Genomic DNA, 53,737 nt, shown 5'->3' on the forward strand with positions numbered 1-53,737 from the left:
AGGAACTGGGCACGGTCGTCGTGCGCGCGCAGCTGCTCGGCGACGGCGCGGGCGAACGGGTACTCGGCCGGATCCAGGTCTGCCCAGCGCGCCGCCACGGTGCCGATCACCTCGGCCCGGCTGGTGCCCGGGGGCTGCGAGCGGGCGTTGGCCGCGTTCTGCCCCGCGACCCCGAGGATGTAGTTCAGCAGCGCCGACGCCGCGTCGAACTGCGCCGCGTCCGGTACCCCGAGCGCCCGCACCTGCTGCCCGATGCGCTCGAACACCCGCAGGGTCGTCGCCTGGGACGCGAGCCGGGCCAGCTGGGTGCCGATCCACGGGTGCGCGTCGACCGCGTCGAACACGCCCAGCGCGAGCGTGCGGATCGCCTCCCGCGGCGGGTGGCCGGTGGTGTCGGCCGCGAGGGCGTCGGCGAGCACGGCGTCGGTGGCGGCGACGAGCAGGTCGCTCTTGTTCGCCACGTGCCAGTAGATCGCGCCGGGCCCGGTCCGCAGCCGCGCGCCCAGGGCCCGGAAGTTCAGGCCGGCCTCGCCGTCGGCGTCGAGCAGCGCGACGGCGGTGGCGACGATGCGCTCCCGTGACAGGGCCCCCATGCGCCCATCTTGACATGGCTGGAACGCCGTTCCAAGCGCCACGATGAGCAAGATCACGTCATGGGGTACGCGCTGGTGGGGCACCATGATCGAAAAACGGCGCTCCAGGAAGTACACGATGAAATTCCGGCAGATCGTCGACGGCATCGCGACCACGCTCACCGCCGCCGGCTTCGAGGAGGTCCGGCCGCATCCCTCGTATGCGGCGGCGACCCACGTGGTGTTCGTGCGCGCGGAGGCGGTCGAGCTTCTGTCGGTCGCGTTCGAGCCGATGCGCAACCCGCCCGGCCGCTACGACTTCACGGTCCGGCTGCGCGCCGCCACCGCGAACTGGATCCGCTTCGCGGCCCTCGAGCGCCCCGACGCCCCGGCCGAGGCGCACGCGAACCTGTGGGAGCACGCGCTCGGCGTCCTGCCCGGCTTCGAGGGCATCGGCCACGAGATCTGGGCCGTGGTGGAGGGCGACGATGTGGTACCGCTGCAGGCGGCGCTGTCCCGTGAGCTCGCCACGCGGGCGCTGCCCGGCATGCGGGCCGAACTGCGCCACCTGCACGCCATCGAGGACGCCGTCCGCCGCGGCGACGACGCGACCGCCCAGCGGCTCGTGAACGCCCCGCGCAGCCGCAACCTCTGGCACGGCGCCGGGCCGGAGGTCCGCGCCTTCATCGCCTGGCTCCGGCAGGGCCGGTAAACGCTCGCTCAGGCATTCTCGTCGATCTGCGACCTGGCGATCTGCTTTATTCATTTCGCAATCCGGCCAACAGCGTTCGTGCATTAGGTGACCAGGCCGCAGATGGCCCTGGGTGCTTTGGCGCGACCTGATGAAACGGACAATACGCAGGCCCGGGGCCGCTGGCCTAGGCTTTCACCTGGGAACATGAAAACTTTTGACATTCTTAACAGAAGTTCGCGTCCGCGATGCGAAACTTTTGTCGGCAGTCCTCTATCTTTCGATAATCGCTGCGGATAGGGTCGCGGCTATGCGTTGATCGAGTCAGCGGCCGCCGGTCCCACAGCATCCCGGCGGGCGCTGGGCGCAGCTCGGTACGACGCCGTCCGCATTTGTCACGCCAGGACTCTGGCGTACGCCTTCCCTCCAGGCGTACTGCACCCACACCCGAGCCGACCCCCTGGTCGGACGTGCTCGCCTAGCCGCCACCCCCGGCTCGGCGTGACCCGGCACGTCCGGCAACACGCACGGAGGAGGTTTCATGTTCAACCCACCAGGCCGGCGTCGCGCCGCGTTCGGCGGCGTGCTCGCCCTCAGCGCTGCACTGCTGACGTCCACGGCGTCCGCACCGGCGCTCGCCGCGCCCAACCCGGACAGCAACGGCAGCCAATTCAAGGTGCTCGCCTTCACCAAGGCCGCCGGTGCGCCCAGCCCGGCGACCGCGGCCGGTGTCGACGCGCTCAAGCAGCTGGGCAACCAGCTGCGGTTCACGGTCGTGAGCACCAACGATGCCGGCAAGTTCGACCGCGCGCACCTGCAGCAGTACCGCGTCGTGGTCTTCCTCAACACCGAGGGCGACGTGCTCAACGCGGACCAGCGGAGCGCGTTCGAGGAGTACTACCGCGCCGGCGGCGGCTTCGTCGGCGTGCACTCGGCGATCGAGACCCAGAAGGACTGGTCGTTCCTCACCGACGTCCTCGGCACCCGCGCGTCCGGCTCGTCCGCCGTCACGCAGGCCAGGATCAAGGTCGCCGACCGGGTCCACCCGGCCTCGAAGGACCTGCCGCTGTCGTGGAACCGCACCGACCAGTGGTACAACTTCACCTCCAACGTGCGCGGCTTCTCGCACGTGCTCGCGACCGTCGACGAGACCACCTACGCCGGCGGCTCGATGGGCAACGACCACCCGATCACCTGGTGCAAGGACTACCAGGGCGGGCGCTCCTTCTACACCGGCCTGGGCGCCACTGCCGCCAGCTTCGGCACGGCGGACCTGCGGGCGCACCTCGGCGGCGCGATCCAGTGGGCCGCCGGCCGGACCGACGGTGACTGCGGCGCGACCGTGCTGGCCAACTACCAGATGGACACCATCGCGGCCCCGCCGAACCTCGGCGAGCCGATCGGCTTCGACGTGATGCCCGACGGCCGGGTCCTGCAGACCGACCGCAGCGGCATCCTGCGGATGCACGACCCCGCGGCCAACACCAGCCACGTGCTGGCCCAGATCCCGGTCTACACGGCGAGCGAGGACGGGCTCTACGGCCCGGCCATCGACAACGACTTCGCCACCAACCACTGGGTGTACCTGTACTACTCGCCGCGGACCCAGGACGCGCCGTTCCCGGCGACGACCCCCACGGCGAACTCCCCGACGACCGGCGCCGACCCGAGCGTGTGGGATCCGTGGAAGGGCTACTTCCAGCTGTCGCGGTTCAAGTTCGTCGACGGGCCCAGCCCGAAGATCGACCTCGGCACCGAGCAGAAGATCCTGAAGGTGCCGGTCGACCGGGGCGCCTGCTGCCACGTCGCGGGCGACATCACCTTCGACTCGAACAACAACCTGTGGATGGTGACCGGCGACGACACCCCGGCGGGTGGCGGCAACTCCGGCGGCTTCGCCCCGTTCAACGACCAGATGACGACGACCGGGCAGTACAACGCGCCCTACGTCGACGCCCGGCGCTCGGCGCTGAACACCAACGACCTGCGCGGCAAGATCCTGCGCATCAAGGTCCAGGACGACGGCTCGTACACCATCCCGTCGGGCAACCTGTTCACCGGCAATGAAGAGGGCGGCGGCAAGACCCGGCCCGAGATCTACGCCATGGGCTTCCGCAACCCGTTCCGCATCACCGTCGACAACGCCGGCGTCGCCTACGTCACCGACTACTCGCCGGACTCCTCGACGCCGCAGGTGTACCGCGGGCCGGCCGGCACCGGCCGGATGGAGATCGTGCGCAAGCCGTCCAACTACGGCTGGCCGCTGTGCTACTCGCCGAACCTGCCGTACTACCGGTGGAACTTCAACACCTCGACGCCGCTGGACGAACCCGCGCAGGCGTTCGAGTGCAACAACCCGGACCACGGGCCGGCCAACACCTCCCGCTGGAACACGGGTCTGACCTACGCGCCGCCGGTCGCGCAGCCTGACATGTGGTACTCCTTCCAGGACAACAACGCGGCCAACCCGCTCGGCACGCCCTGCGCGGCCTACTACATGCAGAACCCGCCCGGCAAGTGCCCGCAGCTCTTCCCCGAGCTCGGCACCGGTGGCGTCGGGCCGCACGGCGCGGCCAAGTACGACTACGACGCGAACAACCCCAACCCGACGAAGTTCCCGGCGTACTACGACCAGTCCATCTTCTTCGGCGAGTTCACCCGCGACTACCTGCGGGAGATCCGGCTGGACGGGTCGGGCCAGGTCTTCAAGATCAACGACCTGCTCAGCTGTGGCCAGGGACCCCAGACGCCGGCCCGTCCGTTCCTGTGCGACAACCCCATGGACATGAAGTGGGGCAAGGACGGCAGCTTCTACCTGCTGACCTACGGCGACGGCTTCTTCACGGCCAACCCCGACGCGCTGCTGGTGAAGTTCAGCTACGTGAAGGGCACCCGGCCACCGGTCGCGAAGCTCGCCGCGACCCCGACCGACGGCGTCGCCCCGCTGACCGTCGCATTCTCCAGCGCCGGCTCGAACGACCCGGACCCGGGTGACTCCATCAAGTTCGCCTGGGACTTCGACGGCAACGGCACGGTCGACTCGATCGATCCGAACCCGACGTTCACGTACACCACGAACGGCGTCTACACCGCACGGCTCACGGTCACCGACTCCAGCGGCAAGACGGCGTCGGCGAACACGACCATCACCGTCGGCAACACCTCACCGACGGTGCGGGTCAACGTGCCGGTCGAGGGCGGGATGTTCGCCTTCGGCGACACGATCCCGTTCAACGTGACGGTCACCGACCCGCAGGACGGGGCGATCGACTGCTCCCGCGTCCAGGTGACGTTCGTGCTCGGCCACGACAGCCACGGCCACGCCGAATCCACCGCGACCGGCTGCTCCGGAACGCTGCCCACGCTCGAGGAGGACAACTCCCACGGCGGCAACGTCTTCGGCGTCATCAGCGCCTCCTACACCGACAAGGGCGGACCCGGCGGCGTGCCGGCGCTGACGACGGTCGCGCAGACGACCATCCGGCAGAAGAAGCAGGAGGTCGAGTGGGCCATCGACCAGTCCGGCACGGCCACCGCGGCGACCACGGATGTCGGCGGCGGGCTGCAGCGCAACGGCATCGGCAGTGGTGACTGGATCGCGCTCAACGGCACGATCAACCTGCAGAACATCAACTCGATGACGCTGCGCACGTCAGGTGGCAGCGGCGCGGCGGGCACAGGGTCCGTCGAGGTCCGCATGGACGCGGTCGACGGGCCGGTGCTGACCACGGTCACGGTCGCGCCCACCGCGAACGCGACCACCTACGCCAGCCAGACCTTCCCGATCACCGATCCGGGCGGCGCACACCGGCTCTACCTGGTGTTCCGGCCGGTCGCGGGTGGGCCGACGAACAACTACTTCAACCTCAACTGGGTCGAGTTCGGCGGCCAGGGCGTGAGCACGCCCTAGCACCACACCGGGGCGGGGTCCGTCACCCCGCCGGGCCCCGCCCCGGTCTGAACCACACGCACATCAACAGAGGAGCAACCGTGTCCAAACACCTCAGCCGCCGCCGGTTCATCGCCGGCGCGGGTCTCACGGCGGCCGCCGCGTTCACCCCGCTCGGTCCGGCCTCCGTCTTCTCCCCGACGTCGGCGAGCGCGGCCAACGGCCGGCTCATCCCCGACGGCAAGGTCGGTACGATCACCTACACCCAGCGCGACGTGCCGACCCGCATCGGCATCGCCGCGAGCCGCGCGCTCGGCGTGTCCCCGACGATGGGCTACCTGGGCGGCCCGAACTTCCCGAACGACCTGAGCGACCTCGGCCCGCTGGTGCCGCTGCCGGGCGGCTGGCTGGAGCTGTTCGAGTTCCTGGCCAAGTGCGGCTTCAAGCAGATCGAGTTCGCCGGCTACGGCCAGCACGCCTCCAACCCGGGCGGGGCCGCGCCCAACCCGGCGCCGAGCAACGTGACCACCGCGGAGTCGCGCGCGGCCTACCTGGCCTACGCCCGCACCCTGCGCGGCTTCCTCGACGCGTTCGGCCTGCAGGCCATCGGCAACCACGGGTACGTTCCGAACACGTGGAACGGCCCGGGCAGCGCCGGCGGCAAGATGACCACCGAGGACTACAACCGGCTGCAGACCGAGCTGGAGTTCGCCTCGATCCTCGGCATGCCGTTCATGGGCACGGGCAGCGACCCGACGAGCGCGAACAACCGCAACATCGAGCCGTGGACCCTCGCGGGCGAGAAGTGGCAGGCGCTGAACGAGATCGCCGTCGGGCAGTGGGGCATTCACATGTATACCCACAACCACTCGCCGGCGTACAACTTCCTGCAGGACGGCCCGATGGTCACCGTCACGCAGGACCGCATCACCGGTGCGCCGATCGCGCCGACCCAGGTCCGCGGCGAGTCCGGCAAGCGGCTCATGCAGCACTACCTCGACGTCACCAGCCCCGAGCTCGTCGTCATCGAGATGGACGTCTACTGGGCGCACGTGGCGCAGCACCAGCACCGCTGGCGGTACGACTGGAACGGCAACCGCGTCGAGGACATCTTCGACCCGACCGCTCAGGTCGCCAAGCAGACCCAGCGGTACGCGCTGTTCCACGCCAAGGACGGCGACGCCACCGGCCAGCCCGACGGCGTGGGCGACGGCTACAGCTGGATCCCGTTCGGTGACGCCCGCAGCGACATCAACTACAAGGGCTTCTACCGCGGCATCGGCGCCAAGGGCTACCACAACTCCAACTACGAGCAGGACAACGCCCCCGGCGGCAACGCCGACCCGGGCCAGTCCCTGCGCTTCTCCAAGATCAGCGCCGCGGGCATGAAGGGCCTGCGCGGCTGATCCCAGCCGCGAGAACAGGACCACTGACGCGACGGTCCGGGGGCGGCGCCCCGGACCGTCGCCGGCCTGTGCGCGGACCCGTTCGTTCAGGCGGTGCGCAGGGCGTCGGTCGGCGGCAGGCGCGCGGCTCGCAGCGCCGGATACAGGCCCGCCACGGCGCCGGTGGCGACGGACACCAGCAGGGCGCCGCCGAGCGACTCGGGCGGGAGCAGGGTCGTCCAGCCGCGCGCCGTCGCCAGGCCCGCGGTGACCGCCGCGCCGAGCGCGATGCCCGCCAGCCCGCCCAGCGTCGACAGGATCAGCGACTCGGTCAGGAACTGGGCCGCGACGTGGGCCCGGGTGGCGCCCAGGGCCCGCCGCAGACCGATCTCGGTGCGGCGTTCGAGGACGGCGATCACCATGACGTTCGCGATGCCGATCGCCCCGACGAGCAGGGCGACGGCCCCGAGTCCCAGGATCAGGCCCGCACCCGCCCGCTGGACCTGCAGCTGGGCGGTCAGGGCATCCGACGGGCGGCTCACCGACACGTCCGACGGGTGCTCGGGGTCGGCCGTGGGCGCGAGCAGCCGGGCCACGGCGGCGGTGTGCTCGGTCTCGGCGCGCACGTAGATCCGGCTCGGGTGGCCGTCGTAGCCCAGCAGGCGCCCGGCCGAGGCGAAGGACACGAGCGCGGCCTGGTCGATCTCCGGCGCCAGGACGAACGGCCGCAGGATGCCCACCACCGTGTACCAGTGCCCGCTCAGCCACACGCGGTCGTTGCCGGTGACGTCGGTGACGCCCAGCGTCGTCGCCGCGTTGAAGCCGAGGACCGTCACCGGGGACTCGTCGTCGGCCAGGAACCGGCCGGCCAGCAGGGCACCGTCCAGCGTGGCGAGCAGGGTCGCGTCGGCGGCCCGCACCGAGCGGCTGCCGGCGCGGCCGAACGGGGTGTGGTCGTTGCGGTACACGTTCGCGTCGGCGATCCGGGCCGTCGGGGCCACCGCCTCCACGTGCGGCAGCCGGCCGATCATCGCGGTCGCGGTCGCCGGCAGCACCTGCTCCGCGCCGGAGCCGTTCATGCCGTTGGCGACCGTGAGCAGGTTGGTGCCGAGCCGGTCGATCTGGGCCAGCAGGGCCGACTGGCTCGAGCGGGTGACGCCGAGGACCGCGACGATCGACGCGATGCCGATGGCGATGCCGAGGCCGGACAGCACCGCCCGCAACCCCAGCGGGCCCGCGGGCGGCAGGTCGCGGACGCGCAGCCGGCTGCGCAGGGGCCGCTCACGCGTCGTCACGGGGCACCCGCACCTTCTGCCCCTCGGCCAGGCCGTCGCCGCTGACCTCGACCGTCGCGGTCAGATCGTCGAAGAGGCCGGTGCGGACCGGGACGCGCCGGGTGCTGGCGCCGTCGACGACGATGACCTCGTACCGCCCGTCCGCGACGGCGTTCAGCGCGGCGATCGGCACCGTCAGCACGTTGTCGTGCCGCGCGCGGATGACCCATGCCGGCACCGTGGCCCGGTCGGCGAGGCCGGTGAGGTCGCCGTCGACGCGCACGGTCACCGTGACGGTGGGCGGGTTCTGGTCGCTCGCGGCGGCGACGGTGCGCACCGTGCCGTTGCGCGTCTTCGAGCCGGGCAGCGTGACCAGGACGGCGTCCCCGGTCTTGACCCAGCCCAGCTGCGAGGCCGCGGCGGTGAGGAGGACGACGGGCTCGTTCCTGGTGGCGTACTCGACCGGCGCCCCGGCCGCGACCGGCGCGCCGAGCCGTAGCTCGTGGCCGCTCACCCGGATCGGGCCGGGCAGGAACGCGACCGAGCCGAGCGGCAGCTCGCCGGTCACCGCCCCGTGCCCGGCCCGTTGCCACCGCCGGATCGCGTTGGAGGTGGCGCTCGTGAACCGCCGGTCGACGGTCAGCCCGTCGCCGAAGCCGAGGCCGCGCAGATTCGTCTCCAGCTGCTCGACGTCGGCGCCGTCGGTCATGCCGCCGGAGAAGCCGCGCCAGGCCGGACGATCCCCGTAGAGCAGCGCCACGGGGCGGCCGTCGACCTCGTACACGGCGTCGCCGGCGTTGACGACGGTGCCGGTCGGCGGCAGCCAGGTGAGCGTGCCCTCGCCCGACCCGGGCACGACGAAGGCGTCGGCGTACCCGAGCGTGCCGTTGACGAACTGCCGCTCGGCGACGCTCGCGCGGGTCACCCCGGCGGTCGAGGTGCTCACCGCGGCCGGCTCCGGCGGCCCGCCGGGCGGCGCGAGCTGGCGGGTCGTCACCAGGGCGGCGGCGCCCGCGACGCCGGCCAGCGCCACGCCGGTCACGACCTTCGTCGTTCGGCTCACGGTCATCGCCCGGTCGCTCGCGCTGGGGGAGCAGACGGTGAAGTCGCACGTGTCGAGCATCCTGACCAAGCTCGACCTGCAGGACCGCACCCAGGCCGCCAGCTTCGGCCTGCAGCACGGCCTGGTCGCGCTAGGCGAGGCCCTGCGCGGCGATCGCTGAGACCCGCGGCGCGGCGGCGCGGTGCACGAACGCGGGCGGCAGGTTGCGCCACACCACCCGGCTCGTTCCCGTGCGGCCGAACCGCTGCCGCAGATCGTTCGCGAACTTGCGGCCGGGCGGCGTCCAGGCCGCGTGGGCGTACGCGAACGTGGTGAACGCGCCGGCGGGCGTGAGCACCGCGGTGACCGCGTCCAGGATCCGCCGCCGGACCGGCTCGGCCATGACCGTCCACGGCAGCCCGGAGACGACCACGTCCACCGGCCCCGGCACCAGGCGCGCCACGTCGGCGGCGGAGCCGTGCACGACCTCGACCGGCCCGCCGCGGTAGCGGTCGGCGAGGCGCCCGGCGAGATGGCCGTTGAGCTCGATGGCGACGATGCGGGTGCCCGGCGCCACCCGGCCGAGGATCGCGTCGGTGAACACGCCGGTCCCGGGCCCCAGCTCGACGACGGTCCGGGCCCGCTCCAGGCCGATGCCCTCGGTCATCTGGCGGGCGAGCGCGGGCGAGCTGGCGGCGACCGCCCCGGTCAGCAGCGGGTGCCGGAGGAACTCGGTGAGGATGGACATGTCCGGGACGCTAGGGACCATGATCGTCGCCGGTCGTCCGGCCGGCGGGCGGTCGTCGTCCTGCCGTGGGAGGACCCGCGTCGCCGCGCGGGAGGACGCCCGGCCAGGCCCCGGTCGGTACGGTGGGGCGGTGTTCGCAGTGAGGTGGCGCCCGCGCGCGTGGGCCGGGATCGCCACCGCGGCGCCGGCCGTGCTCCTCGCGGTGCCCGTGATCGTGGACCCGCCGACCGACCGGCCGTTCTGGGCGGCCGTCGTCCTGGCCGGGCTGCTCCTGCCGCTGCTGTGGCGCCGCCGCCGGCCCGGGGCGATGACCGCGATCGCGCTCGCCGCCGCCTGGCTCGGGCTGCTCACCCACGCCTGGGCGGAGCATCTCCCGGCCGCGCACCTGTCGCTGCACATCATGCTCTACACGCTGGTCGTGCGCGGCCGTCGCCGGGCGGCCCTGCTCGCCGGGCCCGCCGTCGCCGCCTTCTTCGCCGCCTGGTCCCTCACCCGCGGGGCCGGCCCGGACGCCGCCTGGGGCGTGCTCACCTACGGCCTGTCGATCGCCACGGTCTGGCTGCTCGCCGAGTGGGTGCACGCCCGGCGCGCCTACATCGAGTCGATCGAGCGGCGGGCGCAGCTGGCCGACTCCGAGCGCCGGGCGCTGGCGCGGGCCGCGGCCGCCGAGGAGCGGACCCGGATCGCGCGGGAGCTGCACGACGTGCTCGCGCACAGCGTGAGCGTCATGGTCGTCAACGCCGAGGGCGCGCAGCTGATGCGGCACACCGACCCGGCCGTGGTGGACCGGACGCTGCAGTTCGTGAGCAGCACCGGGCGGGAGGCGCTGGCCGAGCTGCGGCGTCTGCTGGCGGTGCTGGAGGCCGGCGGGGCGGTGGTCGCGCCGCAGCCGGCCCTGACCGACCTGCACCGGCTGACCGAGGGGCTGCCCGGAGCCACCCTGCGCGTCACCGGCAGCGGTGCCGGCGTGCCGGCCGGGGCCGCGGTGCAGACGTACCGGATCGTCCAGGAGGCGCTGACCAACGTGGTCAAGCACGCCGGCGCCGGGGCCGCCACCGAGGTCGCCGTCGACCTGGGCGCGCCCGGGCCGCAGCGGGCGATCCGCATCGAGGTGTGCGATGACGGGGTCGCGGCGCCCGGAACCGCGCCCGGGCTGCCGTCGTCGGGGCGCGGTATCGCGGGGATGCGCGAGCGCGTGGCGATGTTCGGCGGCACGCTGGACGCGGCCCCGCGAGCGGAGGGCGGCTTCCGGGTCGTCGCCGTGCTGCCCCTCGGGCCGGCCGTCACAGCGATTCCACAGGCGCCCGGCGACATTATTGGCTGATGGGGGACCGGTCGCCGTCGCGGGTGCTGATCTGCGACGACCAGGAGATGATGCGGGTGGGGCTCCGCATGGTGGTGGAGAGCCAGCCGGACCTGACCGTCGTCGGCGAGGCCGGCGACGGGGTCGAGGCGGTCGCCGCCGCCGTCGAGCACCGGCCGGATGTGGTGCTGCTGGACGTACGGATGCCGGGTCTGGACGGTGTGGCGGCGGCCGGCCGGATCCGCGCCGCGCTGCCCGCCACCCGCATCCTGATCGTCACGACCTTCGACCTCGACGAGTACGCCTTCGCGGCGCTGCGGGCGGGCGCCGACGGCTTCCTCGTGAAGGACGCGCCCGCCGCGGAGATGCTCGTGGCGATCCGGGGCGTGCTGCGCGGCGACCCGATGGTCTCGCCGTCGGTCACCCGGCGGCTGCTGGAGCGCTACGTGACCGCGGGCGCCGGCCCGCTGCCCGATCCGCGCCTGGAGCGCTTGACCGACCGGGAACGGGAGGTGCTGGGCCTGGTCGCCCAGGGGCTGAGCAACGCCGAGATCGCCGAGCGGCTCCACCTCGGGGAGACCACGGTGAAGACCCACGTGAGCCGGATCCTCGGCAAGCTCGAGGTGCGCGACCGCATCGGCGCGGTCGTCCTCGCGTACGAGAGCGGAGTGAGCCGGCCCGGCTCCTGTCGTCCTTGACAGCCTCAATATAGTAGTTGCGGATTGCAATCACTATGGGAAGATGGGCTGATGGGCCGCTTCGTGTACTGGATGAACGTGTCCCTCGACCTGCGGATCGAGCAGGTGCCGGGGGACAACGGCGCGGGCGAGTGGCTTCGCATCACCGAGGCGCTGCACCGCGACTTCAACGCGCGGGCGCGGGGGCTTGCGGCGATGGTCCAGGGCCGGGTCATCTACGAGACGATGGAGGAGTACTGGCCGCGGGCGCGCGAGGACGCGTCGCTGCCGGACTTCATGCGCGAGTACGGCGAGATCTGGACCGACGCGCCCAAGGTGCTCGTCTCCCGCACCCGCCACAGCGCCGAGCACAACACCCGGATCATCGGCGACGACGCGATCGACCAGCTCGCCGCCCTGCGCGCCGAGACCGACGGCGACATCGGCGTGGGCGGCGCGACGCTCGCCACGCAGCTGCTGCGCGCCGGGCTGCTCGACGAGCTGGTGCTCTACACCCATCCCGCGATCCTCGGCTTCGGCCGCCCGCTCTTCGACGACTACGACATGCCGATCGACCTCGACCTGCTCGAGCAGCGCTCGTTCGAGCAGGGCGTGACGATGCACCGCTACGCGATCCGCAACGAGCCCTAGCCCTTGCCGCTGTTTCATACAGTCGGCTCATGAGCGAAGGGCTCCGGTGACCACGACCATGGTGCTGAACCTCGCGACGCTGGCGATCTCCCTCACGGCGCTCGTCATTTCCATGCTCCTGACCCTCCGGCAGCTGCGCGTGGCCAGCGGCGGCAACCATCTGCCGGTGGTCCTCAACGCCTTCCGGGAGACGCGAGGCGCGGCCTGGTTCGAGGCGCAGGAATACGTGCTGACCGAACTGGCCGAGGACCACGAGCGCCACCGCGGTTTCCGGGGACTGCCGGAACCGGCCCGCACCCACGCCAACACCATCGGCCTGTTCTACGACGACCTGGGCAAGCTCGTCGCCCACGGCATGATCGACCAGAACCTGGTCATCGGCGCCTACGGGACGAACATCGTGCGCCTGTGGGACGCCCTCGCCCCGTACGTCTACGCCGAGCGCCGCGATCACGGACTGCACTTCTGGATCTACTTCGAGGACCTCGCGGCCCGCACGGCCGCCCGGCATCCCGAGACCGTCTACGCCGCCCTCGGGCTGCGTTCGCGCCCGCCGCGCCCGGAGCCGGACGCGCTCGAGCCGGTCGGCTGACGCCGGGGGTGGGTGGTCGTCAGTGGCACGCACGCACGTTGAGTACCGGGCGCAGCAGGGGCTCGACCTGGCCCTGCGCATGTCCGCCGCGGGCGAGCACGCCTGGGCGATCGACGCCGCCAAGGACGCCGTCGAACTGCTCACCCCGGACGCCGACCGGCATCCCGCCGCGCTGGCCCGGCCGCTCGCCGTCCGTGCCGCCTGCCTGCATGTCCGCGGCCGCACCGAGGACGCGGCCCGCGACGCCGACGCCTGCGACCGCCGCTTCGCAGAAGCCCTTTCTCGCGGCAGCGCCGACCAGCCGGCGCAAGGCGATCACCCGGATGACGGCCCATCGGCGCGACGCACCGCGCGGCGTCGCGCGCGCGGCGGGCGAGCTTCGGCATCGCGGGGGTGCTGGTCCGGCCGCTCGTCCTGACGTTTTGTCGCCGCGTCAGACGCCGTCGCCGTCGAGGACGTAGTGGCGCAGCTTGACCGGCCTGCCTTCGGGGGTGGTCCAGTCGGCGTCGGCGGTGCGGGAATGTCGCCAGCCGGTGGCTTCGTAGAAGGCGACGGCGGCCGAGCGGTGCTCGTCCGCGACGTTCAGCGTCAGCTCGTAGCCGTGCTCGGCGGCCCACGACCGGGCGTGGTCGACCAGTGCGCGGGCGAGCGAGCGGCGGCGGGCCGCGGGGGTGACGAAGAGCCGCGACAGTTCGGCTTGGCCGGTCGGGTCGCCGGGCGGGCGCTGGACCGCGACGTGGCCGGCGACGGCGCCGCCCGGCTCCTCGATGATCCATGCCTGCAGGAGCCGTGGCGGGTCGAGCCACGCGCGTGGATCTGCCGGCCAGTTCAGCGGATAGGAGTCGGCCTCGTGTACCGCGCGTAGAGCGACGACGCACCGGTCGAGGTCGGTCGGGCGTCGAGTCAGGATCCTCGGGTGGGGCATCAGATCATGTTCGGCCACGCCGTGACGCGCGGCGTGGGCGCGCTTGTGGCCGCTTCATATGCTGCGCTCCAGAAGGTGCGCATGACGGATGCCGAACTGATCGGCCGGCTGATCGAGGAGGCGGCACAATCGCCTGACTGGCTTCCAGGGCACCTCCCGGTGTTCAACCTCTGGGGACCCGTCACGTACCTGACTCCGGCCGGCGATGTCGTCATCAACGACGAAGAGGGCGGCCCGTTGCGGCCGGCCGATCGGGCCGAGCGGGACTTCGCGCTGGCCCGAGCCGCCGAGCGGTATCCGGAACTTGCTCACCTGATGCCTACGAGGCCGCGTACCGCGACCACCTGCGACCAATGCGACGGGCGGGGCCGGGTGACGCTCACCCAGGGGAAGTTCTTGCCGTGGCAGGCCGGGCCGTTCATGTACTGCCAGGAGTGCAACAGCCTCGGATGGACTGGAAGCACGCCTTAGTCCCGCGCCACGGACGGTGTGAGCGCAAGGTTGTGCCGTGGACGCGAAGGTGCCTTTTGGGCTCGCGCCGGCGAGGTCTGGTGCGTCAGCGCCACGCCGCCGGGGAGGCCGTGCGCTCACTTCTCTACCGGCGGGGACTCGGCCCTCATCGCGGACGGGCATGGGCAGTTCGATGGGGCACCGTCGCGGTGAGGTTAGCGGATCAGATGGCGGTTCGGTCGTCGCTGCGCGGGTCGTCGACGCGGCGGGTCCGGTAGATGTCGCCCTGGTTCGCTTCGGCGCGCCAGGGGCAGCGCGACGTGGAACTGCGGATCGGTCAAGCGGGTTCGCGGATTTCCATCTCTGCCACCAGTCCGTCGTGGAGGCGGTAGACGTGCGTGACGGTGTGATCGGAGAGCAGCGCTCCGGTCTTGTCGCGGACGACCTGATGGACCGTGACGGCGATGCGTCCGTCGGCCTCGGCGGTGAACGCGGTGGGCACGACCGTCGGATCCAGTTGCTCCCATTGCCGGCGCCAGTAGCGGGCCACCTCGTCGCGGCCGTGTACGACGCCTCCCTCCCAGCCGTTGGGCCATGACACGTCCGGCGTCATGGCGGCCAGCAAGGCCGGGATCTCCCGTGCGTTGAACGCCGAGTAGAGCCCGGCGAGCAACGCCTGCGAGGGCGACGTCATACCGCAAGTGTGGTGAGTAGCCGGACGCCCGGGAACCCGGTTCGCGGTCGGCGGAAAAGGACACCATCCGCTTGACAAAAAAATTTGTCGGTGACAGATTGGGGGCATGCAGGACGTTGCCGTGATCGAGGACGCCGCCGCCGCGGAGGTTTCGCTCGATCCGATCCGGGCTCGGATGCTCGCGGAGCTCGCCGAGCCGCACACCGCGACCACGCTCGCGGCCCGGCTGGGCCTCGCGCGGCAGAAGGTCAACTACCACGTGCGGACGCTGGAGCAGCACGGCCTCGTGGAGTTGGTCGAGGAGCGGCGCAAGGGCAACATGACCGAGCGGGTCGTGCGGGCGTCGGCCGCGGCCTACGTGATCTCGCCGGCCGCGCTCGCGGCGGTGGCGCCCGATCCGGCGCGCTCGCCCGATCGGCTGTCGGCCCGGTGGCTGCTCGCGCTCTCGGCCCGGCTGGTCCGGGAGGTCGGCGCGCTCATCACCGGCGCGGGGCGGGCCGGCAAGCCGCTGGCCACGTTCGGGCTCGACGCCGAGGTGCGCTTCGCCAAGCCGGCCGATCGGGCCGCGTTCATCAACGAGCTCACCGACGCCCTCATCAAGCTCACCAGCAAGTACCACACCGAATCCGGCCGGCCGCATCGCGTCGTTGTCGCGGTGCACCCGAGCATCACCGAAGACGCCGACCCACCAGTAGAGGAGCAGCAGCGATGACCCATCCGTTCGAGGTCCGCGAGGAGTTCACCGTCGACGCCACACCCGAGCAGGTGTGGGCGGCGATCACGTCGGGGCCCGGGGTGGACTCCTGGTTCATGGGCCGCTCCGAGATCGACGGCGACGCGCGTACCGCCACGTTCGAGATGTTCGGGAACACCGCGAAGTCGGTGATCACCGAGTGGGAGCCGGGCAAGCGGTACGCCACGCGCGAGGAGCCCGCGCCGGACGGCACGTTCATGGCCTTCGAGTGGCTCATCGAGGCGCGCGACGGGGGCGGCTCGGTGATCCGGGCCGTGCACAGCGGGCTGCTCGGCGAGGACTGGGAGGCGGAGTACAACGGGCTGTCGATCGGCGACCACGCGTACATGACGAAGCTCGCCGTCTACCTCGAGCACTTCGCGCCGCGCACGGCGACCAGCTCGATGTTCCTGCCGGGGCCGGTGCGCGAGGACGTCTGGGCGCAGTTGACGGCCGCGGTCGGAGCCGGCCCCGACGCGGCCGACGGCCAGCCGGCCCGGCTGTCCGTGCCCGGGATCGAGCCGGTCGACGGCACCGTCGAGAATGTCGTCGCGCAGAAGTTCGTGGGCATGCGCACCGCCGACGCGACCTACGTGCTGATCCACGGGTACAACGACACGGTCGTCGCGACCGCGCACTTCTACGACGAGCGGGACCGCTCGGCGGAGATCGAGGCCTGGCAGGCCTGGCTGGAGACGGTCGGGTAACCGATACCCGACGCTTCAATCGACCGCTTCACTCGACCAGGCGGCCGTCGCGCATGACCACGCGGCGTTTGCAGGCCTCCGCGACGGCCGCCTCGTGGGTGATGATCACCATCGTGGTGCCCGCGGCGTTGAGCTCGGCCAGCAGGGCCATGATCTCGCCGCTGGTGCGCGAGTCCAGGTTGCCCGTCGGCTCGTCGGCGAAGACGATCGCCGGGCGGCCGACCACGGCCCGGGCGATCGCCACCCGCTGACGCTCGCCACCGGACAGCTTCGTGACCCGGTGGCGGGCGCGCCCGGCGAGCCCGACCCGCCGCAGCGCCGCCTCGGCCCGCCGACGCCTACCCGCCGGGCGCCGAGCTCCCGTCCGCCGCCCGCACCGCGGCCCGAGCACGCGGTGCTGCGGGTCGTGCAGGAGGCGGTCGGCAACGCGGTGCGCCACGGCGAGCCGGCGTCGATCGAGGTGCGGCTGCGCGACGCCGGCGAGCGGGTCGAGGTGACGGTCCGCGACGACGGCCGCGGCTTCGACCCGGGCGACGCGGGCGGGCGGCGCGGGATGGGCCTGGACCTCATGCGCGAGCGGCTCCGCGAGGTGGACGGCTCGGTGGAGGTCGACAGCGCGCCCGGGCGCGGCACGACGGTCCGGGCGACGCTTCCCGCTCAGTCGTCGAAGTTCGCGCCCGGCCACTCGTAGGCCCGGCAGGCCTCGCGCGCGGCGGCCCAGCCGGGCTGGGCGCTGATCGGCTGCAGGGCCGGCGGGATACCCCCGAAGGTTGGCGTCCGTCACCCCGAGTTCGAGGGAACGCCGAGCCAGGCGGAGCGCACGGCGTCGTCGAGGGTGTGCCTGGCCCGCCAGCCGAGCTCGGCCTCGATGCGGCGCACGTCGGCGACGACCGCGGCCGGGTCGCCGGGGCGGGGCGGGCCGGCGAGCCTCGGTACCGATGCGGCGGTCATGCGTTCGGCCGCGTGGATCACGTCGAGGACCGAGTGCCCCGTGCCGGTGCCGGCGTTGTAGACGCGGGCGCGGCGGCCCGTCGTGACCGCGGCCCCGGCGGCCAGGTGCGCGGCGGCGATGTCGGCGACGTGCACGTAGTCGCGGATCGCGGTGCCGTCCGGTGTCGGCAGGTCAGTGCCGGTCACGGTGAGCGGTTCGCCGGTGCGGGCGGCGTGCAGGACGCGGGGGAGCAGGTTCGTGGTGCCGTGGTCGGCGAGGTGCGGGGCGCCCGCGCCGACGGCGTTGAAGTAGCGCAGGGCGATCCAGGAGACGCCGGGGGAGTTGGCGACGGCGCGTTCGGCGTCGAGCTTGCTGTGGCCGTACGGGTTGAGGGGCCGGGCCGGGGCGTCCTCGGCGACGCTGTCCGAGCCGGGCAGTCCGTAGACGGCGGCCGAGGACGAGAAGACCAGCCGGGTCACGCCCGCTTCGGCCATGGCGCCGAGGACCGTCTCGACGACCGTGACGTTCTGCCGGTGGTACCACTGCGGCTTTTCCCACGAGTCCGGGACCGACTTGCTGCCGGCCAGGTGCATGACGCCGGTGATGCAGTGCCGGTGCAGCACGTCGCGGACCGTGGCCGGGTCGCCGGCGTCGCCGAGCAGGAACGGCACGCCGGCGGGGACGCGGCGGGCGTCTCCGGTGGACAGGTCGTCGAGGATCACGACCGGCTCGCCGGCCGTCAGCAGCGCGGCGGTGACGTGCGCGCCGATGTATCCGGCCCCGCCGGTCACGAGCCAGGTCATCGCGTCGCCGCCGTGTGCTCGGCGAGCGGGCCGACGCTCAGGCCGCGCTCGCGGGCCCAGTCGAGCAGTTCGGGGAGGGCGGCGGCGGTGCGCTGCCAGGAGCCGGGGGCGGAGGTGACGTCGGTGTCATGCAGCAGTACCGTGCCGCCGCCGGACAGCCGCCGGGTGACCGTGCGCACGATCGAGTCAGGGGTGGCGCCGGCCTCCCAGTCGCGGCCCCACGCGGTCCACAGCACAGGGGTGAGCCCGAGGCGGCGGCAGGCGCGCAGGGCGGCGAGGGTGAACACGCCGTACGGCGGGCGGTACCAGCGCGGCGACCGGCCGGTGACGTTCGCGATGAGCATCCGGGCGCGGGCGATGTCGAGGTCGGTCGCGGCGGGGCCGCGGCGCAGCAGCAGCCGGTGGTGCCAGCCGTGGACGGCGACCTCGTGGCCGGCGTCGACGAGCTCGCGGCCCAGTTGCGGGTCCTCGGCGAGCATCGAGCCGAGCAGGAAGAACGTCGCCCGCACGTCGTGCTCGCGCAGGATGCGCAGGATGTGCGGGGTGGAGCGGCGGTCGGGGCCGTCGTCGAAGGTGAGCGCGACGTGGCCGGGCCGGCCGATGCCCGCGAGGTGCGGCATGTAGGCGCGCCGCAGCGGCATGATCGCGGTCAGCGGCGGGGCGAGCGTCGCCGCGAACTCCACTGTGGACGGTCTCATGCGGCCAGCTCCGCGATGACGTCCTCGGCCTGGGCCGGGGCCGGGGAGAAGCGCTCCGGGCCGTGCAGGGCGCGGCGCAGCCCGGCGGCGAGCCCGGCGCGGTCGCGGATCCACGGCACCCAGCCGATGCGGTCGAGGACCTCGGCGTTGGTGCGGCCGTGGCCGGGGATGCAGCGGTAGGTGAGCACCGGCAGTCCGGCGGTGAGCGCCTCGAGGGAGGAGAGGCCGCCCGCGTTCTGGACCACGACGTGGCAGGTGCGCATGAGCGCGGGCATGTCGTCGACCCAGCCGAGCGCGATCGCGTCGCCGCGGCGCTGGATGCGCCCGCGGAGCCGCTCGTTGCGGCCACACACGACGACCGGGGTCGCCACGCCGGTGGCCGCGATGTCGGTGGCCGCGCGTTCGATCGCGCCGACGCCCCAGGCTCCGGCGACGATGAGGGCGCGCGGCCGGCCGCCGGCCCGGGGCGCTGGGGCGAAGCCGGGGGCGACGGCCGGGGCGGTGACGCGGACGTCCGCGGCGCCGAGCTCCTTCGCGTGGCGCGCCACGTCGTCGTGGAGTCCGATGTGGACATCGACGCCGGGGTGGATCCACAGTGGATGGACCGAGAGGTCGGTGAGGTACGTGCAGACGGGCGCGGCGATGCGGTGCTGCGCGCGCAGGCGGCCGAGGGCCTGGCTCGCGAGCGGATAGGTGGACACGACGGCGGAGGCGTCGCCGATCGCCTCCAGCAGTGCCCGGTCGGCCAGGGCCGTCATGCGGGCCGCGGTCGCCGAGCCCGCGCCGGCCGCGGCGAGCAGCCAGCCCCAGGTGCGCGGGGCGGTGGTGAGCTGCCGGTGGTACCCCTCGCGCAGCAGCCGGCCGAGGTGCCCCGGCACCAGGTCGACGAAGTCGTGGCGCCGGACGTCGAAGCCGCGTGAAGTCAGGCGCCGGGTCAGCTCCGCGGCCACGCCGTCGTGGCCGGACCCGAAGCTTGCGGACACCACCGCAATGGGCTGATTCATGCGGCGAATGGTGGGAAGGCGCTGCTGAAAGCAGCCTGAATACGCTTTCGGCGTGTCCGGTTCATCCCTTTTGCAGGGAGTCCGACAAGATGTAGGTATGCGAATGACCACATTGCTGATCGCTGCCGCGCTGCCCCTGCTCGCCGCTCCGGTTGCCCTGGCGTCCCCCGCGCCGCGGCCGGACCACGTCGTGGTGGTGGTGATGGAGAACAAGCGGTACGACTCCGTCATCGGCCACCCGCGGACGCCCTACATCTCCTCGCTGGCCCGGCGGGGCGCCAACTTCACCGACGCCTACGGCGAGACGCACCCGAGCCAGCCGAACTACCTCGCGCTGTTCTCCGGCTCCACCCAGGGCGTGACCGACAACACGTGCATCCGGCGCACCTTCGACGCCCCGAACCTCGGCCGCCAGCTGCTCGACGCCGGCCTGACCTTCACCGGCTACGCCGAGGCGCTGCCGTTCGCCGGGTACGCGGGCTGCTCCAGCGGCACCTACGTGCGCAGGCACAACCCCTGGGTCGACTTCGCCAACGTGCCGCCCGGGCTGAACCGGCCGCTGACCGACCTGCCCCGCAACTGGGACCGGCTGCCGACGGTCGCCTTCGTCGTGCCGGACCTGTGTCACGACATGCACGACTGCCCGAAGGGCGACGCCGATGCCTGGCTGCGGCGTACGCTCGGCTCGTACGCGGACTGGGCCGAGACGCACAACAGCCTGCTGATCCTCACGTTCGATGAGGACAACGGCACGGACGGCAACCACATCCCGACCGTGGTGCTCGGCGCCGGCGTGCGGCCCGGCGACCGGGTCGGGCGCGTCGACCACTACGCCATCCTGCGGACCATCGAGGACGCCTACGGCCTCCCGCCGCTCGGTGCGGCCGCGCAGGCGACGCCACTCAAGGTTCTTTCAGGAATGGATGGGTAATGTTCCATCGAACATGACCTACAACGTGTCGGAGGATGGTTTCCGCCGTGTATTTCGCCGGACCGATCGTCGTCGCGACCCTGATGACGTTCCTGAGTAGGACCGGGCGCCGTGACCGGCTGCCGGCCGTCGGATTCGGTCTCCTCAGTGCCATCCCGGCGTCGGCGGCGGCCTGGGTAGCGGCCCGCGGACGGCCGGAGCTGTTCGAGGCGATCGCGTCGCTCGCGGCCGTCGCGGCTATCGCCGTGCTGATCCTGTGGATGCGCCGGACCGTGCGGACGTTGCGAGGCGAGCCCACCGGCCGGCTCGAGGACGCGCTGGGCGTCAGCGGCTGGGCGGTGGCCGCGATCGCATTCCTCGCCGCGCTGAGCACGGGGGCGAGCGTCACGTCGGTCATCGGTGCGGCCGCTGCGGTCGGACTCGGCTGGGTCGCATCGACCGCCACCGCCGGGACCGATCCCCGTCGCCTCCTGACCTACACCGGAACGATGCTCATCCCGATGGCGGCGGGCCTGCTGACACACGGCGTGCACGGGCTGCAGCACGCGGGCGCCCTGCCCGGCGCCGGCCGTGTCGCGTTCGACCTCGGCGCCGACCCGGGCTCCTGGTACGCGACCCTGCTGACCGGCACCGTCGGCCTGACCACGCGTTCGACCGTGCTCGAGGCCGGCGCGTGGCTCGCGTTCGCGATGGTCATGACGGCGGTGTTCTGCCGGCCCGCGCACGCCGCACCGCGGCCGCGCGCGCACGGTGTCGTCGTGCTCGCCGCGTTCGCGGTGCTCGTCTCTGCCTGCGGCGCGGCGGCCCCGGCGGCCGACGCCGGGACTGTCGCCGTCACGGCCACCGACACGGAATGCCGGCTCAGCACCGACCACGCCACCGCCGGGCCGCGGGTCTTCGACGTGCGCAACCAGGGCGCCAAGGTCACCGAGTTCTACGTGTACGCGGCCGGCGACCGCGTCGTCGGCGAGGTCGAGAACATCGCGCCGGGCGTCAGCCGCAGCCTGCACGTCGACCTGCCCGTCGGCACATACACCACCTCGTGCCGGCCCGGCATGACGGGCACCGGCATTCGCGGCGCGTTCACCGTCACAGGATCCGGCGGTGGTACCTCCAGTGCCCCCTCGGCCGACCCGGCGCTCGCGGCGGCCGCGGCAACCTATCAGGACTACGTGCGGCAGCAGGCGGCCGCATTCGTGGACCAGACCACCGCGTTCGTGGCCGCCGTGAAGTCCGGCGATAGGGCGAAGGCCCAGGCACTCTACGCGCCCGCCCGCGCACCCTACGAGCGGATCGAGACCGTCGCGGAGAGCTTCGGCGACCTCGACCCGAAGATCGACGCCCGCGACGGCGACCTCGACCCCGGCGTCGCCTGGACTGGGTACCACCGCATCGAGCAGCAACTGTGGAGCGGCGCGGACCTGGCCGCCGTCGCCGGCGTCGCGGACCAGTTGCTCGCCGACGTCACCGAGCTGCGCACGCGCCTCAACGGCGTCACGCTCACCGCCCTGGAGATCGCCAACGGGGCCAAGAGCCTCCTCGACGAGGTGGCCACGAAGAAGGTCACCGGCGAGGAGGACCGCTACTCGCACACCGACCTGTGGGACTTCGCCGCCAACGTCGAGGGCTGCCGGGCCGTGATCGCCGCGCTCAAGCCCGCCTACGACGCCCACCTGGACGACAAGTTCGCCGCGGTGGACACCGAGCTCGCGCAGTATCGGCAGGGCGGGGGCTTCGTGCGGTACGACACCCTGCAACCGGCTCAGGTCCAGCGCCTCGCGGCCGTCGTCAACGCACTCGCCGAACCCGTCAGTGCCGTTCCTGCTGCCGTCGCCCACCGATAACAGATTGGTCCCCTCGTGCATTTTCTGGATCCGCAGTACCTCATCTCGACGTTCGGCCTGATCGGCATCCTCGCGATCGTCTTCGCCGAGTCGGGCCTGCTGATCGGGTTCTTCCTGCCCGGCGACTCCCTGCTGTTCACCACCGGCCTGCTGGTCGCCTCCGGCACCTACCTGCACCAGCCCCTGTGGCTCGTGTGCCTGCTCGTGTCGATCGCGGCGATCGCCGGCGACCAGGTCGGCTACATCTTCGGCCGCCGCGTCGGCCCGGCCCTGTTCCGCCGCCCCGACGCGCGGCTGTTCAAGCAGTCGAACCTGACCAGGGCGCAGGAGTTCTTCGACAAGTACGGTGCGCGCTCGATCGTGCTCGCGCGCTTCGTGCCGATCGTGCGCACGTTCACCCCGATCGTCGCGGGCGCGAGCCACATGCACTACCGCACGTTCGTGCTGTACAACGTGATCGGCGGCGTCCTGTGGTCCTGCGGCGTGACGATCCTCGGCTACTTCCTCGGCCAGATCGCCTTCGTGCGCGACAACATCGAGCTCATCCTCATCGGCATCGTGGTGCTGTCGGTGGTGCCGATCGCGATCGAGCTCCTCCGCGCTCGCGCTCGCTCACGAGCCCAGTAGCCGCGGACAGGAATCCGTCTCGGCCCGCTGCCGGCCGCGGCAACGCCGTCTCGTAACGGGAGCCGCGGCCGCGGACCGCCGTGATCCGGGCCGAGTCCTCGCCGGGCTCGGCCAGTTTGCGCGAGCGTCGCCGCCAGCACGACCGTGGCGAGCGGTGCGCCGGTGCGCATGCTCTGGCCGCCGCGAGCGCGGTGCCCGCGCCGACGAGCAGCGGGCCGGCGGCGGGACGGCCCTCGGGCTGCCGATCGCTCGCGACATCGTGACCGCGCACGGCGGCACTCTGGCGGTCGAGGAGGGCTGGGCCAGCGCTCGGCGCGGTCGTGACGGTCGCCGCCGCGAGCCGTCGCGACCGTGCCGTCAAAACTGCCACACGCCACACCTGAATGTGCGCTGAATGTTTTCCTACATGCTGTAGGTGGTGCAGTTGTGCGGAATCGTCTAAGGTAACGCTGACCTAAGTAAGGCCCGGCTGACCTGCGGAGCACGGCATGACCGCCATCTACCTGATCGGCCTGCGTGAGGGCCTCGAGATCACCCTTGTGGTCTCGATCCTGGTCGCATTCCTGGTGAAGAGCGGCCGGCAGCACCTGCTGCGCTGGGCGTGGGCCGGCGTGTCCACCGCGGCGCTGCTCGCGATCCTGGTGGCCGCGCTCCTGCAGGCCGGGACGGCGTACCTGTCCGGCCCGAACCGGGAACTGGTGGACGGGATCGCCTCGCTGATCGCCGTCGTCTTCGTGACCTTCATGATCTTCTGGATGCGGCGGATGGCCCGGCAGCTGGCGAAGGAGCTGCGCGGCAAGCTCGAGGACGCGATCGAGGTCGGGCCGTTCGCGGTGGCCGCGATGGCCTTCCTGGCCGTGGCCCGCGAGGGCCTGGAGACGTCGATCCTGTTCTTCGCCGCGGCCCAGGGCGCCGACACCTGGCAGCCGATCGTCGGCATCTCGCTCGGCGTGGCCACCTCGGTCGTGCTGGGCTGGCTGCTGTACGCCAGCGCGCTGCGGATCAATCTGACGAAGTTCTTCACCTGGACGGGTGCGCTGCTGGTGCTGGTGGCCGCCGGGATCTTCAAGTACGGGGTGCACGATCTGCAGGAGGCCAACGTCCTGCCGGGCCGGACCGACTACGCGTTCGATCTGACCGGCGTGCTGCCGCCGACCTCGTGGTACGCGGAGCTGCTGCGCGGCCTGTTCAACTTCACACCCCAGCCCTCGGTGCTGGAGACCGTCGTCTGGATCGCTTATGGAGTGCCGGTCCTGGTCCTCTTCCTGCTGCCGCTGGTGCGCAGACCGGCGCCGGTGAACGCCTGACGGACCGGCGGCGACCCGGAGCGGTCCACAATGGACCGCACCCGGCCGCCGTCGTACACGATCAGCCCGGTAGCGGCAGGAGTCGCCGTGACGGACGGTCCCGGCGCCAGGCGATGACCAGGAACGCGATCAGTGCCGCGAGCGGTATCGCGCACACCGCCCAGCTCAGTGCGGACGGCGGGCCAGGCTGGTCGAGGACCGCGAGGCCGCGCAGCGCGCCGGTGCCGTGGCCCTGCGGCCCGTCGACGTCGAACGTGAACGTGTAGGCGCCGGGACTGTCGAGGGACTTGACGTCCAGGCCCCACACGTCGAGCCGTCGCGGGTGGCGGACCAGCGGTTGATGCGCCTCGTCCGCCGGCACGTCCGGGCCGGCCAGCGACAGCGTCCCGGACTTGCCGGCGATCCCGCCGTCGGGGATGAAGACCCAGTCGAGGGAGCGCTGCGCGCGCAGCGGCCACACCGAGAAGCCGATGGTCAGCGCGTAGGGGCCGGCCTCGACGTGTTCGGTGTGCACGATGTTGACGGGCTGATAGGCCAGGGCCGGGGTGGCCGGGCCGAGCACGAGCGCGGCGACGACCGCCACGGCGGCGAGCAGGCGAGCGGTCATGGGTGCAGTCCTTCGACGGTCACAGCGGGTACCAATGGGGCAACAGGCTCGGTGTCACCGCGCAACATGCCGGCGAAGCGCCAGCCGAGGAATGCGCCGAGCGCGGGTCGCGGCCCGCGGCGACGCGCTCATCGATCCGTCCGTGACCCGGCGGCACATCAGCCGCTTCGCGACCAGTCTGGCCCCGCCGCCGGAGCCGCCGGAGCTGGCCCGGCTGACCGGCCGTGAACGGGAGGTGTTGCTGCTGCTGGCCGAGGCGCACAGCAACGCCGAGATCGCCCGGCGCCTGCACGTCGGCGACGAGACCGTGAAGACCCACGTGTCCCGGATCCTGGCCAAGCTCGGGCTGCGGGACCGGATCCATGCCGTGGTGTACGCCCACCTCAACGGGCTGGTCACAGATCGCGGAGCACCGTCGTGAGGGTGCCGGCGTGGCCGGCCCATTGCCTCAGCCGGGCGCGGTGGCGACCTGTCGGCGCCGTTCGTGCGCCGCGGACCAGACCATCAGCGCGCCGAGGACGGCCAGCAGTACCGCAGAAGCACCGTATGTGCCCAGGCCGAGCCCGCCCTTGGCGACGGGCTTGGTGAAGAAGTCGCCGACCGTGGCGCCCAGCGGGCGGGTGAGCACGAACGCCAGCCAGAAGATGAGCACGTTCGGTACCCAGCGGATGCGGGTCGCGGCGGCCAGGACGGCCAGGACGCCGGTGATCAGGATTGCGCCGCCGAGGTAGCCGAGGCCGGAGCTGTCCGACAGGAAGTCGCCCATCGAGGTGCCCAGGGTGTTGGAGACGAGGATGGCGGTCCAGAACAGCGCCTCGCCGCGGAAGGTGCCGATCCTGTTGATGTCGAACGGCAGCCGCGTCGCTCGCCACACCAGGAATACCGCCACCAGCAGTGACGTGAGGATGGCCGCGCCGGCGGGGTAGCCGATCCCGAGGCCCTGCGGTCCCCAGCCGAGGGTGCTGTCCCCGTTGCTCAGATACTTGGCGCTGGCGTCGCGGTTCATGAAGTCCGACATGGTGGTGCCGGCCATGCTGGTGCTGAGGATGACCAACCAATAAAACATGGGGTTGTACCGCCTGGAGCGCAGCTGCACCACCAGCGTCACGACGAAGATGGCGAACAGCGACACCGTGCTCAGAAAATAGCCGAGCTTCAGCGTCTGCGAGAACAGATCCCCGGCGGTCTCCCCGAGCGTGGTCGCCGCGACCTTCATGACCCAGAACGCCAGTGTGATCTCGGGGAGCTTCTTCATCACGGTCCGCACACGACCCCCGTGGTCGACTCGCGCGTTCACCTACAACTTGTAGGAGTTACGCTATGCGGAGCCGAGCGGCCGGACGCCGCGTACTGCGGAATCCGGCCGGGTATCACCCTTCAGGAGATGTCGCGGGTCCGGAGCAGCCGCGTGCCGGCCAGTGCGGTCACGACGCCGTATCCGAGCAGGACCGCGGCGCCGACCCACTGGGCCGGGCTCTGGTCGAAGGTCTTCGTCGGCGAGATCATGACCGTGGATGCCACGGAGGGGACGATCACCTGGGCGGTGAGAATCCAGTCCTGCTTGATGACGTAGGTGTAGAGCAGGTCGAACACGCCGCTCGCGGCGGCGGCGCCGACGAGGTACAGCACGGTCGCGGCGACGGTCGCGGCGAGCTGGCTGCGGATGAGCGCACCGAAGCCGACGCCGAACACGGCCCAGATGGCGTAGGCGGCGAGGTTGAGCAGGATCGCGCGGACGACGCCCCACTGGCCCAGCTGGGTGCCGTAGCCCTCGCTGCCGAGGAAGATCGCGCCGACGACGAGCGCGAGCACGGTGGAGGCGAGCCAGGACGCGGCCGCGACGATGACGGCGGTGACGAGCTTGGCCGCGATGACCGCGCCGCGGTGCGGGGTGAACAGGAACGTGGTGGTCGCGGTCTGCTGGTGGAACTCGCTGGTGATGAGCACGATGCCGAGCAGGCAGGCCAGCAGCACCCCGATGAGCTGCCCCGCGGTGAAGATCGTGGCGGCCTGGGTGACCGCGCTGTGGCCCAGCTCCCACTCGCCGCGCAGCCGGTTGAGGAACTCCGGCGGCATCTGCGCCACGTTGCGGCCGTGCGCGTGCAGCGCCACGAACTTGTCGAACGGCTGGAGCAGCTCGTGGGCCTGCACGAGGTTCACGGCGAGCATGACGGCGGTGCTGATCAGCGTGGCGCCGGCGAAGAGCCACCACAGGCTGGTCGTGCGCAGCTTGAACAGCTCCGCGCGGACGAGTCGCGTCATCGGATGGCCGCCTTCGCCTGGGTCAGGTCGAGAAACACGTCCTCGAGGTCGGGTTGCTCGGTGGTGAGCTGATGCAGCGCGATCCCGGCCGCGAGCGCGGCGTCGCCGACGGCCTCGGCGGCCATCCCGGTGACGCACAGCCGGTTCGGTCCCTCCGGGGTGACCGTGCCGCCGAACTGCCGCAGCGCGATGCTGAGCTTGTCCGGCTCGGGGGTGCGCGCATGCACGCGGGCGTCGCCGCCGACCGAGCTGAGCACCTCGGCGACCGGCCCCTGCCGCATCAGCTTCCCGGCCGCGACGATCACGACGTCGTCGGCCAGGGCCTGCATCTCCGACAGCAGATGGCTGGAGACCAGCACCGTGCGGCCTTCGGCGGCCAGTCCCTGCAGCAGTTCCCGCATCCAGCGGATGCCTTCGGGGTCCAGGCCGTTGGCGGGCTCGTCGAGGATCAGCACCCGCGGGTCGCCGAGCATGGCGGTGGCGATCCCGAGCCGCTGGCGCATGCCGAGCGAGTAGCCCTTGAAGCTGCGATCGGCGGCGGGTAGCAGCCCGACCAGGTCGAGCACCGCATCGGCCCGGGCACGGGGCAGACCGGCGGTGATGCAGCACGCCCGGAGGTGGTTGCGGCCGGTGCGGCCCTTGTGCGCCGAGGACGCCTCCAGGACCGCGCCCACGATCCGCGTCGGCTCGGCGAGGTCGGTGTAGCGAAGGCCGCCGATGGTGGCCGAGCCGGCGGTCGGCGTGACGAGGCCGAGCAGCATGCGCAGTGTGGTCGTCTTGCCGGCCCCGTTCGGGCCGAGGAACCCGGTCACCCGGCCGGGCTCGACGGTGAACGACAGGCCGTCCACCGCAACGACGTCGCCGTACTGCTTGCGCAGCCCGGACACGTCAATACGAACGTCGTCCATGATTCCTCTCCAGTACCCAGCGACGGTTACGGGCAGGGATGCCACGCGCAACCGCGGACGAGCCGCCGACGTCAACAGCGGACGGGGCCTCGGTCATTCTCGGCGGCGATGCGGAGAGCGTCACCCCGAACCGCTTAAGAATTGCGTGAGAACCTCACCGGCCCTGGCGTCATCCACGGGCGACGTTCAGGCATTGCCGCGCGGTACGCATCGTTCAGGCCGGACCTGACCGGCGGCGCCCGGTCCGCCGTCAGACTCCGTCGAACTTGTTCAGCGTGTTCATCAGCGTGCCGACGGCAGAGGCGCAGTCGGCCTGCGCGGGGCTCGCCGCGCGCAGCGCCGTGAGCACGGCGTCGATCTGGCCGTCGAGCTGGTGCCACTTGGCGGCGTCGCGCGGCTTGAGTCCGGCCTCGGCGTCGTCCCAGGCGACCTCGAGGTCCTTGACGCGGGTCTTGGCCCCGGCGAGGTCGTGCTGCGTGACCTTGGTCTGCACGTCGGAGACGATCACCGCGAACTTGCCGAGGTTGCCCAGCTTGGTCGTCGGGTGTACCGGCTGCGCCACGGCCGAGCCGCCCGACGCGCTTGCCGTGACCGTGTCCTGGGCCACGTCGGCCTGAGTGTCCGTGGTCTGCGGCGATCCCTGCGCCAGGCTGAGCCCGAAGCCGGCGATGACGACGGCCAGGGCCGCGGCACCGGCCCACGCGTAGTCCCGGCCGCGTCCGCCGTTCGGGCCGGCGCCCTTCTCGGCGACGCCGTGCCGGCTCACCAGCACCTGCTCGCGCACGACGAGCACGACGATCGCGACCAGGAACAGCACGCTGGTGGCGCTCGCGCCCAGGGCCAGCCCGCCGAGGTCCTTGTCCTGGGTGAGCAGGTCGCCGAGCGAGGCGCCGAGCGGGCGGGTGAGCACGTAGGCGATCCAGAACGTGAGCACCTGGCCGGCGCCGAGGCGCAACGCGATCCAGGTGGCCAGAATCAGACCGCCGAAGACGAGTGCGCCGTTGCGGAAGCCGAGGTTGAGGGCCTCGGTGGCGAAGTCGCCGGCGGCGGTGCCGAGCGCGAACGTGGTCAGGATCGCGGCCCAGTAGAAGGCCTCGCGGCGGGGCGTGTTGATGGAGGCGATCGCGAGGGTGCGCTCCTGGCGGTACCAAATTGTGAAGACCGCGGCGAGAATGACCGCGAAGACCGCGGTGCTGACGGCGAGCGGCACGCCCAGAGTGTCGGTGAAGAAGTCGGTGATCTGGGTGCCGACGATGCTCACCAGCACCACGCACAGCCAGTAGATCCATGGGGTGTAGGCGCGGGTCCGGAACTGCATGATCAGCGCGCCCACGAGGAAGGCGAGCATGATCCCGTCGGTCACGGCGGGGCCGAGGCCGACGTTGACGTTCAGGTAGTCCGCGAGCGTCTCGCCGATCGTCGTGGACAGCACCTTGATGACCCAGAACGTGGCGGTGATCGCGGGCACCTTGGTCAGCCACCCGCGTGAACGCACCGGCCTGCTGGCGGTAATGGACACAGCTCTCCCTCACGACTGCACTACGGATGTCGTTTCCTCAGAAATCGGTGCAAACGTAGAACTATCGTCCTGAACGCCCGCTGAAAGCGGTGGGTTCGGTGTCGGCGCGTGTCACGGCCAGGTATCCGACCAGGACGACGATGAGCACCGCCCAGGCCGCGGTCACCGGCCCGGTGCCCAGACCGAGGCCGCCGCGCTCGTGCGAGACCCCCATCCAGTCCGCGAACGAGGCGCCGAGCGGGCGGGTGATCACATACGCGGCCCAGAACGCGGCCACCGCATTGAGCCTGCCGATGCGGAAGGCGAGCGCCGGCACCGCGATCGCGACGGCGAAGATGACGCCGGACAGCAGGTAGCCCCAGCCGAACGTCATGGCGGTGAGGTCGCCGGCCGCGGTGCCCAGCGCGAACGTGGCCAGCACGGTGGCCCAGTAGAAGCACTCCCGGCGCGGTGTGGTGATGCTGTGGATGGACAGCGTGCGTTCGCTGGCGTACCAGACGACCAGGATCGCGGCGAGCGCGATCGCGAAGCCGACGGTGGAGACCAGGTACGGCACGCCCAGGCCGACGTGGAGCACGTCGGCGGCCATCGTGCCGAAGACGCTCACCATGATCACGGCGAGCCAGTAGACACCGGCCAGGTAGCGGCGCACCCGGAACTGCAGGACCAGCGCGGCGGCGAAGCCGAGACCACCGAGCCCGACCGCCACCGGCGGCGCGATGGTGTGCGCGAGGAAGTCCGAGGCCGTCTCACCCATGCCGGTGGTCAGGACCTTGATGACCCAGAACAGGGCCGTCACCTGCGGCACCTTGGCGAGCCGGTTCCGGACGGCGGGGTGTGCGGGTTCGCCGGCAACGACGGCACCCGGCGACGAAGTCGAACGCATGCGCGCCAGACTGTCGGTTCGAAACTGAAAGCGCGCTGAGGCGCTGGGGGACGGGCCGGCTACGCCGGGGCCGAGAAGTCCTCGGTGGTGATCTGGTCGCGGCGGGAGAAGCTCAGATACCCCACCAGGACGACCACGGCGAGCAGGCATGCGACGCTCGGGCCGACGGTGCCGAGGTTCAGCCCGCCGGAGTCGGCGGGCTGGGCGACCCAGTCGCCGAGGGACGCGCCGAGCGGGCGGGTGAGCACGTACGCCGCCCAGAACGCGAACACCCCGCCGAGCACGCGCAGGCCGTAGAAGAGGCCGATGAACGCGATGACGGTCGCGAACAGCGCGGCAGACAGCAGATAACCCAGGCTCAGGCGCTCGGCCAGCAGGTCCCCGGCGGCGGTGCCGAGGGCGAAGGTGACCAGGATCGCGGCCCAGTAGAAGGTCTCCCGGCGCCGGGTCGTGATCGAGTGGATCGACAGGGTCCTTTCGCTGCGGTACCACCAGAAGAACACGACGGCGAGCGCCACCGCGAACACGGTCGTCGTCGCCTCGAGCGGCACGCCGAGGGCGTCAGTGAGGTTGTCGGTGATCAGGGTGCCGGCGATGCTGACGAGGATGACGACGAGCCAGTAGCGCCACGGGATGTACTTCGGCGCGCGGTACTGCAGCACCATCGCCACGGCGAGGACGACGAACATCGCGATCGTCGTGCCGGCGAGGCCCAGGCCCAGGTTGAAGTTCAGCAGATCGGCGGCGGTCTCGCCGACGGTGGTGGCGAGCACCTTGATGATCCAGAAGAAGACGGTGACTTCCGGGACCTTGCTCGCCATACGGACAAAATCGGATCTTCTCGGCTCCATGCTGGGATCGTCACAGCCCCGGGCTGAAGACCCGCTGAATGCCGGGCGGGCGCGACTCAGCGCGGGTTCAGTTTCGCGCGCCTAACGTGCGGCGATGCTCGGACGCCTGCTTTCCACGCGCACGATCGGCTATCTGGTGCTGGGCTGGGCCGCGGCCTGGTTCGGCATCATGGCCATCGGCGGCGGCTCGTCGTGGCACTTCTTCCTGCAGGGGGCGACCGCGCTCGCCGATGCCGACGATCCCGTCAACGGAGGGCTGCACCTGTACGCGGCCGCGCCGATCCTGCAGATCGGGCCGCTGAGCTTCCTGGCGGTGCTGGTGCTGCTCCCGGCCGGACACGTGCTGGCGCTGCTGGGCGGGCAGATCCTCGGCGCCGCCGCCGGGCTGCTGCTGCTGTGGCTGGTGCGCGGGCTGGTGCCGCAAGGGCAGCGCGACGACGCCCGGCTCGCCATGGCCGCGGCGTACTTCCTGCCGGTGTGGATGTTCCTGGCGGTCGGCGTGACCCACCTCGACGACGTCCTCGCGCTGCTGCTGTCGGTCGCCGCGCTGCGCACCGCCCGGGCCGGGCGCGCGTGGCCCACCGGTCTGCTGCTGGGCCTGGCCACCGACGCCAAGCCGTGGGCGCTCGGCTTCGCCGCGCTGCTGCTTCTGCTGCCCGGCCGGCGCCCCCGGTTCGCGGCCGCGGCGGCGCTGGCCGGTGCGGTGGCCGTCGCGTGGGTGCCGTTCTTCCTCGGGGACTCGGGGACGAGCAATGCGTTGCGGTACACCATCCAGAACGCTCCCGTCTCGGCGCTGCACGCGCTCGGCATCCACGACGCCCGCACGCCGGTGTGGGACCGCCCGGCCCAGCTCGCGCTCGCCCTGACCCTGGGCGCGCTCGCCGCGTGGCGGGGCCGGTGGGCGGCGATTCCGCTGCTGACCGTCGCCTCCCGGCTGGTGCTGGAGCCCGGCGGCAACAAGTACTACATCGCCGGCGTCGTCGTGGGCACGATCATCTGGGACTTCGCCGGCGCCCGGCACACCCTGCCGTGGTGGACGATGTCGGCGTCCTTCGGCCTGTTCGTGGCCCGCTGGATTCCCATGCCCGCGGTACTGCACGGGTGGCTCCTGGTGGCGCTGTTCGTCGCCGCCTGCGCCCTGCTGCTCGGCCGTTCCCCCGTCGGCGGGCGGGCCGGGTCCACAGTGGACCCTGCCGCCCGCCTCGACGGGATGGTCAAAGGTCGCGCAGGACCGTGAGGGCCGGGGGCCGGGCGGCGAGCACCGTCGCCGCGCCCGCCGCGGCGAAGCAGGCGACGCTCAGCGCCAGCCCGGCGCCCAGATACGGCCACGGGATCGTCAGCCGGTCGGGCGGCGGGTCGAACACGCCGGTCAGCAGGGCGGCGAGCATCCGCGACAGCACCGCGGCCAGGAGCGCGCCGAAGGCGAGCCCGCACACCCCGACGACCGCGATCTCGGCCCAGACGAGGTTCGCGAGCTGCCGGGGCCGCGCGCCGATCGCGGTGGCCAGGGCGAACGTCCGGCGGCGCTCGGCGAATCCGAGGACGAGCAGGAGCCCGGCGGTCGCCGCGATGAGGGCGAGCGCGAACCCGAGCTCGACGTTCGCCAGCGCGGACAGGTCCACGGCCGACAGGCTCGACCCGACGACACGGCGGGCGGAGTCGATGTCGGTGATCTGCGCGCCGGGGCCGAGCCTGGCCCGCAGCCGGGTGGCGACGTCGGCCGGGCGGGCGCCGCGGGCCGCCGTGACCAGCAGCGTGTTCGGCGCGTCGCCCGTCTGCCGGGCGAGGTAGCCGGCGTTGGCGACCAGGAAGCTGTCCGTCGGGGCGGTCGGGAACTCCTTGACCACGCCGGCGTAGCGGAACGGGACGGTGACCGGCCCTCCGCCGTGCGCGCCGGGCAGCCGGAGCCTCAGCGTGTCGCCGGGGTTGAGCTGGAAGTCCTTGACCGTCTCGGCGCTGACGAGCACCGCGTCCGGGCTCTGGGCGAGACGGTCGAGCATCTGCCGGGCGGTGCCGCCGGTGAAGTACGAGTCCTGGAGCGTCACGTGGCCGCCGATGGTCGTGGCGTCGATCCCGTACATGTCCTGCAGATCCGAGCCGACGTAGGCGAAGCGGTGCACCATCGGCTCGGCCGCGGCGACGCCGGGCACGCCCGCCGCGGCGGACGCGTCGACGCCGTCGGGCCGGTTGACGGTGACGTCCGCGCCGTTGGTCAGCTGCGCGTCGACGCCCGCCTGATGACGGTAGGTCTCGGCGAACACGGCGGTGGACGCGGCGAACGCGCCGGCCAGCGCGACGAACACCACGGTGCGGGCCGCCTGCCGGTGGCCCCGGGCGAGGGTCGCGGCCGCGGTCGCGGCGAGTGCACCGGCCAGCGGCCGCAGGAGCCGGGCGGTGAGCCGGCGGCCGGGCACCAGCAGCAGGTAGGCCAGGCGCCAGGCGAGCAGCGCCCCGCCCGCCCACAGCAGCGCCGGGCCGGCGAGCGCCCAGTAGTCGACGGAGACCTGCGGGACGCCTTCGGGGGCCAGTACCAGTTGATAGCCGTTGCGACCGGCGGCGAGGACGATCGCGGCGCTGGCGGCCAGCAGGACGAGGTCGAGGCCGTAGCGCATCCAGGCCGGAGCCCGGCGGTCGCGGCCGGTGGGCCGGCGGGCGCCGGCGACCGTCGTGCGGGAAAGGTCGCGCCAGGCGGGCACCACGACCGTCAGTACGGCGATGAGCAGGCCGGCCGCCGCGGCACCCGCCGACCAGGCGGTGACGGCCAGCCCGGCGGCCGCCCCGGCGATGCCCACGACGGCGGCCTCGGCGGCCGCCAGCCGCAGCAGTTGGCTCGCGGTGGCGCCGCGGGCGCGCAGGAGCGCCTGCTCGCGGCGGCGGCGGGCGGCGCCGGACGCGGTCACCGCCGCGGTGAGCAGCGCGGCGACGACCGCGCCGGGCAGCCCCAGGAACAGGAACAGCAGGTCGGCGTAGCGGGCGTCGGAGCGCGCGGCGGCGAGGGTCGTGCCGAGGTTGTCGCCGACCAGGCCGCCGCCGGAGAGGTCGGCCTCGAGGTGGTGGGCGGCGGCGGTGACCGCGGTGTACGCGGCGGCCGGGTCGGGCGGGAGGTCGTGCCGGATCCGGGCGTGCAGCTGCACGCGGACCAGGTCGGGCCGGGACGCGGCGAGCGGGTCGAACATGGCGTGCCAGCGCTCGGCCGGCAGGAGCAGGACGTTGTCCGGCGGGGCCTGCGGCTGGGCGCCGGATGGGGCGCCGACGTTCTGGAACAGCGAGTCGAGCGCCGGCAGGTCGACGACGCCGTCGACGGTGAGCGTGACGTCGGGCAGGCCGGGCCGCTGGACGGTGACCTGGCCGCCCGGGACGGCGTGCAGGTTGGCGGCGGTCTGCTGGGCGAGCAGGACGCCGGTGGTCGCGCCGGCGAGGCCGCGAAGCTCGCCGGGGAAGGTGGCGGCGTAGCCGTCGGGCAGGCCGAGGACCCGGGCGGCGCCGGTCGCCTGGGTCGTGCCGCCGGCGGCCGAGGTCAGGGCGGGGCTGGTGGCGTACCCGACCGGGAGCGCCGTGTCCACGCCCGGCTCGGCGCGAACCGCGGTGCCGACGGCGGCCGGGTCCGCGCCCGGCTGCACCTCGACCTGCCAGTCGACCGCCACCCGCTCGATGGCGCGCTGGGTCATCGTGGCCCGGGCGTCGCGCAGGAACACCCCGAGCGAGGCGATGAGGGCCACCGCGACGGCGATGCCGCCCGCGACGGCGGCCAGCCGCGCTGCCCGGTGCCGCAGCTGCCCGCCGATCCAGATCGTCGTCATCATGCCTGCCCCACCTCCCGGAGGCGTCCGTCGTCCATGACCCAGCGCTGGGGCAGCCGGTCGGCGACCCGGGCGTCGTGGGTCGCGATGAGCAGCCCGGCGCGCAGCTCGGCGGCCGCCTCGAGCAGCAGGGTGACCACCGCGTCGCGGTGCTCGGCGTCGAGCTGGCCGGTGGGCTCGTCGGCCAGGATGAGCCGCGGCGTGCCGGCCAGGACCCGGGCCACCGCGACCCGCTGGGCCTGCCCGCCGGAGAGCTCCTCGGGCAGCTTCCCCGCCAGGTCGGCGACGCCGGCCCGGCTCAGCGCCCCGGCCGCCCGCTCGGCCGCGTCCGCCGGGCGGCCCCCGGCCAGCAGCAGCGGCAGCGCGACGTTCTCGGCGACGTCGAGCGGGGCCAGCAGGCTCGGCCCCTGGAAGACGACCCCGATCTCGCCGCGGCCGGGCCGCCGCACGACGCCGGTGGTGGGCTCGTCGAGCCCGGCGAGCAGGTGCAGGAGCGTCGACTTGCCCGAGCCGGAGCGGCCCATCAGCGCGACGCGGCTGGCCGGGTGCAGGACACAGTCGACCGTGTGCAGGGCGACGACGGCGGTGGGGCCGCTGCCGTAGGTGCGGCTGACGCCGACGCAGCGGGCGAGTTCCTCAGTCACCCGTGACCCGCCCGTCGACCAGCTCGATGCGCCGCTCGGCGATGCCGGCGACCGAGGGGCTGTGGGAGACCACGACGACGGCGAGGCCGCCGCGGGCGCGTTCCCGCAGCAGGTCGAGGACCCGCAGCTCGGTCGCGTCGTCCAGCTCCCCGGTCGGCTCGTCGGCCAGGAGCACGACGGGTTCGGCGGCGAGCGCGACGGCCAGGCCGGCCCGGGCCGCCTCGCCGCCGGACAGCCGGGTCGCGGGGGTGCCGGCCCGGGCGGCGAGGCCGAGCTCGTCGAGCAGCCGGTCGCGGTAGGACCGGTCGACGCGGCCGGTGAGGTGCTGGACGAGGTCGACGTTGCCGGCGACCGTCAGGTGCGGCAGCAGGTTGTCGGACTGCAAGAGCATGCCGATGCCGCGGGCCCGGATCGCCGCGCGTTCCCGTTCGGGGCGGTGGCTGAGCCGGACGCCGCCGACGCGCACCTGGCCGCCGTCGGGCTCGTCGAGCCCGGCCAGGCAGGCCAGCAGCGTCGACTTGCCGGATCCGGACGGGCCGACGACCGCGACCAGCTCGCCCGCATGCACGCGCACGCTCACGCCGCGCAGCGCGCGGGTCTCCTCCTCGCCGGCCCGGTAGAAGCGGTACAGCTCGGTGGCCTCGATCGCGACGGTCACGACAGCCACGCGAAGGAGTCGGTCACCGTGCGCCAGGGGTCGACGTTGTCCGCGCCGACCGGGCCGCTCAGCGTCACGAGCGCCTCGGTGCCGTTGTGCCAGAAGGCGTACCGCTCCACGGTGTCGGGCACCACCTTGCCGGTGACGGGATCGGCGGCGCTGTCGGCCCGGTAGACGACGAGGATCGCGTCGCCGCCCTTGCGCTGGACGGTCTCGGCCCGCTCCACCGCGGCGCTGGGGACGTCGGCCTTCGCGGAGGCGACCGTCGGCGCGGCCGCCGCCGGCCGGGTCTCCACCCGGATGGCGTTGAGCTTGTCGGTGAAGGTGACCACGGCACCCGACTCGGTGCGCTGCCAGCCCTCGGGAACCTTGATCTCGTAGCGCTGGCCGGCCGGGCGGAACGCGACGAACGCCGTGTTGTCGGGGATGTCGCCGGCGGGACTGTTGTCCGGGGCGGACCCGGACGAGCCGCAGCCGGCCGCCGCCAGGGCCAGCGCGACGGACGTGACGAGCAGGGAAACGCGCATGATCCGGACGGTACGGACGGCCGGGTTAGCGGCGCCTCCGGTGCACGTTAAGGCTGCGCTTACCTTTCGCCGTCCAGGATGGTGCGGTGACATCGCTGCGGGCCCGGATCCGGGCGTCGATCACCGGTGTGGCGGCCGGCGCGGTCGCGCTGTTCGCGCTGCCCCTCGCCTACGCGCTCGCCGCCGGATACGACAACGAGGCGGTGATCGGGCTGCAGCGGGACGCGGCGCGGGTGGCGGCGACCGTGCCGGACTCCTACGGCACCGACGCCAGCACGGTCGAGCTGCCGCCGGACCTGTCCGCGTCGGTGACGGTCGGGGTGTACCGCGTCGACGGGGTGCGGCTCGCCCACGGCGGACCCGAGCGCTCCGCGGTCGCCGCGGCCGCGGCCGATGCCCACCTGCACCACGCGATCGAGGACGGGCAGCTGGCGGTCGTGGCGCCGGTGCCGTCGGACGGGGGCGTCACGCTCGCGGTGCGCGCGTCGGAGCCGTACCGCATCGTCCAATGGCGAACCGCGCGCGCCTGGGGCCTGATGGCGGTCTCGGGCCTGCTCGTCGTCGGGCTCGCCGCACTGCTGGGCCGGCGGCAGGCCACCCGGATCGCCCGGCCGCTGCAGGAGCTCACCGCGACCGCCCGCGCCCTGGGCGAGGGCGACTTCACCGTCCGCGCGGCGCGCAGCGACCTCGAGGAGGCCGACGCGGCCGGCCGGGCGCTCGAGGCGACCGCGCGGCGGCTCGGCACCGTGCTGGAGCGGGAGCGGGCCTTCAGCGCCGACGTGTCGCACCAGCTCCGCACGCCGCTGACCGCACTGCTGCTCGCCCTCGAGTCGGCGCTGCGGGACCCACAACCCGACCCGCGGCGGTTGCGGGCCGCGGCCGCGAACGCCCTGCGCCGGGCGGAGCGGCTGCGCGACACCGTCGAGGAGCTGCTCGACCTGGCCCGCGACACCCACGTGAGCGCCGAGCCGCTGGACGTCGCCGGGCTGCTGGCGGGGGCGCGCGAGCGGTGGCACGGCGAGTTCGCCGCGCGGGGCCGGCGGCTGGTGCTGCCGTCGCCGCCGTGGCTGCCGGTGGTGCCCGCGAGCAACGCCGCCGCCCGGCAGATCCTCGATGTGCTGCTCGCCAACGCGCTCGCGCACGGGGCCGGCACCGCGACGGTGACCGTGACCGAGCTCGGCCCCGGGGTGTCGATCGAGGTCGGCGACGAGGGTCCGGGCATCACCGGCGACCCGGAGCGGGTCTTCGCCCGGCGGGCGCGCGGCATCGGGCTGTCGCTGGCCCGCAGCCTGGCCGAGGCGGAGGGCGGGCGGCTGCTCGTGCGGCGCGCGGCCCCGAACCCCGTCTTCAGCCTGCTGCTGGCGCCGGCGCCGTCTCAAAGCGATAGCCCCGGCCCCGCACCGTCGTGATCCGGGTGAGCGGCTCACCGGCCTCGGCGAGCTTGCGCCGCAGCACGCTGACGTGCACGTCGAGGGTCTTCGTGGGCCCGAACCAGTGCTCGTCCCAGACCTGCGCCATGAGATCCTCGCGGGTGACCACCTCGCCGGCCCGGGCCGCGAGCGCGACGAGCAGGTCGTACTCCTTCGGGCGCAGCACCAGTTCCCGCCCGCCGACGCTGGCCCGGTGCGCGGCCACGTCGAGCGACAGGCGGCCGACGGCGATCGGGGCGTCGCCCGGGGCCGCGGACCGCCGGCGCAGATGGGCGCGCAGCCGGGCGAGCAGCTCGGTGAGCCGGAACGGCTTGGTCAGGTAGTCGTCGGCGCCCGCGTCGAGCGCGACGACGACGTCGAGCTCGGCGGTGCGGGCGGTCAGCACCACGATGACGGTGTCGAGCGCCGCCGCGCGCAACCGCCGGCACACCGCGACCCCGTCGAGGTCGGGCAGCCCGAGGTCGAGCAGGATCAGATCGAAGCGCTGCGACTCTGCTGCCAGCAGCGCCCCGGCCCCGTCGGGCGCCGCGCTCGCCCGGTAACCGCCGGCCCGCAGCGCCTGCACCAGCTCGTCGGCGATGTCCGGGTCGTCCTCGACCACCAGGATCGCCGCGCCGTTCACGCCCCGATCGTAGCCGCGCCCGAACCGGCCCGCGCCTCCGTCTGCGCGTGCACGCGGCCGTCCGACATGGCGACGCGCCGGTCGGCGTATCCGGCCGCCCGGCCGTCGTCGGTGACCAGCAGCATGGCGACGCCCTCCGCGCGGGCGATGCCGACGAGCAGGTCCAGCGATCCGGCCGGCTCGTCGGCGAACAGCACCCGCGGTCGCACGGCCAGCGCCCGGGCGATGGCGGTCCGCTGCGCCGGTTCGCCGCACAGCTCGCCGGCCCGCCGCCCGCCGAGCCCGTTGAGGCCGAGCCGCCGCAGCCACGTCGCCGCGGCAGCGTACGCCTGGGCCCGCCGGACCCGGTTCAGCAGCAGCGGCAGCGCGACGTTGTCGGCGACGGTCAGCTCCGGCACCAGGTGAGCGGATCGGTACACGAACCCGAACGCGGTGCGCCGCAGCAGCGTGCGGGCCGGCTCGGGCAGCGTGTCGAGCCGGCGGCCGTCGAAGTACACCTCGCCGTGGTCGGGCGCGCAGATGCCCGCGAGGCAGCGCAGCAGCGTCGACTTGCCGGCGCCGGCCGGCCCCGTCACGGCCAGGATCTCGCCCGGCGCCACCGAGAGGCTGGCGCCCCGCAGCGCCGGGGCCGGGCCGAATGACCGGGCGACGTCGCGGGCCTCGATCATGCTCATGCCTGGACGCTATGCGCCGCCGGTGTCGTGCCGCGTCGACCTGGGCTACGACATCGAGCGCGCCGTGCGTCCGGAGATGTAATGGGGTCCTTCCCTGGAGGTACCCTGTCGCAATGCGTTCTCACCAGCCCCGGGCGCGGCGATGAGCCCGGAACGGCGCGCGTGGGGCTCGCTGGAGTCGGACGTCATGACGGTCCTCTGGGCCGCGGCCGGCCCGCTGAGCCCCGCGCAGGTCCAGCAGGCGCTCGGCCGCGACCTGGCCTACAACACCGTGCAGACGATCCTCACCCGGCTGCAGGAGAAGGGCCTGGTGCGCCGCCGGGTCAGCCTGGCCGGCGGCCGGGGCTACGAGTACTTCCCGGCCGAGGACCAGGCCAGCGCGGCGGCCCGGCGGATGCGGGCCGTCCTCGACGGGCCCGGCGACCGGCACGCGGTGCTGCGCCAGTTCACCGCCGGTCTCGAGCCCGCCGACGCCGAGCTGCTGCGGGCCCTGCTCCGCGACGCGGACCCGGCGTGAGCTGGCTCGTCTACGTCCCGGTGCTGCTGCCGGCGCTGCTGTGGCCGCTGGCCCGCGTCGCCACCCGCGCCGGGCGGCCCGAGCGCGCCGCGCGGGCCCTCGCGGCCGGGGCGCTGGTGACCGCCGTCTCCGGCGCGGTGTGCCTCGTGCTCGTGGCCGCGACGCTGGCCGACGATCTGCCGGCGGTCGAGCGGTACGCGCGGCTGTCGGTGACGCAGGGCCAGCCGCTGCCGGAGCCCGTGCCCGACCCGATCGCGTTCGTCGCGGCCGCGGTGCTCGTGTGGATCGCCGCGCGGATCGCCGTGCGGGTGCGCCGGCGCCGGGCCGTCGCCGGGGAGCTGCACGCCGCCGGGCGCCCCGAGGGCGGGCTGGTCGTGGCCGACTGGGACAGCCCGCGGGCGGTCGCCGTGCCGCCCGGCCGCGGTCGCCGGGGACACGTCCTGGTGACCAGCGGCCTGCTGCGCCTGCTCGACTCCGATGAGCGCGCCGCGGTGCTCGCGCACGAGCGGGCGCACCTGGAGCGCCGGCACCACCGCACGGACGCCCTCGCCGCGCTGGCCACGGCCGTGAACCCGCTGCTGCGCCCGGTCGAGTCCGCGGTCGGCCTGCTCGTGGAGCGCAGCGCGGACGAGGACGCGGCCCGCAGCGTCGCCGACCGCCGGCTCGTCGCGCAGACCATCGCCAAGGTGGCGCTGGCCGCGCACGGCCCGGCGACGTCGCTCGGCTTCGACGGGTCCAGCACCGTGCGCCGGGTCGAGGCCCTGGTGCGGCCGGCCCGGCTGCGGCGCGGCGGGCCCACGGTCTCCGGCTCGGCGGCGGTGTCGATGCTGTCGCTGCTGGTCGCGGCCGCGGCGGTGGTCGAGTTCGTCGAGCTGTTGCGGGCGTGGCTACCGGCCGTGTAGGTCCTGGCCCGCGTGCAGGGCCGCCACGGCGGACAGGAGCAGCGCGGCCGCGATGAGCAGCGCGCCGCCGAGCAGGCTCTGGCCGGCCGCGAGGGCGGTGCCGGCGCCGACCAGCAGGAGGGCGGCGCGCAGCCGGCGGCGGCTCGGTGCGGTGCCCATGCGCACGATCCGGGCGGTCAACGCCCACACCCGCAGGGTGATGAAGGTGAGCGCGGCCCAGTAGGCGGCGACGAGCAGCACCCGGGCGGGTCCGGCCGGATGGTCGACGAGGCCGCTGTTGGCCAGCAGGAGCAGGGCCAGACCGGCGGTCGCGGGGGCGGCCAGGGTGCGGATCGCCGCGGCGGCGACGGCCCGCAGCGCGCGCGACGGCGGCCGGGGCGCGGCGAGCAGGGCGCCGGCGAGAATCAGCCCGAGCCATCGGCCGGTCGCCGGTTCGGCCGCCCGAAGGAGCAGCGCGTCCGTGCCGGTGACGGCGAACAGGGCCACCGCGAGCACCCGGCGGGTCTGCCCGGCGGCGGTCTCGGGCCAGTCGCTCGGGTGCAGCCAGAGCCGGGCGGCGCCGCCGATCGCGTCGGGCCAGGAGCGCGCGCCGCGCTCGGCGATCTCGCGGCCGATCTCGTCGCCCCAGCGCTCGCGCACCGCGGGCGGGTAGAGGGCGACGATGAGCGCCGGTGCGCTCATGCCGGATCGGCCCCGAGGGCGCGCAGGCCGGCCCGGGCGACGCGGGCGAGCTGCTCGAGCTCGGCGCGCAGGCTGGTGCGGCCGGCGTCGGTGATGCGCATGGTGCGCTGCCGGTCCTGGCCGTCGGCATCCCCGGTGACCGGCTCGATGAGCCCGCGGGCCTCCAACCGGCTCAGGGCGCCGTAGAGGCTGCCGGGGCCGAGCCGGCGGCCGGTGAGCTCCTCGATCGCGGTGTTGATGGCGTAGCCGTGGCGAGGGCCGTCCGCGAGCACGGTGAGCACGACCATCTGGGCGTCGGTGCTGTGCACCCGTCCACCGTACTACACGTCGAGTACTACTTGCTGTGTAGTACTTGTTGTGTACTACGAGACGCGTACTATGGCCGCCATGAGGTCCTTGAAGCTGATCCTGGCGGCGCTCGCGACCGGCGCCGCGTTCGAGGCGATGACGCTCCTCGCCACGCGGGACAAGGCCGTCCGGGCGGTCAGCCCGTGGCAGGACGACCCCTACGACGTGCTCGTCTCGTTCGCGCTCTTCGCTGTGCCCATGCTCGGCCTGGCGATCGCCGTCGGGCTGCCGGCCTGGCGCCCGCCCGGCGGACCCGAGCGCGAGCAGCGGGTCCTGCGCGCGGCCGCCGCGCTCATCGCCGTCGTCGGGCTCACGCTCGCCTTCGAGTGGGCCGCCGTCGCCGCCCGCGCGCACGCCCGCGTCTGGAACGGGTGGACGACCGCGCTCATCGCCGGGCTCGCGGCCCTCACCCTGGCGGCCGCCGGCGTGGGGGTCGCGCTGTGGCGGCGGTGGTCGCCGCTTGCCACCGGGGACTGGCTGGACGACCTGCCCCTGCTCGGCCGCCGGCCGGCCCTGATCGAGCGCATCCGGGCCCGGGCCACGGCCCTGTTCGCGGCGCTGAGCCTGTTCGCCGCGGCCGGCATCGTCGGCGCGCAGGCCGTCGGCGAGCGCTGGAGCGACCCGCTGCTCATCGCCTGGGCGCTGCTCGTCGAGACGGCCACCCTCTTCGCGTTCTGCGTCGCCGCCAACGCCACCGCCGGCTTCATCCGCCGGACCCGCCCCCGGGCCGAGACCCCGATCCTCGCCGGGACCGCCGGGCTGGTGCTCATGACGGCGTTCCGGGACCCGGTGTGGACCGCGATCACCCACCGGCCGGTGACGTCCGTGCCGCTGCTCGTCGCGCTGACCGTCGGCGCCGGCCTGCTCGCCGCGGCCGTCACGCTGGTGCGGAGGCCGGCATGATCCGCGTCGAGGCCCTCTCGAAGCACTACGGCCGCCACGTCGCCGTCGACGATCTCACCTTCTCGGTCGACGGCGGCCAGGTGTGCGCGCTGCTCGGCCCGAACGGCGCGGGCAAGACCTCGGCCATGCGCGTCCTCGTCGGGCTGTCCAGGCCGACCGGCGGCCGCGTCGGCATCCTCGGCGAGCCGGTCCGCCTCGGCGCCGACGTGCTGCGCCGGGTGGGCGTGCTCATCGATGGTCCGGCATTCGTACCGCACCTGACCGGCCGAGCCAACCTCCGCCTGCTCTGGACGGCCACCCGCCGCCCCTGGCCGCCGCCCGCGCTCGACGAGGCCCTGGCCCTCGCCGGCCTCGGCCCGCACCTCGACCGCCGGGTGAAGCGCTACTCGATGGGCATGCGGCAGCGGCTGATGCTGGCCCAGGCCCTGATGCGGGACCCGGACGTGCTGATCCTGGACGAGCCCGCGAACGGCCTGGACCCGGCCGAGGTCCGCGCCCTGCGCGCGCACCTCGCCACGACGGCCGCCCGCGGCGCCGCCGTGCTGGTGTCGAGCCACCAGCTGGCCGAGGTGCAGCAGTTCGCGACCCACGTCGTCGTCATGGACCACGGCCGCCTCGTGACGACCGGCCCCCTCGACGCCCTGCTCGACCCGGGGGACACCCTCCGGATCAGCGTCGACGACGCCGGCCGAGCCGTGGCCGTCCTGCGCGCCGCACCGGGTGTCGGCGCCGTCTCGGCCCAGGCCGGAGAGGTCCTGGTGACGGCGCCCGGCGTGGCGGACGGCGATCTGATCCGCGCACTGGTGACCGCCGGAGTGCGGGTCGACCGGGCGGGCCGAACCGGACGGTCGCTCGAGGACGTCTTCATCGCGATGACGGAAGGGAACATCGATGCTGCGGGTTGAGCTCGCCACCCAGCTGCGCCGGCTGCGCACCCTGATCGCGCTCGCCGGCCTGGCCGCGCTGCCGGTCGTCGCCGCGCTCGCCACCGCCTCCTCGGCCGGGCACCGGCTCGGCAACCAGGACGGCCTGTTCGGCGCCGCCCCGTACTCGGCGCTGAACCACGCCATGGCGAGCCTCCAGTTCACCGGCCCGCTGCTGCTGCCGCTCGTGGCCGCCCTGCTCGCCGCCGCCATCGGATCGGCCGACCGGGACTGGGGGCTGCTGCGGTACCTTTACATCGCCCCGGTGACCCGCACCCGCCTGCTGGCCGGCCAGCTCGCCGCCGTCGTGGTCGCCACGGTCGCGGCGGTCGCCGCGGTCGTCGTCGCCGGGGTGCTCGTCGGGCTCGCGACCTTCGGCTGGCATCCGTTCCACGTCATCGGCGCCGCGAACCTGTCCACCGGAGCCGCGCTCGGGCGCGTCCTCGCCGCGTGCGCGTACCAGACGCTGTGCCTGCTCAGCATCGCCGCGATCGCCTTCGCGCTCGGTGTGCTGCTGCCCCGCGGGGCGGAGGCCGTGGCCGTGGCGATCGCGTTCGTGGTCGCCGCGAGCATCCTCAACGGCCAGGCCGGCCCGCACGGCCTCCTGCACCTCGTCGCGGTGGCGCTGCCCGTGCACTATTGGCAGGACTGGCCCGGCCTGCTGGAGCGGGCCCCGGCGCCGCACCTGGGCCCCGGGATCGCGGTGCAGGTCGCGACCGTCGCGGTCGCCGTCACCGCCGCGGCGCTCACCCTGCACCGGCGCGACCCCGCGGCCTGATTTCTCACGCAATTCTTATCCGCGGATCGCGCTCGCTCTTACCTTCGGTGCCGAGTCTGATGGGCGTGAAACGCTACTGGCGAACCGGGCTGCTCGTGGTGGGTGTCGTCGTGGCCGCGCTGGAGTTGCGCGGCCACCTGCCGTCCGCGTCGCAGACGTGGCAGGCGCTGCGCACGGCCGACCTGCGCTGGCTGGCGGGGGCGGTCGTGCTGTCCGGGCTCGCCATGGTCGCGTTCTCCGAGCAGCAGCGCCTCCTGCTCGGCGCGTTCGCGGTGCGGATGGGGGCCGCGGCCTCCCTCGGCCTCACCTACACGCGCTCGGCGATGGCGGCCGCGCTGCCGGCCGGGTCCGCGGTGTCGGCCGGCTACGCCTTCGGCCGGTTTCGGGCGCACGGCGCGCCCCGCCCGGTCGCGGCCGCCGTGATGCTGCTGTCCGGCGCGGCGTCGGTCGCCGGCCTGGCGCTGCTGTACGCGGGCAACGTCCTGCTGCTGGCCCGCCCGTCCGCCGCCGCGCTCGGCATCGGCGCGGCCGTGCTCCTGCTCGGCGTGCTCGTCGCGCTCCACGCGAGGGCCGTGCGCCGCGCCGGCGGGCCGAGGCCGGTCGTGGAGACGGCGGACGACGGGCGCATCCGGACCACGCTGCGGCAGACCCTGGCGCTGGCCGGCTCGGTCCCGACGCGGCGGTGGCTCGCCGTGATCGGGATGGCGGTCCTCAACTGGCTCGCCGACCTCGCGTGCCTCATCGGTGCCGTGCGCGCCACCGGCCTCACGGTGCCCGTCACGACCATCGCGACCGGCTACCTCGTCGCGCAGCTCATCCGCCAGATCCCGGCCACCCCGGGCGGCATCGGGGTCATCGAGGCGAGCCTGCTCGTCGCGCTCACGGCCGCCGGCGCCCCCGCCGCCCCGGCCGCGGCGGCGGTGCTGCTCTACCGCATCCTGTCGTGCTGGGTCGACCTGCCGATCGGGCTCGCGTGCTGGCGCGCGTCGAAGAGCCCGGTGACCGAGCGTGTCCTCGTCCCGGCCTAGCCAGGACCCTTTTCGGTACGCCCACGATATGTCCGGCTCGTAGGATCGGCTGCATGCGTGTGCTGGTCGTCGAGGACGAGCCCGACATGGCCAAGGCCATCCGTGACGGTCTGCGACTGGAGGCGATCGCGGCGGACATCGCCGGCGACGGCGACACGGCGCTGGAGCTGCTGAGCGTCAACGCCTACGACATCGCCGTCCTCGACCGTGACATTCCCGGGCCTTCCGGCGACGAGGTCGCCGCGAGCATCGTCGCCTCCGGCAGCGGCATGCCGATCCTGATGCTCACTGCGGCCGACCGGCTCGACGACAAGACCTCCGGATTCGAGCTCGGCGCCGACGACTACCTCACCAAGCCGTTCGAGCTGCAGGAGCTCGTGCTGCGGCTGCGGGCCCTCGACCGCCGGCGCGGGCACAGCCGGCCGCCCGTGCGGGAGATCGCCGGGCTGCGCCTGGACCCGTTCCGCCGCGAGGTCTACCGCGACGGCCGGTACGTCGCGCTGACGAGAAAGCAGTTCGCGGTCCTCGAGGTGCTGGTCGCCGCCGACGGCGGGGTCGTCAGCGCCGAGGCGCTGCTGGAGCGGGCCTGGGACGAGCACGCCGACCCGTTCACCAACGCCGTGCGCATCACGGTCTCGGCCCTGCGCAAGCGGCTCGGCGAACCCTGGCTGATCGCCACGGTGCCCGGCGTCGGCTACCGCATCGACGCCGGAGGCGACCGTGGATAGGCGGCCCGGGCTGAGCGTCCGGCTCAAGCTCACCCTCAGCTATGCCGGGTTCCTCATGGTCGCCGGGGCCCTGCTGCTCGGCCTGGTGTGGGTGTTCCTCCTGCGCTACGTCCCCGACCCGGGGCGGACCACCATGCAGGTGCCGGGGATGCGCGAAGTTCCGGTGCTGCGCGGCCCCAGCCGGCACGACCTCGTCGTGGCGTTCGTCCCGCGGGCCGAGCAGGGGATGGTGTTCCTGCTGGTGTTCGGGCTGGCGGGCGGGTGGATTCTCGCCGGCCGGATGCTCGCGCCGCTGGCCCGGATCACCGACGCCACCCGCGCGGCCGCGGCCGGGTCGCTCTCGCACCGGATCGCGCTGGAGGGCGGGCAGGACGAGTTCCGCGAGCTCGCCGACGCCTTCGACGGCATGCTCGGCCGGCTCGAGGCGCACGTGGCCGAGCAGCGGCGCTTCGCCGCCAACGCCTCCCACGAGCTGCGCACCCCGCTGGCGATCACCCAGACCCTGCTCGACGTGGCCCACCGCGAAGGCAACGCCGGCACCGGCGAGCTCGTCGAGCGCCTCCGCGCCGTCAACACCCGCGCGATCGACCTCACCGAGGCCCTGCTCGTGCTCAGCCGGGCCGATCAGCGCTCCTTCGAGCGGGAGCCCGTCGACCTGTCCCTCCTCGCGGAGGAGGCCGGCGAGACGCTCCTGCCGCTGGCCGAGAAGCACGGCGTCACCATCGAGACCTCCGGCGACATCGCCCGCGCCGCCGGCTCGCCCGCGTTGCTGCTGCAGATGACCACGAACCTCGTGCACAACGCGATCGTCCACAACCTGCCCGAGCACGGCCGTGTGCGGGTCGAGACCGCCGTCGGCCCGGACACCGTCGTGCTCAGCGTCGAGAACACCGGCGACCGGCTCAGCCGGGAGCTGGTCGCGACCCTCACCGAGCCGTTCCGGCGGGGCACCGACCGCATCCGCGGCGGCCAGGCGGGGGTCGGCCTGGGCCTGGCGATCGTCAAGAGCATCGTCCAGGCCCACGACGGCACCCTCGACCTCGCACCGGGAGCGGCCGGGGGTCTGCGGGTCACGGTGCGGCTCCCGCGCTACGCGACGGGAAAGTCGAAGTAGGTGTCCGGGTAGGGCTCGTCCCGCAGGGTGTAGTGCCACCACTCGCAGTCGTACCGGATGAAACCGCAGTCCTCCATGAGCGTGCTCAGGTGCCGGCGGTTGCGCGTCTCGGCCGGGGCGATGCCCTTCGCGCCGTGGTGCGAGACGGGATCCATCAGGTCGTGGCCGCCGCCCATGGCCGCGAGCTCACCGGTGGCCAGGTGGTAGAGCGTCAGATCCACGGTGCTGCCGCGGCTGTGGCCGGACTTGGCGGCCACGTAGCCCTTCTCGAACATCTGGCGCCGCTGGATGTTGGGATAGTGCCGCGGCTTCGTCCGGCCCGCCTCCGGCTCCTTCGACCAGCGCACGAAGCAGTCCACGGCGCGCTGCGGGCGGTAGCCGTCCCACAGGAGCAGGCCGAAGCCGAGGGCCGCCGCCTTGTCCCGCGCCTTCTCCAGGGCCGCGCACAGGGCCCGCGTGCCGACGATGCGGTTCGCCACATAGCCGTCCACCGGCTTGCCGGTGAAGTTGTCCCAGGTGGCGTACTTGGCGTCCCAGCGGATGCCGGGCACCAGCTCGTCGACGAAGACGAACTCCTCCTTCATCGCCGCCGTCCCGCCAGCGTCAGGGCCACGAGCCGGTCGATCACCTCGGCCAGCGGCAGCCCGGCGGCCGCCATCATCCGGGGATAGCGGCTGTACGACGTCAGGCCGGGCATGGTGTTGACCTCGTTGAGCACGACCGTCCCGTCCTCGCGCAGGAACAGGTCCACGCGCGCCAGCCCCCGGCAGCCCAGCGCGCGGTACACGGCCTTGGCGGTCTCCCGCACGAGCGCGCGGGACTCGGCCGGGATGTCGGCCGGGACGATCGGCGTCGAGTTCTCGGAGCCGCTCTCCGGCGTGCTCTCCTGATGGATGCGGAAGAACCCGTGCGACAGGGCGATGCGATCCACCTCGCCGGCGAGCAGATCCGCACCGTTGCCCAGGATGGCGCAGCCGACCTCGCTGCCGACGACCGCCTCCTCGATCAGGACCTTCGCGTCGTACTGCCGCGCGGCCTTCACCGCGTCGGGCACATCCTCGGCGCGGGTGACCTTGCTGACGCCGAACGACGAGCCCGAGCGCGCCGGCTTCACGAAGGCGGGGTACGTGATCCGCGGATCGACGGGCTCGTCCCCGGTGACGATCCAGTGGTTCGGCGTGGCGATGCCCGCGTTGCCGGCGACGATGTAGGCCAGCGACTTGTCCATGCACAGGGCGGAGCTCTGGATGTCGCAGCCGACGTAGGGGATGCCGGAGAACTCGAGCAGCCCCTGCACGCCGCCGTCCTCGCCGAGCCGGCCGTGCAGCACGGGGAACACCAGGTCGAGCCCGATCGTCTCGTACCGCCCCTCATCGAGCACCAGCAGCCCGTGGACGCCCGGGTCCGGCGACAGCGCCACCGGCCGGCGACCGCCGTGCTCGTCGAGCAGGTTCCAGGTGCCGTCCTCCGCGATCTCGATGCAGTACGGCTCGTACCGGCCGCTGTCCAGGTTCTTGGCGACCTCCCGCGCCGACTTGACGGAGACGGGATGTTCCTCGGAACGACCCCCGAACATGATGCCGATGCGCAACCTAGCCATGCCGCGTCCCGCTTTCGAAGTTGAGGCAGTTGATGATGGAGTTCTCGACCGTGTCGCTCAGGGCGTGGTCGGTGTAGTAGGCGGTGTGCGGGCTGATGAGCACGTTCGGCAGTTGGTGCAGCCGCAGCAGCGCCTTGCTGTCGATGGGGCGGTTCCGGCAGTCGGCGTAGAAGACGCCCTCCTCGCCCTCCAGGACGTCCAGCGCCGCACCGCCCAGCCGCCCGTCCTCCAGGGCCGAGACGAGGGCCTCGGTGTCGATCAGCGGGCCGCGCCCGGTGTTGACGACGTACGCGCCGGGCTTCATCCGCTCGATGCGCTCGCGGTTCAGGAGGTGACGGGTGTCCGCCGTGAGCGGGGTGTGCAGCGTGACGATGTCGCTGCGCCGCAGCACCTCGTCGAGGGGATCGCGGCCGCTGGTCAGGATGCGGCAGCCGAACCCGCCCAGCCGGTCGACGACGGCCGAGCCGATGCGCCCGGTGCCGACGACCCCGACCGTCAGATCGCGCAGCTCCCGGCCCCGCACCTCGTGCAGCCGGTAGTCGTGGGCGTCCGCACGCAGGACGATCGACTTGGCGTTGCGCACCGCCATCAGCATCAGCATCAGCGTGAAGTCGGCCACGCTGTCGGGCGAGTAGGCGACGTTGCCCACGGCGATGCCGACGCTGCGCGCGAAGGGCACGTCGATGTGGTTGTAGCCGATGCTCCTGGTGGAGATGTACCGCACGCCGGCCCGGCCGAGCGCCCGCAGCGTGGGGTTCGTGACGTGGGTCTTGTGCCCGACGCTGACGCACCGGTTGCCGACGGCCAGGCCGATGGTGGCCTCGGACGCCGCCGCCTCGGTGATGGTCGGCCGGACGCCGAAGCGGGGGGCCAGCTCGCGGAACAGCACGGCCTCGTCGGGGCCGCACCCGTACACCGTGATGCCCGTCGAGGTCGTGCCAGCAGTCATGCCACCAGTCAAGGCGCCACGGTGTTGCCCGTGCGTATGCGGATTTCGATATGCGGGCGATATGGGCTCAGCCGAGCGTGAGCCAGCCCAGGCTCGCCAGACCGGCGGCGACGCAGTAGATCGCGAACGGCGTCAGGGTGCGCCGCTCGAAGTACCGCGTCAGGAACCGCACCGACAGGTACGCGGCGGCGAAGGAGGCCACGCTGCCGGCCAGGACCTGACCGCGGATGCCGGCGCCGAGCGGGCCGTACAGGTCCGGCACCTTCAGCACGCCCGCGGCGAAGATGACCGGCGTGGCGAGCAGGAACGAGAAGCGCGCCGCGTCCTCGTGCGACAGCCCCTTGAGCAGCCCCGCGCCCATGGTCGCCCCGGAGCGGCTGATGCCCGGCAGCAGGGCCAGGATCTGCGCGCTGCCGATCTGCAGGGCGCGCGAGAACGAGCCGGACGCCAGCCGCTCGTCCGGATCGCCGGTGGTCCGATCCTCGGCGGGCGCACGGCGGCGGAGCCGTTCGGCGCCGAGCAGGATGAGCCCGTTGAGGGTGAGGAAGATCGCCGCGGGCACGGGGCGCCCCAGGACCGTGCGGAACGTGTGCTCCAGCAGCAGACCGGTGACGCCCACGGGGATCGTGGCCACGATGATCATCCACGCGAGGCGCTCCTCGGGCGTCATGATGCGGCGGTACCGCAACGACGACCCGAACCCGCCGAGGATCCGCAGCCAGTCCCGCCAGAAGAACATCAGCAACGCCAGCGCGGTGGCCACGTGCAGCCCCACCACGAACGCCAGATACGGCGACTCGGGCGCCGACACGCTCAGGTCGCGGGCCCAGCGGCCCCCGATGAGCGCGGGCAGCAGCACGCTGTGGCCGAGGCTCGACACCGGGAACAGCTCGGTCACACCCTGCAGGAGGCCGACGACGATCGCCTCCGGATAGGTCAAGTGGTGCATGAGTCGGGATGGTGCCGAGCTGATCCTGAGAACAGTTTGAATTCAGCCCCCGTTCAGGACCGCGCCGTTACCGTCCGTCGTGTGATGAGGTTCGCGGCGGGGATTCGGCAGCGGCTCGGGGTGCGGATGCGCTCCGCGCTCGCCGCGTCCGCCGTGGTGGCGATCGCCTCGGTGCTGACCGGTGTGGCGTTCGTCATCGCCGCGAAGGTCATCCTCACCGGCAACGTCGACCAGAGCACCGGCGACCGGGCGGCCCAGATCGCCGGGGCGATCGACGACGAGGAGGCTCTCGCCGCGGTCATCCAGCCGTCGCTGCGCGACCGCACCATCGTGCAGGTGCTCGACGCGAGCGGGAAGGTGCTGCGCTCCTCGACGCTGCTCGCCGGGGCCCCGCCGATCTCGGCGCTCCGCCCGCCGGCGGGGGAGACGCGGCTGGAGCAGCGCCGGCTCCCGGTGGCGCACGACGAGTACTTCCGCATCACCGCGCTCGGGGCGCCCGGGCAGCGCACGGTCCTCGTGGGGCAGTCGATCGACGAGATCGACGACGGGACCGAGGCCGCGATCGGGGCGCTCGCGATCGGCCTGCCGCTGCTGACCGTGACCGTCGGGGTCGCGACCTTCCTGTTCGTCGGGCGCTCGCTGCGGCCGGTCGACGCGATGCGGCGGCAAGCCGAGACGATCAGCGGGCGGAACCTGCACATGCGGCTGCCGGTACCACCGGCGAACGACGAGATCGCCGCGCTGGCCGCGACCATGAACGGGATGCTCGACCGCATCGAGTCCGCGACCGCCGCGCAGCGCCGGTTCGTGGCCGACGCCTCGCACGAGCTGCGCAGTCCACTGTCGACGGTGCTGGCCGGGCTGGATCTGCTCGGAGACGGGCCGCACGTGGACCGGATGCGGCGCGAGAGCGACCGGATGGCGCGGCTCATCGCGGATCTGCTGCTGCTGGCGCGGGTGGACGAGAAGGGGCTGCAACTGCGGCACCAGGACGTGGACCTCGACGACCTCGTCTACATCGAGCGGGAACGCCTGACGGAGCAGCATCCGGAGTTGCGGGTCACGACGCGGGCGGCACCGGTGCGCGTGAACGGCGACCCGCACCATCTCCAGCGCGTGCTGCGCAACCTCGTGGACAACGCGGCCCGGTACGCGAAGCACACGGTCGACGTGACGGTGCGGACGCAGGACGACGCGGCCGAGGTCACCGTGGCCGACGACGGGCCGGGCATCGGCCCCGCGGACCGCGACCGGGTCTTCGACCGCTTCGTCCGCCTCGACGAGGACCGCTCCCGCGCCGGCGGCGGCACGGGACTCGGGCTGCCCATCGCCCGCGACATCGTGACCGCCCACGGGGGCACGCTGACGGTCGAGGAGTCCCCGGCCGGCGGGGCGCTGCTGCGCGTGAGCCTGCCGCTCACGCGATGACGACCCGCTTCGCCGAGGCCGAGCGTCGGCTGTGCCAGGTCCATGGCAGGTCCCTGGCAGCGTTTACCCAGGTTCATCTCCGACGCTGAGCATCGCGAAAGCGCAGGTGGAAGGCCTGCGCGGGGGATTGGAGCGACGCAAGTGTCCATGAAGTCGATGAAGACAACCAAGCGGATCGGCCTCGCGGCGATCGGCCTGACGGCGACCGGTGTGATGGTGTTCGGCGCCGCCTCGCTGGCCAGCGCGGAGACGGCCGCGCCGTCCCCGAGCGCCTCGGCCGAGGCCGGCAACGGTGGCAAGGGACACGACGGCGGTGGACGGGGCGAGTCGAACCACACTGCGGTGACGGGGGATGAGCTGGCGAAGGTGACCGCGGCCATGAAGGCGAAGGACTCGTCGGTGTCGGTGACGAAGGTGTTCAAGGACTCGGACGGCTCGTACGGCGTGGTCGGGACGAAGGACGGCGCGAAGGTCTTCTACGAGGTGACCGCGGACCTGAAGACGTTCACCCAGCGCACGCACACGCACGGCGACGGCAAGGGACGCGACGGCGGCCGGAGCGGGTCGAACCACACTGCGGTGACGGGGGATGAGCTGGCGAAGGTGACCGCGGCCATGAAGGCGAAGGACTCGTCGGTGTCGGTGACGAAGGTGTTCAAGGACTCGGACGGCTCGTACGACGTGCTGGGGACGAAGGACGGCGCGAAGGTCTTCTACGAGGTGACCGCGGACCTGAAGACGTTCACCCAGCACACGCACGGCGGCAACAAGTAGGTCTCCTAGCCGCCGGATCGCTAGGCTGCATCGGGTATGAGCGCTCGTGCGGCCGTGAGACGGTGGCTCCGCACCGCGGTGGCGGTGGCGGTGTGCCTGGTCGCCGGCTGTGGCGCCGCCCCGCCGCCGCCTGCGGCGTCACCGTCGTCGCCGCAGGGGCCCGGGCACGTCGTCGTGGTGGTGTTCGAGAACAAGTCGTACCGGCAGCTCGCCGGACGCCCGGAGGCGCCGTACCTCAACACGCTCATG

General features: G+C 73.1%; 58 protein-coding genes and 2 pseudogenes (2 of these 60 cut by a window edge). 31 read left to right on the forward strand and 29 right to left on the reverse strand.

What is annotated here, in order from left to right; translation table 11 throughout:
* Window positions 1-593, reverse strand: the 5' portion of a protein-coding gene (locus ABT369_RS05805) for a TetR/AcrR family transcriptional regulator (protein WP_350610532.1). 55 nt of this gene lie to the left of the window's left edge; only the first 593 of its 648 coding nucleotides appear in the window; the start codon lies at window positions 591-593; the stop codon falls past the left edge of the window.
* A gap of 118 nt (window positions 594-711) precedes the next feature.
* On the opposite strand from ABT369_RS05805, the gene ABT369_RS05810 reads away from it, so the two are divergent.
* The 3 genes from ABT369_RS05810 to ABT369_RS05820 all read left to right on the forward strand — a co-directional run bounded on the left by ABT369_RS05810 (window position 712) and on the right by ABT369_RS05820 (window position 6,558).
* Complete coding sequence (locus tag ABT369_RS05810; protein WP_350610533.1) at window positions 712-1,284, forward strand: hypothetical protein; 573 nt, start codon at window positions 712-714, stop codon at window positions 1,282-1,284.
* A 520-nt stretch (window positions 1,285-1,804) separates the two neighbouring features.
* A complete protein-coding gene (locus ABT369_RS05815; RefSeq protein WP_350610534.1) occupies window positions 1,805-5,173 on the forward strand; it encodes a ThuA domain-containing protein in 3,369 nt (1,122 codons plus the stop codon).
* An 80-nt stretch (window positions 5,174-5,253) separates the two neighbouring features.
* Window positions 5,254-6,558, forward strand: coding sequence for an IolE/MocC family protein (locus ABT369_RS05820; RefSeq protein ID WP_350610535.1), 1,305 nt, complete (start codon window positions 5,254-5,256; stop codon window positions 6,556-6,558).
* An 86-nt stretch (window positions 6,559-6,644) separates the two neighbouring features.
* Here ABT369_RS05820 and ABT369_RS05825 read toward each other — a convergent pair whose 3' ends face one another.
* Together ABT369_RS05825 and ABT369_RS05830 are read right to left on the reverse strand one after the other, a co-directional pair.
* Window positions 6,645-7,832: an ABC transporter permease gene (locus ABT369_RS05825; RefSeq protein WP_350610536.1), complete on the reverse strand. Its 1,188-nt coding sequence runs from the start codon at window positions 7,830-7,832 to the stop codon at window positions 6,645-6,647.
* Window positions 7,819-8,880, reverse strand: coding sequence for a peptidoglycan-binding protein (locus ABT369_RS05830; RefSeq protein WP_350610537.1), 1,062 nt, complete (start codon window positions 8,878-8,880; stop codon window positions 7,819-7,821). Before ABT369_RS05830 ends, ABT369_RS05825 begins: the two co-directional genes overlap by 14 nt.
* Before the next feature lie 31 nt (window positions 8,881-8,911).
* Here ABT369_RS05830 and ABT369_RS05835 point away from each other — a divergent pair, with 31 nt between their 5' ends.
* Window positions 8,912-9,034 carry a helix-turn-helix domain-containing protein gene (locus ABT369_RS05835; protein ID WP_350610538.1) on the forward strand — a complete coding sequence of 41 codons (123 nt, stop codon included), beginning with the start codon at window positions 8,912-8,914 and terminating at the stop codon, window positions 9,032-9,034.
* On the opposite strand, the gene ABT369_RS05840 is transcribed toward ABT369_RS05835, so the two are convergent.
* Window positions 9,005-9,601, reverse strand: a complete 597-nt coding sequence (locus ABT369_RS05840) for a class I SAM-dependent methyltransferase (protein ID WP_350610539.1) — start codon at window positions 9,599-9,601, stop codon at window positions 9,005-9,007. The two genes, ABT369_RS05835 and ABT369_RS05840, sit on opposite strands and share 30 nt — an antisense overlap.
* Before the next feature lie 130 nt (window positions 9,602-9,731).
* On the opposite strand from ABT369_RS05840, the gene ABT369_RS05845 reads away from it, so the two are divergent.
* From ABT369_RS05845 to ABT369_RS05865, 5 genes are read left to right on the forward strand one after another with little or no spacing between them, the layout of a single operon-like run.
* Window positions 9,732-10,925, forward strand: coding sequence for a sensor histidine kinase (locus ABT369_RS05845; RefSeq protein ID WP_350610540.1), 1,194 nt, complete (start codon window positions 9,732-9,734; stop codon window positions 10,923-10,925).
* Complete coding sequence (locus tag ABT369_RS05850) at window positions 10,925-11,602, forward strand: response regulator (protein ID WP_350610541.1); 678 nt, start codon at window positions 10,925-10,927, stop codon at window positions 11,600-11,602. The genes ABT369_RS05845 and ABT369_RS05850 overlap by 1 nt, the downstream gene beginning before the upstream one ends.
* Window positions 11,603-11,653: 51 nt before the next feature.
* A complete protein-coding gene (locus ABT369_RS05855) occupies window positions 11,654-12,232 on the forward strand; it encodes a dihydrofolate reductase family protein (protein ID WP_350610542.1) in 579 nt (192 codons plus the stop codon).
* 46 nt (window positions 12,233-12,278) lie between these two features.
* Entirely contained in the window at window positions 12,279-12,824 is a 546-nt protein-coding gene (locus tag ABT369_RS05860; protein WP_350610543.1) for a DUF4760 domain-containing protein, read from the forward strand.
* 22 nt (window positions 12,825-12,846) lie between these two features.
* The gene (locus tag ABT369_RS05865; RefSeq protein WP_350610544.1) at window positions 12,847-13,242 is read left to right on the forward strand and encodes a hypothetical protein; all 396 of its coding nucleotides are present in this window, start codon (window positions 12,847-12,849) and stop codon (window positions 13,240-13,242) included.
* Between the two features lie 15 nt (window positions 13,243-13,257).
* On the opposite strand, the gene ABT369_RS05870 is transcribed toward ABT369_RS05865, so the two are convergent.
* Entirely contained in the window at window positions 13,258-13,749 is a 492-nt protein-coding gene (locus tag ABT369_RS05870; RefSeq protein ID WP_350610545.1) for a GNAT family N-acetyltransferase, read from the reverse strand.
* Here ABT369_RS05870 and ABT369_RS05875 point away from each other — a divergent pair.
* Window positions 13,741-14,220: a DnaJ-like cysteine-rich domain-containing protein gene (locus tag ABT369_RS05875; protein WP_350610546.1), complete on the forward strand. Its 480-nt coding sequence runs from the start codon at window positions 13,741-13,743 to the stop codon at window positions 14,218-14,220. The genes ABT369_RS05870 and ABT369_RS05875 overlap by 9 nt on opposite strands.
* A gap of 316 nt (window positions 14,221-14,536) precedes the next feature.
* Here ABT369_RS05875 and ABT369_RS05880 read toward each other — a convergent pair whose 3' ends face one another.
* The gene (locus tag ABT369_RS05880; protein WP_350610547.1) at window positions 14,537-14,893 is read right to left on the reverse strand and encodes a nuclear transport factor 2 family protein; all 357 of its coding nucleotides are present in this window, start codon (window positions 14,891-14,893) and stop codon (window positions 14,537-14,539) included.
* Between the two features lie 106 nt (window positions 14,894-14,999).
* Between ABT369_RS05880 and ABT369_RS05885 the strand changes: the two genes are divergently transcribed.
* Both ABT369_RS05885 and ABT369_RS05890 read left to right on the forward strand, forming a co-directional pair.
* Window positions 15,000-15,605 carry an ArsR/SmtB family transcription factor gene (locus ABT369_RS05885; protein ID WP_350610548.1) on the forward strand — a complete coding sequence of 202 codons (606 nt, stop codon included), beginning with the start codon at window positions 15,000-15,002 and terminating at the stop codon, window positions 15,603-15,605.
* A complete protein-coding gene (locus tag ABT369_RS05890; protein WP_350610549.1) occupies window positions 15,602-16,333 on the forward strand; it encodes an SRPBCC family protein in 732 nt (243 codons plus the stop codon). The genes ABT369_RS05885 and ABT369_RS05890 overlap by 4 nt, the downstream gene beginning before the upstream one ends.
* 28 nt (window positions 16,334-16,361) lie before the next feature.
* Here the strand turns inward: ABT369_RS05890 and ABT369_RS05895 are convergent.
* Window positions 16,362-16,685, reverse strand: a pseudogene (locus ABT369_RS05895) (ATP-binding cassette domain-containing protein); the annotation flags it as partial.
* Between the two features lie 42 nt (window positions 16,686-16,727).
* Here ABT369_RS05895 and ABT369_RS05900 point away from each other — a divergent pair.
* Window positions 16,728-17,024, forward strand: coding sequence for a sensor histidine kinase (locus tag ABT369_RS05900; RefSeq protein WP_350610550.1), 297 nt, complete (start codon window positions 16,728-16,730; stop codon window positions 17,022-17,024).
* Window positions 17,025-17,113: 89 nt separating this feature from the next.
* On the opposite strand, the gene galE is transcribed toward ABT369_RS05900, so the two are convergent.
* From galE to ABT369_RS05915, 3 genes are read right to left on the reverse strand one after another with little or no spacing between them, the layout of a single operon-like run.
* Window positions 17,114-18,067 (reverse strand): UDP-glucose 4-epimerase GalE, encoded by a 954-nt coding sequence (galE, locus tag ABT369_RS05905; protein ID WP_350610551.1) that lies wholly within the window; start codon window positions 18,065-18,067, stop codon window positions 17,114-17,116.
* Window positions 18,064-18,765, reverse strand: coding sequence for a polysaccharide deacetylase family protein (locus ABT369_RS05910; protein ID WP_350610552.1), 702 nt, complete (start codon window positions 18,763-18,765; stop codon window positions 18,064-18,066). The genes galE and ABT369_RS05910 overlap by 4 nt, the downstream gene beginning before the upstream one ends.
* On the reverse strand, window positions 18,762-19,769 hold the full coding sequence (locus ABT369_RS05915; protein WP_350610553.1) for an MGDG synthase family glycosyltransferase: 1,008 nt from the start codon (window positions 19,767-19,769) through the stop codon (window positions 18,762-18,764). The genes ABT369_RS05910 and ABT369_RS05915 overlap by 4 nt, the downstream gene beginning before the upstream one ends.
* A 103-nt stretch (window positions 19,770-19,872) precedes the next feature.
* Here ABT369_RS05915 and ABT369_RS05920 point away from each other — a divergent pair, with 103 nt between their 5' ends.
* The 4 genes from ABT369_RS05920 to efeU all read left to right on the forward strand — a co-directional run bounded on the left by ABT369_RS05920 (window position 19,873) and on the right by efeU (window position 24,478).
* Entirely contained in the window at window positions 19,873-20,700 is an 828-nt protein-coding gene (locus ABT369_RS05920) for an alkaline phosphatase family protein (protein ID WP_350610554.1), read from the forward strand.
* Window positions 20,701-20,735: 35 nt separating this feature from the next.
* Window positions 20,736-22,544, forward strand: a complete 1,809-nt coding sequence (gene efeO, locus ABT369_RS05925; RefSeq protein ID WP_350610555.1) for an iron uptake system protein EfeO — start codon at window positions 20,736-20,738, stop codon at window positions 22,542-22,544.
* A 15-nt stretch (window positions 22,545-22,559) separates the two neighbouring features.
* The gene (locus ABT369_RS05930; RefSeq protein WP_497985607.1) at window positions 22,560-23,171 is read left to right on the forward strand and encodes a DedA family protein; all 612 of its coding nucleotides are present in this window, start codon (window positions 22,560-22,562) and stop codon (window positions 23,169-23,171) included.
* A 488-nt stretch (window positions 23,172-23,659) separates the two neighbouring features.
* Complete coding sequence (gene efeU, locus ABT369_RS05940; RefSeq protein WP_350610556.1) at window positions 23,660-24,478, forward strand: iron uptake transporter permease EfeU; 819 nt, start codon at window positions 23,660-23,662, stop codon at window positions 24,476-24,478.
* Between the two features lie 61 nt (window positions 24,479-24,539).
* Here the strand turns inward: efeU and ABT369_RS05945 are convergent, their stop codons facing one another.
* Window positions 24,540-25,085, reverse strand: coding sequence for a hypothetical protein (locus ABT369_RS05945; RefSeq protein WP_350610557.1), 546 nt, complete (start codon window positions 25,083-25,085; stop codon window positions 24,540-24,542).
* A 103-nt stretch (window positions 25,086-25,188) separates the two neighbouring features.
* On the opposite strand from ABT369_RS05945, the pseudogene ABT369_RS05950 reads away from it, so the two are divergent.
* Window positions 25,189-25,506: pseudogene (locus ABT369_RS05950) on the forward strand (response regulator transcription factor); the annotation flags it as partial.
* 27 nt (window positions 25,507-25,533) lie between these two features.
* Here ABT369_RS05950 and ABT369_RS05955 read toward each other — a convergent pair.
* From ABT369_RS05955 to ABT369_RS05980, 6 genes are all read right to left on the reverse strand, one after another.
* The gene (locus ABT369_RS05955; protein WP_350610558.1) at window positions 25,534-26,352 is read right to left on the reverse strand and encodes a COG4705 family protein; all 819 of its coding nucleotides are present in this window, start codon (window positions 26,350-26,352) and stop codon (window positions 25,534-25,536) included.
* A 110-nt stretch (window positions 26,353-26,462) separates the two neighbouring features.
* On the reverse strand, window positions 26,463-27,347 hold the full coding sequence (locus ABT369_RS05960) for an ABC transporter permease (RefSeq protein ID WP_350610559.1): 885 nt from the start codon (window positions 27,345-27,347) through the stop codon (window positions 26,463-26,465).
* Window positions 27,344-28,255 (reverse strand): ABC transporter ATP-binding protein, encoded by a 912-nt coding sequence (locus ABT369_RS05965; protein WP_350610560.1) that lies wholly within the window; start codon window positions 28,253-28,255, stop codon window positions 27,344-27,346. The genes ABT369_RS05960 and ABT369_RS05965 overlap by 4 nt, the downstream gene beginning before the upstream one ends.
* Before the next feature lie 250 nt (window positions 28,256-28,505).
* Window positions 28,506-29,750: a COG4705 family protein gene (locus ABT369_RS05970; RefSeq protein WP_350610561.1), complete on the reverse strand. Its 1,245-nt coding sequence runs from the start codon at window positions 29,748-29,750 to the stop codon at window positions 28,506-28,508.
* An 85-nt stretch (window positions 29,751-29,835) separates the two neighbouring features.
* Entirely contained in the window at window positions 29,836-30,573 is a 738-nt protein-coding gene (locus ABT369_RS05975) for a COG4705 family protein (protein ID WP_350610562.1), read from the reverse strand.
* Between the two features lie 146 nt (window positions 30,574-30,719).
* Window positions 30,720-31,481, reverse strand: a complete 762-nt coding sequence (locus tag ABT369_RS05980) for a COG4705 family protein (protein WP_350610563.1) — start codon at window positions 31,479-31,481, stop codon at window positions 30,720-30,722.
* 124 nt (window positions 31,482-31,605) lie between these two features.
* Between ABT369_RS05980 and ABT369_RS05985 the strand changes: the two genes are divergently transcribed.
* Window positions 31,606-32,748, forward strand: a complete 1,143-nt coding sequence (locus tag ABT369_RS05985; protein ID WP_350610564.1) for a hypothetical protein — start codon at window positions 31,606-31,608, stop codon at window positions 32,746-32,748.
* On the opposite strand, the gene ABT369_RS05990 is transcribed toward ABT369_RS05985, so the two are convergent.
* The 4 genes from ABT369_RS05990 to ABT369_RS06005 are packed head-to-tail and all read right to left on the reverse strand — an operon-like array spanning window position 32,726 to window position 37,140.
* Window positions 32,726-35,314 (reverse strand): ABC transporter permease, encoded by a 2,589-nt coding sequence (locus ABT369_RS05990; protein WP_350610565.1) that lies wholly within the window; start codon window positions 35,312-35,314, stop codon window positions 32,726-32,728. The two genes, ABT369_RS05985 and ABT369_RS05990, sit on opposite strands and share 23 nt — an antisense overlap.
* Window positions 35,311-35,955: an ABC transporter ATP-binding protein gene (locus ABT369_RS05995; protein ID WP_350610566.1), complete on the reverse strand. Its 645-nt coding sequence runs from the start codon at window positions 35,953-35,955 to the stop codon at window positions 35,311-35,313. The genes ABT369_RS05990 and ABT369_RS05995 overlap by 4 nt, the downstream gene beginning before the upstream one ends.
* On the reverse strand, window positions 35,948-36,613 hold the full coding sequence (locus tag ABT369_RS06000) for an ABC transporter ATP-binding protein (RefSeq protein WP_350610567.1): 666 nt from the start codon (window positions 36,611-36,613) through the stop codon (window positions 35,948-35,950). Before ABT369_RS06000 ends, ABT369_RS05995 begins: the two co-directional genes overlap by 8 nt.
* Window positions 36,610-37,140, reverse strand: a complete 531-nt coding sequence (locus ABT369_RS06005) for a hypothetical protein (RefSeq protein WP_350610568.1) — start codon at window positions 37,138-37,140, stop codon at window positions 36,610-36,612. The genes ABT369_RS06000 and ABT369_RS06005 overlap by 4 nt, the downstream gene beginning before the upstream one ends.
* Before the next feature lie 86 nt (window positions 37,141-37,226).
* Here ABT369_RS06005 and ABT369_RS06010 point away from each other — a divergent pair, with 86 nt between their 5' ends.
* Window positions 37,227-38,549, forward strand: a complete 1,323-nt coding sequence (locus ABT369_RS06010) for a HAMP domain-containing sensor histidine kinase (RefSeq protein WP_350610569.1) — start codon at window positions 37,227-37,229, stop codon at window positions 38,547-38,549.
* Here ABT369_RS06010 and ABT369_RS06015 read toward each other — a convergent pair.
* Window positions 38,488-39,192 (reverse strand): response regulator transcription factor, encoded by a 705-nt coding sequence (locus ABT369_RS06015; RefSeq protein ID WP_350610570.1) that lies wholly within the window; start codon window positions 39,190-39,192, stop codon window positions 38,488-38,490. The two genes, ABT369_RS06010 and ABT369_RS06015, sit on opposite strands and share 62 nt — an antisense overlap.
* Window positions 39,189-39,866 carry an ABC transporter ATP-binding protein gene (locus ABT369_RS06020; protein ID WP_350610571.1) on the reverse strand — a complete coding sequence of 226 codons (678 nt, stop codon included), beginning with the start codon at window positions 39,864-39,866 and terminating at the stop codon, window positions 39,189-39,191. The genes ABT369_RS06015 and ABT369_RS06020 overlap by 4 nt, the downstream gene beginning before the upstream one ends.
* Window positions 39,867-40,008: 142 nt before the next feature.
* Here ABT369_RS06020 and ABT369_RS06025 point away from each other — a divergent pair, with 142 nt between their 5' ends.
* Together ABT369_RS06025 and ABT369_RS06030 are read left to right on the forward strand one after the other, a co-directional pair.
* Complete coding sequence (locus ABT369_RS06025; RefSeq protein ID WP_350610572.1) at window positions 40,009-40,383, forward strand: BlaI/MecI/CopY family transcriptional regulator; 375 nt, start codon at window positions 40,009-40,011, stop codon at window positions 40,381-40,383.
* The gene (locus ABT369_RS06030) at window positions 40,380-41,285 is read left to right on the forward strand and encodes a M56 family metallopeptidase (protein WP_350610573.1); all 906 of its coding nucleotides are present in this window, start codon (window positions 40,380-40,382) and stop codon (window positions 41,283-41,285) included. Before ABT369_RS06025 ends, ABT369_RS06030 begins: the two co-directional genes overlap by 4 nt.
* On the opposite strand, the gene ABT369_RS06035 is transcribed toward ABT369_RS06030, so the two are convergent.
* Both ABT369_RS06035 and ABT369_RS06040 read right to left on the reverse strand, forming a co-directional pair.
* Window positions 41,271-41,966, reverse strand: a complete 696-nt coding sequence (locus ABT369_RS06035) for a hypothetical protein (RefSeq protein ID WP_350610574.1) — start codon at window positions 41,964-41,966, stop codon at window positions 41,271-41,273. The two genes, ABT369_RS06030 and ABT369_RS06035, sit on opposite strands and share 15 nt — an antisense overlap.
* A complete protein-coding gene (locus ABT369_RS06040) occupies window positions 41,963-42,274 on the reverse strand; it encodes a PadR family transcriptional regulator (protein ID WP_350610575.1) in 312 nt (103 codons plus the stop codon). The genes ABT369_RS06035 and ABT369_RS06040 overlap by 4 nt, the downstream gene beginning before the upstream one ends.
* Before the next feature lie 79 nt (window positions 42,275-42,353).
* On the opposite strand from ABT369_RS06040, the gene ABT369_RS06045 reads away from it, so the two are divergent.
* The 6 genes from ABT369_RS06045 to ABT369_RS06070 all read left to right on the forward strand — a co-directional run bounded on the left by ABT369_RS06045 (window position 42,354) and on the right by ABT369_RS06070 (window position 47,788).
* Window positions 42,354-43,217 carry a hypothetical protein gene (locus tag ABT369_RS06045; RefSeq protein WP_350610576.1) on the forward strand — a complete coding sequence of 288 codons (864 nt, stop codon included), beginning with the start codon at window positions 42,354-42,356 and terminating at the stop codon, window positions 43,215-43,217.
* Window positions 43,214-44,122 carry an ABC transporter ATP-binding protein gene (locus ABT369_RS06050; RefSeq protein WP_350610577.1) on the forward strand — a complete coding sequence of 303 codons (909 nt, stop codon included), beginning with the start codon at window positions 43,214-43,216 and terminating at the stop codon, window positions 44,120-44,122. The genes ABT369_RS06045 and ABT369_RS06050 overlap by 4 nt, the downstream gene beginning before the upstream one ends.
* Complete coding sequence (locus ABT369_RS06055; RefSeq protein WP_350610578.1) at window positions 44,109-44,918, forward strand: DUF2705 family protein; 810 nt, start codon at window positions 44,109-44,111, stop codon at window positions 44,916-44,918. The genes ABT369_RS06050 and ABT369_RS06055 overlap by 14 nt, the downstream gene beginning before the upstream one ends.
* Before the next feature lie 65 nt (window positions 44,919-44,983).
* Entirely contained in the window at window positions 44,984-45,946 is a 963-nt protein-coding gene (locus tag ABT369_RS06060) for a lysylphosphatidylglycerol synthase transmembrane domain-containing protein (RefSeq protein ID WP_350610579.1), read from the forward strand.
* 53 nt (window positions 45,947-45,999) lie between these two features.
* Window positions 46,000-46,674, forward strand: coding sequence for a response regulator transcription factor (locus tag ABT369_RS06065; protein ID WP_350610580.1), 675 nt, complete (start codon window positions 46,000-46,002; stop codon window positions 46,672-46,674).
* On the forward strand, window positions 46,667-47,788 hold the full coding sequence (locus ABT369_RS06070; protein ID WP_350610581.1) for a sensor histidine kinase: 1,122 nt from the start codon (window positions 46,667-46,669) through the stop codon (window positions 47,786-47,788). The genes ABT369_RS06065 and ABT369_RS06070 overlap by 8 nt, the downstream gene beginning before the upstream one ends.
* Here ABT369_RS06070 and vanX read toward each other — a convergent pair.
* From vanX to ABT369_RS06090, 4 genes are all read right to left on the reverse strand, one after another.
* The gene (gene vanX, locus ABT369_RS06075; RefSeq protein WP_350610582.1) at window positions 47,764-48,372 is read right to left on the reverse strand and encodes a D-Ala-D-Ala dipeptidase VanX; all 609 of its coding nucleotides are present in this window, start codon (window positions 48,370-48,372) and stop codon (window positions 47,764-47,766) included. The two genes, ABT369_RS06070 and vanX, sit on opposite strands and share 25 nt — an antisense overlap.
* Window positions 48,369-49,388, reverse strand: coding sequence for a D-alanine--D-alanine ligase family protein (locus ABT369_RS06080; RefSeq protein WP_350610583.1), 1,020 nt, complete (start codon window positions 49,386-49,388; stop codon window positions 48,369-48,371). The genes vanX and ABT369_RS06080 overlap by 4 nt, the downstream gene beginning before the upstream one ends.
* Window positions 49,381-50,337, reverse strand: a complete 957-nt coding sequence (locus ABT369_RS06085; protein WP_350610584.1) for a D-isomer specific 2-hydroxyacid dehydrogenase family protein — start codon at window positions 50,335-50,337, stop codon at window positions 49,381-49,383. Before ABT369_RS06085 ends, ABT369_RS06080 begins: the two co-directional genes overlap by 8 nt.
* A 67-nt stretch (window positions 50,338-50,404) precedes the next feature.
* On the reverse strand, window positions 50,405-51,286 hold the full coding sequence (locus tag ABT369_RS06090) for an undecaprenyl-diphosphate phosphatase (protein ID WP_350610585.1): 882 nt from the start codon (window positions 51,284-51,286) through the stop codon (window positions 50,405-50,407).
* Between the two features lie 84 nt (window positions 51,287-51,370).
* On the opposite strand from ABT369_RS06090, the gene ABT369_RS06095 reads away from it, so the two are divergent.
* The 3 genes from ABT369_RS06095 to ABT369_RS06105 all read left to right on the forward strand — a co-directional run.
* The gene (locus ABT369_RS06095; protein ID WP_350610696.1) at window positions 51,371-52,714 is read left to right on the forward strand and encodes a sensor histidine kinase; all 1,344 of its coding nucleotides are present in this window, start codon (window positions 51,371-51,373) and stop codon (window positions 52,712-52,714) included.
* 156 nt (window positions 52,715-52,870) lie between these two features.
* Window positions 52,871-53,488, forward strand: a complete 618-nt coding sequence (locus ABT369_RS06100) for a hypothetical protein (RefSeq protein WP_350610586.1) — start codon at window positions 52,871-52,873, stop codon at window positions 53,486-53,488.
* 54 nt (window positions 53,489-53,542) lie between these two features.
* Window positions 53,543-53,737, forward strand: the start of a protein-coding gene (locus ABT369_RS06105; protein ID WP_350610587.1) for an alkaline phosphatase family protein. Its footprint extends 651 nt past the window's final position; the window shows 195 of its 846 coding nt (coding positions 1-195); its start codon is at window positions 53,543-53,545; the stop codon falls past the right edge of the window.

The organism is Dactylosporangium sp. NPDC000244, assembly GCF_040300725.1.
GTDB lineage: Bacteria > Actinomycetota > Actinomycetes > Mycobacteriales > Micromonosporaceae > Dactylosporangium.

What these genes read in the sequence shown, in the direction of transcription:
- ABT369_RS05810 (WP_350610533.1), top strand. Translation starts at nt 712, where the DNA reads ATGAAATTCCGGCAGATCGTCGACGGCATCGCGACCACGCTCACCGCC.
- ABT369_RS05815 (WP_350610534.1), top strand. Translation starts at nt 1,805, where the DNA reads ATGTTCAACCCACCAGGCCGGCGTCGCGCCGCGTTCGGCGGCGTGCTC.
- ABT369_RS05830 (WP_350610537.1), bottom strand. Translation starts at nt 8,880, where the DNA reads ATGACCGTGAGCCGAACGACGAAGGTCGTGACCGGCGTGGCGCTGGCC.
- ABT369_RS05840 (WP_350610539.1), bottom strand. Translation starts at nt 9,601, where the DNA reads ATGTCCATCCTCACCGAGTTCCTCCGGCACCCGCTGCTGACCGGGGCG.
- ABT369_RS05850 (WP_350610541.1), top strand. Translation starts at nt 10,925, where the DNA reads ATGGGGGACCGGTCGCCGTCGCGGGTGCTGATCTGCGACGACCAGGAG.
- ABT369_RS05855 (WP_350610542.1), top strand. Translation starts at nt 11,654, where the DNA reads ATGGGCCGCTTCGTGTACTGGATGAACGTGTCCCTCGACCTGCGGATC.
- ABT369_RS05870 (WP_350610545.1), bottom strand. Translation starts at nt 13,749, where the DNA reads ATGCCCCACCCGAGGATCCTGACTCGACGCCCGACCGACCTCGACCGG.
- ABT369_RS05880 (WP_350610547.1), bottom strand. Translation starts at nt 14,893, where the DNA reads ATGACGTCGCCCTCGCAGGCGTTGCTCGCCGGGCTCTACTCGGCGTTC.
- ABT369_RS05885 (WP_350610548.1), top strand. Translation starts at nt 15,000, where the DNA reads ATGCAGGACGTTGCCGTGATCGAGGACGCCGCCGCCGCGGAGGTTTCG.
- ABT369_RS05890 (WP_350610549.1), top strand. Translation starts at nt 15,602, where the DNA reads ATGACCCATCCGTTCGAGGTCCGCGAGGAGTTCACCGTCGACGCCACA.
- galE (WP_350610551.1), bottom strand. Translation starts at nt 18,067, where the DNA reads ATGACCTGGCTCGTGACCGGCGGGGCCGGATACATCGGCGCGCACGTC.
- ABT369_RS05910 (WP_350610552.1), bottom strand. Translation starts at nt 18,765, where the DNA reads ATGAGACCGTCCACAGTGGAGTTCGCGGCGACGCTCGCCCCGCCGCTG.
- ABT369_RS05915 (WP_350610553.1), bottom strand. Translation starts at nt 19,769, where the DNA reads ATGAATCAGCCCATTGCGGTGGTGTCCGCAAGCTTCGGGTCCGGCCAC.
- ABT369_RS05920 (WP_350610554.1), top strand. Translation starts at nt 19,873, where the DNA reads ATGACCACATTGCTGATCGCTGCCGCGCTGCCCCTGCTCGCCGCTCCG.
- efeO (WP_350610555.1), top strand. Translation starts at nt 20,736, where the DNA reads ATGGTTTCCGCCGTGTATTTCGCCGGACCGATCGTCGTCGCGACCCTG.
- efeU (WP_350610556.1), top strand. Translation starts at nt 23,660, where the DNA reads ATGACCGCCATCTACCTGATCGGCCTGCGTGAGGGCCTCGAGATCACC.
- ABT369_RS05945 (WP_350610557.1), bottom strand. Translation starts at nt 25,085, where the DNA reads ATGACCGCTCGCCTGCTCGCCGCCGTGGCGGTCGTCGCCGCGCTCGTG.
- ABT369_RS05960 (WP_350610559.1), bottom strand. Translation starts at nt 27,347, where the DNA reads ATGACGCGACTCGTCCGCGCGGAGCTGTTCAAGCTGCGCACGACCAGC.
- ABT369_RS05965 (WP_350610560.1), bottom strand. Translation starts at nt 28,255, where the DNA reads ATGGACGACGTTCGTATTGACGTGTCCGGGCTGCGCAAGCAGTACGGC.
- ABT369_RS05980 (WP_350610563.1), bottom strand. Translation starts at nt 31,481, where the DNA reads ATGGCGAGCAAGGTCCCGGAAGTCACCGTCTTCTTCTGGATCATCAAG.
- ABT369_RS05985 (WP_350610564.1), top strand. Translation starts at nt 31,606, where the DNA reads ATGCTCGGACGCCTGCTTTCCACGCGCACGATCGGCTATCTGGTGCTG.
- ABT369_RS05990 (WP_350610565.1), bottom strand. Translation starts at nt 35,314, where the DNA reads ATGATGACGACGATCTGGATCGGCGGGCAGCTGCGGCACCGGGCAGCG.
- ABT369_RS06005 (WP_350610568.1), bottom strand. Translation starts at nt 37,140, where the DNA reads ATGCGCGTTTCCCTGCTCGTCACGTCCGTCGCGCTGGCCCTGGCGGCG.
- ABT369_RS06020 (WP_350610571.1), bottom strand. Translation starts at nt 39,866, where the DNA reads ATGAGCATGATCGAGGCCCGCGACGTCGCCCGGTCATTCGGCCCGGCC.
- ABT369_RS06025 (WP_350610572.1), top strand. Translation starts at nt 40,009, where the DNA reads ATGAGCCCGGAACGGCGCGCGTGGGGCTCGCTGGAGTCGGACGTCATG.
- ABT369_RS06035 (WP_350610574.1), bottom strand. Translation starts at nt 41,966, where the DNA reads ATGAGCGCACCGGCGCTCATCGTCGCCCTCTACCCGCCCGCGGTGCGC.
- ABT369_RS06045 (WP_350610576.1), top strand. Translation starts at nt 42,354, where the DNA reads ATGAGGTCCTTGAAGCTGATCCTGGCGGCGCTCGCGACCGGCGCCGCG.
- ABT369_RS06050 (WP_350610577.1), top strand. Translation starts at nt 43,214, where the DNA reads ATGATCCGCGTCGAGGCCCTCTCGAAGCACTACGGCCGCCACGTCGCC.
- ABT369_RS06055 (WP_350610578.1), top strand. Translation starts at nt 44,109, where the DNA reads ATGCTGCGGGTTGAGCTCGCCACCCAGCTGCGCCGGCTGCGCACCCTG.
- ABT369_RS06065 (WP_350610580.1), top strand. Translation starts at nt 46,000, where the DNA reads ATGCGTGTGCTGGTCGTCGAGGACGAGCCCGACATGGCCAAGGCCATC.
- vanX (WP_350610582.1), bottom strand. Translation starts at nt 48,372, where the DNA reads ATGAAGGAGGAGTTCGTCTTCGTCGACGAGCTGGTGCCCGGCATCCGC.
- ABT369_RS06080 (WP_350610583.1), bottom strand. Translation starts at nt 49,388, where the DNA reads ATGGCTAGGTTGCGCATCGGCATCATGTTCGGGGGTCGTTCCGAGGAA.
- ABT369_RS06085 (WP_350610584.1), bottom strand. Translation starts at nt 50,337, where the DNA reads ATGACTGCTGGCACGACCTCGACGGGCATCACGGTGTACGGGTGCGGC.
- ABT369_RS06090 (WP_350610585.1), bottom strand. Translation starts at nt 51,286, where the DNA reads ATGCACCACTTGACCTATCCGGAGGCGATCGTCGTCGGCCTCCTGCAG.
- ABT369_RS06095 (WP_350610696.1), top strand. Translation starts at nt 51,371, where the DNA reads ATGAGGTTCGCGGCGGGGATTCGGCAGCGGCTCGGGGTGCGGATGCGC.
- ABT369_RS06100 (WP_350610586.1), top strand. Translation starts at nt 52,871, where the DNA reads ATGAAGACAACCAAGCGGATCGGCCTCGCGGCGATCGGCCTGACGGCG.